Consider the following 40,398-nt stretch of genomic DNA (forward strand, 5'->3'; position numbering starts at 1 on the left):
AAAGAAAAATTTTCAGCCGGCATTTTTTGTTTCTTTTTCATGCCAAAAAGAAAGAGCCCTTTGGCGGCGGCGAGCTGAGGCAAGAATGAGCCTCTGGGCAAAAGAAATCAATTAAACGTCACTCATATTGATTTTTATAAAATAAATTACCCCTCGAAATGACGACCTTTTCAGATATCAATGTAATTGTTATTCAAATAATTTCTCCTAAATACCATCCAAGCCACAATAAGATTCAACGGAATAAGGATTAATCCGAAGCCAAACATGATAAATACATAAAAAAGGAAAAACAGGCTAAAAACCCATATCAAAAATCCTTTAATCTGTATTGCATTTAACAAAAGCAGGCTTCTAAATAACAGAATCGCAGAAAAGGTAAATGCGATTAACCCAAACGATGTTAAAACACCAAAGTTGGTAAATATCCAACAGATTTCGGGTAGTAATAAAACGAGATAGTTTAAACAAAAACTAAAAAATACTTTTTCTTTAGTAAAAGGAAAATTTGGCAAGAAAGACAAGTATCTATTATTAAAAACCTTCTCCTGATAAATGAGCACCACATGTGCCACAATAATACAGGAGGTAACGAGCATCAATAATCTTGAATCATCTTTAAGATCAGCAAAAACTACCAACACACTCGAAATCAGCACCCACGAAAGCAGTTTGGTGAGCGCATAAGCCAATTTCGCCTGATTGAAAACCTGAAAACTATATAACAAAAAAACAGGTTTGCTCCATTTTCTGCTAACCCGGAGTAACCAATTTGGCTTGTTAGCTTCTATTAAACGGTTACTTTCTTTAAGGTATATATAAGCGCCTGCTAAAACGAGAAGCAATTGAAAAAATAAAATCCCGATAGAAATAAGATAATATCCAAATACAATTCCAATGCTTATGGCGTATAACGTATAACACAATACAGGTATAAATATGCAGGCCTGCACTACACACCAGGCCATAAACTGCTGTTTTTTGGTTGACGAGGTGAAACTATAATACAGAAACTCTTGCTGGGGCAAAACAAGTTGATTTAAGACGTATTTTAAGCTTTTGTAAGCATATAATGAGCTACCTATAAGATAGAAAATCATCATTAGTGGATTACTCACCAAACTAATGGTAAAGAAAAACTGCCAGAAATCAATCTGGTCGGGCCGAACAGTGCCCAAAGTATTAATAAACAAACAGTAACTGATCAACATCACAAAGATGAATACCAACATAGCTGCATGGGTACGGTAAAAACCATCAACAAATATTTTCTTTAAGGCAGGGTTTGAAAGCAACGACATTAAAAATTCAGTATTATTTTTTTATCTTGAATATTGATCTGTTTAAGTCCAGGCAGTTTTAACTCATCTAATGGCTGATGTGAGGACAGTAAAAAACTGATTTTCTCATTTTGGTACTTTTCATTAATCCAGCGGTATAATATCTCCAAAGATTCTACATCGATCGTATTTAAAGGCTCGTCTAATAAGATCAATTTAGGTTGTCCTAAAAAAGCCAAAACCAACGACAACTTTTTTAACATGCCACTAGAATATGAACCCAATGGATTATGAATGTAAGGCTCCATACCCATTTCAGCAATTAAGATCTTTGCTTGATCAGAAACAGCCCCCTTGGCTTTAGCGAAAAGATCAACCATTTCAAATCCGGTCAAAAATTCGGGGTACAGTGGTTCGGCCTCGGCAAAATTTACAAGCTTTCTATAGGAAACGCCGTGATCTTTTAAATAAATAGTACTTAATGCTATATCACCTTCGAAAGACAATATTCCTGCAATTGCTTTCAAGAGGGTACTTTTCCCTGAGCCGTTATTTCCTTTTATCCAAAAAATACCTTCGGGAATTTTAATATTATCTATCTTTAAAACAAGATGATTGAAGTAAGATTTTTCAAATTGATTGAAGTGTAACATAAAAGCATTTTGTTTCTGACTTTAATTTTAATGAAAAGTTACAAGGCACATTCATCTTGATAAAATCATACACAATGCAATTAATTTTACGCCCTTACCAACCAAGTGATGTTGAAAGTTTGGTTAAACATGCCAACAATTTCAATATTTCGAAATATTTAACCAATAAATTCCCTTTTCCTTATGAGAAAAAAGATGGCGAGGCTTTTATTCAACTCGCACTGAGTCATGATCCCTTACAAATCAAGGCCATTGTGTTAAACGATGAAGTAATTGGATCGATTGGTGTGCATCAACTGGCCGATATTTACAGCAAAAGTGCAGAAATAGGTTATTGGATTGCTGAGGATTTTTGGGGCAAAGGCATTGTTCCGCTTGCCATAAAAGAAATGCTTAAATATGGTTTCGAAACATTTGATATTGAAAGAATTTTCGCACGGACTACACATACGAACCTGGCCTCCCAGCAGGTTTTAAAGAAATCGGGCTTTATTTTCGAGGCTGCGCTAAAAGGTACTATTTTTAAAAATGGCGAATATTTTGATGAATTGATTTTTGGATTTAGGAAACATCAGCTGAGCAAAGGACAGAATTAAAACATTTTGTTAAACTCGAAGCTTATTGCGTAAATTCGTACAAACCAAAAACAACAAAGCAATGAAATTATCGATCAAATCAGTAATGCTGTTTGTTGCACTTTTAGGTGCAGCAGATTTCGCAAATGCCCAGGGAGCCAAGTTTCCACAAGCGAGTAGCGGACAAACCATTATCCAGGATTTTGGATTAGGCAAAATAACTCTAACCTACTCTCGTCCGAATGTTAAAGGCCGCAAAATTTTTGGCGGTATGGAGCCAATGGGCGTAGTTTGGCGTAACGGGGCAAATGCGGCTACACGCATTAAATTTACCGATGCCGTTAAAATTGAAGGCAAAGATCTGCCTGCTGGCGAATATGGCCTGTTCAGCATCCCAGGCAAAAATGAGTGGACGGTTATTTTTAGCAAGACGCCCGATCAATGGGGTGCTTACGCATATAAGGAAAGTGATGATGTGCTTCGTGTAAAAGTAAAAACAACAGCTTTAAAAGATAAAGTAGAAACCCTTAGTATGCAATTTTCGGCTGTTAGCGAAACTTCGGCGCAGTTAAATATGATGTGGGAGAATAGTGCTTATTCAATCAATATCACAACTTCTATTGACGAGAAAGTAATGGCAAATATTGCTGAAGCAATGAAGGGCGAAAAGAAACCTTACTTTAATTCGGCATTGTATTATTATCAAAATGGAAAAGATTTAAAAACAGCTTTAGAATGGATGACGGAAGCAGAAAAATCAGATCCTAAAGCACCCTGGTTTAAATTATGGAAAGGCCGTATCCAATTAAAAATGGGCGATAAAGCGGGAGCATCAGCTACTGCACAACAAGGCATAGATGCTGCAAAGGCACAAAAGATTGATGAATATGTACGCCTCAATTCTGAACTTTTGGCGCAAGCTAAAAAATAAAGAGATTTTATTTCGGTCGGTGTGACACCGACCGATAGCATATCTTAATCAGATCTGGCTTACCTCCTAAGAATTACAGAACCTAAGTAATTTAAACACGATTGAAATGGAAAGCCCGGAACGAGGAACGAGTGAGGACTTGAAATGAAAAGCGGGACCAGCCCCAACCGAAGTACCACAGCAACTGCTTTTCAAATTAATATAAATATTCTTATCCTCAAATGAGCTGTGAACTTAAACATGAGTTTAATGACCAATATTAACTTAAAATTAACTGCTGATTAACTTGAACAGCTATCGTAACATTAACCCTTAAAACGCTTTATTTATTTAAAAATAATACTAACTTTGATGTTGCGCTTAGTAATTGTACTTTATACACTAAGCAGGTTAAAAAATCAATAAAAAATCAAATAAAAATGAGCATAATCGTTAATGTCCATGCCAGACAAATTCTCGATTCGAGAGGCAATCCAACAGTAGAAGTAGAAGTTGTAACAGAAGCAGGTGCTTTTGGCCGTGCAGCTGTACCAAGCGGTGCATCTACTGGACAATATGAGGCTGTTGAATTACGTGATGGAGATAAATCTACATATTTAGGTAAAGGCGTTTTAAAAGCCGTAGAAAATGTAAATACTAAAATTGCTGATGCATTAAGAGGTATTGATGTTTTTGAGCAAAATACAATTGATAAAATCATGTTAGACCTGGATGGTACCGAAAACAAAGGTAACTTAGGTGCTAACGCAATTTTAGGTGTTTCTTTGGCTGCTGCTAAAGCTGCTGCTGATGAAATCGGTCAACCATTATACCGTTACATTGGTGGTGTTAACGCCAACACTTTACCAATTCCGATGATGAACATCATTAACGGTGGTTCACACTCTGATGCGCCTATTGCTTTCCAGGAATTTATGATTATGCCTGTTGGCGCACCTTCTTTCTCTGAGGCTTTACGTTGGGGAACTGAAGTTTTCCATAGCTTGAAAAAAATTCTTCACGATAGAGGTTTATCTACTGCAGTAGGTGACGAAGGTGGTTTTGCACCAACTTTTGATGGTACTGAAGATGCAATTGAAACGGTATTAAAAGCAATTGAAACTGCTGGTTACAAACCAGGTTCTCAAATCTGTTTAGCTTTAGACTGTGCATCATCTGAGTTTTACAAAGATGGCAAATACGACTATACTAAATTTGAAGGCGCTACTGGAGTAATTCGTTCTAGCGAAGAGCAGGCACAATATTTAGCTGATCTTTCTGCAAAATATCCAATTATCTCTATTGAAGATGGTATGGATGAAAACGACTGGACTGGCTGGAAAAGCTTAACCGATAAAATTGGCGACCATGTTCAATTGGTTGGTGATGATTTATTTGTAACTAACGTAACCCGTTTACAACGTGGTATTGATGAGGCTACTGCTAACTCAATCCTGGTAAAAGTAAACCAGATCGGTTCTTTAACTGAAACCATCAATGCGGTAACTTTAGCACAAAACAATGGCTATACTTCGGTAATGAGTCACCGTTCTGGCGAAACTGAAGATGTTACGATTGCTGATTTAGCTGTTGCATTAAACTGCGGACAGATTAAAACTGGTTCTGCATCACGTTCTGACAGGATTGCAAAATACAATCAATTATTACGTATTGAAGAAGAATTAGGTGAAAACGCTCGTTTCATCGGTTCAAAATTCAAATACGCTAAGAAATAATGTATAGTATTGGGTTTAAACCCAAGGCTATAGTGTTAACAAGTTGAAAAACTTATTTGTAAAACATCCGGAGATTTTAAATCTTCGGATGTTTTTATTTTAATACTATATTTGTTTGTTGGATTTGGGCTTACTCAAATCTCACATCTAAAATCTCATATCAATATATGAAACGTTTAATAGATCTTTTCCGAAATAAATATTTCCTTGCTACTGTCGCTTTTGCGATGTGGATGCTATTTTTCGACAAAAACGATATGATGTCGCAATACGAGTACCGCAGTCAGGCCAATAAACTGCAGGAAGAAAAAGAATATTTCGAGAAAGAAACCGCCCAGGTTAAAAAAGATTTAAACGAACTGAATACCAATCTGAATACGGCTGAAAAATTTGCCCGCGAAAAATACTTCATGAAAAAAGATAATGAAGATGTTTTTGTGATTATCCAGGAAGAGAAAAAGGATTAGTGCTCAGTTGGCAGTGCTCAGTTAACAGGTTGAGGTTAGCAATTTCAACAATAGAACAATCCATTTCCAGTTAACCGATTAACCAATTCAAACAGTTAACCTATCTAATGCTTCACATCCTCTACATTATCGCCATAACTGCTGAAGCCATGACCGCCGCACTTTCTGCAGGCAGACGTGATATGGATTGGGTTGGTGTTTGTATTATTGCCTGGGTTACGGCGTTAGGTGGCGGAACGGTTAGAAATGTATTATTTGGCCATTACCCAATGAGCTGGGTAGAACATCCTGAATATTTGATAATTACTGCAGTAGCAGCCTTACTTGCAGCTTTTATTGCCTCGATTATGACTAAACTCAAAAAGCTTTTCCTTTATCTTGATGCTTTAGGTTTGGTGGTTTTCACGATTATCGGCTGCCAGGTTGCACAGGAAATCCATCTACCCCATTTAATTGTACTTTTTAGCGGAATGATTACTGGTTGTGCCGGTGGGGTACTTCGAGATGTACTCTGCAATGAAGTTCCATTTCTTTTTAGAAAAGAGATTTATGCCAGCGCAGCGATAGTTACCGGCGCAGTTTATATCGGTATAGAGCATTTTCATGGAAGCGAGATGCTGGCTACTATTTTCGCAGCTGTAGTTGGATTAACCCTAAGATTACTTTCTATCCGCTTCGAATGGCACATGCCTAAGTTTGTTTACCGTGATGAATGGCATTGATTCAGTTGGGAGTTTTCAATTCGGAGTTGAGAGTTTCTTTCGTGGTGTCAGATGTTACCACCTGGCATTTTCAAATTATTTGAACACCATTCATTATTCTCCAATTTAAGGATTATTTCCGTGGTGTCAGATGTTACCATCTGACACTTTCAAAATTATTCAAAAAGAGAGTTTAACCTCACTTTATATATTCACTCCACAGTCAGATGGTAACATCTGACTGCACAGCTATCAACGGATACAATCAATCAAAAATATTTCTATTTCCGTGGTGTCAGATGTTACCATCTGACACTTTCAAAATTATTCAAAAAGAGAAGTTTAACCTCACTTTATATATTCACTCCACAGTCAGATGGTAACATCTGACTGCACAGCTATCAACGGATACAATCAATCAAAAATATTTCTATAATCAATTATTTAACAACATTATCCGGAGTACCTAAGTAAAAAGCAGCACTGCTGTATCTATAATTTTCGGGATACTCACTCAAATTCCAATGAGATTGCAACGGGTTCTGATGAATATATTCCAATTTAATTTCAAGAAGCTCTTTGTTACCAATCCAGACATCATCAAACCTATCCTCCCAAACTTTAAAAACCTGCTTATCATTTTCAATCCTTATCAAATTTAGCATTGAATTCTTGCTAGATTCCAGGTATTTTCGAATCTCAAAAGCGCAAAACTTCTTCAAATCGCGCATACTATCCGATAATTTATTTTCATCGTTGAAATAGAATAAGACATGAAAGTGATTAGGCATGATTACATAACCAAGAATTGAAATCTTATATTTTAATTAAATGTTTATAACAGCTCGTGGTCACGAAAAAACACTTTTCTTCAAGAAATAAACTTCTGTTTCTTAATCCCATGTAATCTTTTCGTGGTGTCAGGTGTTACCACCTGACATTTTCAAATTAAATTGAATACTGTGGTTTACTCAATTTCAAAACAATCTATCAGTCAGATGGTAACATCTGACTGCACACCCAACTCCAAACTTAAAGTTCTCCGTTCCTTTTTCTTAAAAACCACTCTACTCCCAGCAAAATCAAAATTAAACCAAACAGCCATTTCATGCTAATCAATTCATCATATTTACGGTCTTCGTAGCTGATGGTTTTAATATTTTCGTTTTTGGTAATCTCATCGGCTATTTTAAGCAGGTTTTCGGGCATAAACAGTTTACCATTACTTTGTTTTGAAATGGTATTTAAAAGCTGGTGATTAGCTGTTGTTTGCTGAAATTCTGCAATCAACGCATTTACATAGAAACTACCTGTAGCCGTGAATTTCTTTCCACCCAGCGCTGTATTGGCGAGATAAGAATAATTCCCTGCAGGCATGGTTCCTGCATCTAGCTGATAAGCATTTTCGGTTTTAGAAAAAATATAATTAAATACTTTGCCCGCTTCGTTTTTAACCTGTAGATTAACTTCCGATTCGTTTACAGGCTGATAGCTATCGTTATAAAGGGTGCCGTTAAACTGGATAGTTTCATTTTCATCATAAGCAGACTTTGAAGTAAACACCTTAAACCTTCTCTTATCATCTTTAACAGATAGGTATTGAACCATTTTTGAAATTAGATCGCTTAAAACCGATTGATTGCTTTCATTTTCAGCTTCTGAAAGTTTCCATCTCCATAGCCCCTCTCCCATCAAATAACCTATCTTTAAGCCATTTTCATTGGCAAAGAACAACAATGGCTGTTGTGTGCTTACTTTGCCGATACGCTGATTAAAAACAGGTATTGCGCCAGCATTTACGGTTAACCTTCCAAACGGACTTAACAAAGGATCGAAAGATGAAAACTGCTTCTTGTCATCTTCCGTAAGATTGAAGCTTGTAAATCCATTGGCAAAATCGGCATACACTTCCTGAATGGAACCATTTGCAGCACCTAAGTTGACCTGATTTTGCATTTGATTAAAAGCACTTATATTGCTCTGTGCGCCCAAAATGTACCAGATCGGTTTCTTTAATCCAGTTAATTTCTTTAAAAAAGCTGATGAAATATTCTGCAAATCAGGCAATTGATACAATACGATTAGATCGAATTTAGACGGATCTGTTGTATTTAAGTCATCAGCAAGTGCAAGTTTAGCCTCGTAATGTTTATTGAGCGAAATAGCTTCTTTTAATACGCCTAAATCAGGGTGTGGTGCCACCGCAGCAAGTAATACTTTCTGCCTGCCATCAATAACTTCGACATAAAAAGTTTGAATATTATTCCGGGTAGTAATTTCATTTTTCAATGCCCCGAGCTGAACGGTATATTTCTGAACACCAATTTTACCCGCATGAATCTTAACCGGGATCGTTTTAACAAAGGAACTTCCATTAATCGAAATATTTTGCTGTTCTACCTTAGCACCATTTTGGTTAACCGTTAAAGAAGTACTTTCGCCATCACTTTGAAAAGCTTGAACCTGAACTTCGATCGTAAAATCGTCATCCAGGTACACGATATTATTGTAATTTACGTTCGAAATTAAAACATCGCGCTTTGGGATACTATCACCCAAGGCAATGGTATAAACCGGGGCATTAATCTGATTTACGCTGTACAGCGGATTTCCACCGTGATTAAAAATACCATCGGTGGCTAAAATAATGGCGCCAACATTTCTGTTTGTATACTCATCTTTAACTTTCTGAAAAAAGGCCGAGGCATCTGTTAATTTTCCCTGATTTTTAAAATCGAAACCCTCTGCAACCTGATCGCCAAAGTGAAGCGTTTTTACCTCATACTTGTCTGATAATTTATCCTGTAAAGCTTTAAGGTTATTTTCGTATAATTTTTGGTCGAAACCAACTGCCTTAACCTGACCTACGGAAAGAGAATTATCTTGTCCGATAATGATTACGGGTTTATCTAAAGTATAATTTAATGTTTTGATGAGCGGTGCAAATATTAGCCACGCAATGGTAGTCACTACGATAATCCGTAATGCTGTTAAACCATACTGAAGCTTTTTATCCAAATTTTTGTTGCCGCGATACAGCAACCAGGCATACAACGCGCCTAACGCCAAGCAACCGAGAAAAAACAAAATAGATGTACCCGAAAAAAAACTGTTCATAATTCATAAAGATGGTAATTTTAGGGAAATTTTAAAGATGGTAATTTTAGGGAAATTTTCAAGATTATTGTCCATAAAGAATTTATGCGAGGGTTAAAATACAACTTCATTTAACCATCGAGTTCACTGAGTTTTACACTGAGGATCACAGATTACCTAAACCGTTTTTAAGCACCCAACTCTGTGTACTTCGTGCCTTTTCTCGGTGACCTTTGTGGTAAAAAAAGAGAACGCTATGCGCTCTGTGGTTAAATCCCTATTTTTAAACCAAATCAAAATTTATGAAATTAATCTGTTTAACGTTTCTACTATCTCTAAGCCTTATGGTAAATGCCCAAAATAATTTTAAAGCCACTCAAATTAAATTCGAAAGAGTAGAAAAGGCCTACAATGAAAAATGGGAAACATTGAGAAAATTTGTTCTGGCAGGTGGCTATGGTGATCAGTTTTCGATGTTGATCAATGCCTATAAAACGGAAGGCAAACTAGAGGTTTGGTTAAAGAATAATTTGGCTAAAACCTATTCGTTGTTTAGAACTTACGATTTCTGTGCACATTCTGGCACCATTGGCCCAAAAGTGATTGAAGGAGATGGGCAAACACCGGAAGGTTTTTATTACATTAACGTTTTTAACCCGATGAGTAATTTTCATCTATCATTAGGCGTGAATTATCCAAACGCTGCAGATTATGCCCGAACTGGAAAGGGCAGAAAACCCGGAAGCGATATTTACATCCATGGTAATTGTGTAACCGTAGGCTGCATTCCTTTAACCGACGAAAAAATTAAAGAAGTTTATATTTTAGGGGTTGAGGCCAGAAATGCAGGCCAGGAAAAGATTCCCGTTAACATTTATCCTTTTAAAATGACAGATGGAAATATGAAGAAATATATTGCACAATTTCCTACACAGGCCAGTTTTTGGAAATCATTGCAGCTAGGGTATTCAGCTTTTGAGAAAAATAAAAACCAAGCTAATGTAAGTGAGGTAAAAGGGAAATATGTTGTGAAATAGTTTGAAGGTTAAAAGCTGGAAAGCAGAAATGTTCTGTTTTTAAAAAGGTAAAAGCTAAAAGGCGTAAGGTTTAGGGTTATTACCCGCCTTACGCCTTTACTATTTTATGGTTTTGGAAAAAAAACCTCTACCTTAAACCCTCAATCCTTCTACCTCCTACAGCATCCCGCCGCAAACAGATAAAGTTTGGCCAGTTACGTAAGCGCTCATATCTGAGGCTAAGAACACGCAAACATTGGCAATATCTTCAGTTTCTCCGGCACGTTTTAAGGGAATATCTTTTTCCCACCCTTCAACAACTTTCGGATCAAGAATATCTGTCATCTCGGTACGGATAAAGCCCGGTGCAACTACGTTGGCACGGATATTTCTCGAACCTAATTCTTTAGCAATTGATTTGGTAAAACCGATGATACCAGCTTTAGATGCAGCATAATTTGCTTGTCCGGCATTACCTGTAGTACCCACAATAGACCCCATATTGATAAAAACACCTTTACGGGCTTTCATCATTACTTTAGAAGCTGCTTTGGTTACGTTGAAAATCGATTTTAGGTTAATATTGATCACATCATCCCAGTTTTCTTCGCTCATACGCATCAATAAACCATCTTTGGTAATACCCGCATTGTTTACCACGATATCAATGGTACCAAACTCGGCTACGATATCGCTGATCAATTGCTCAGCTTCAGCAAATTTAGAAGCATCAGAACGATAACCTTTAACCTTTGTTCCAAAGCTTTGTAATTCTTGCTCTAAAGCTTCACCTTTTTCTACTGATGATAAATATGTAAAAGCTACATTAGCGCCTTGTTCGGCAAATTTTTCAGCTATTTTACGGCCGATTCCTTTCGATGCGCCTGTAATTAATGCTGTTTTTCCTTCTAATAATTTCATTTGTTATTTTTATTGTTTGTCAGTCTGAGCCTGTCGAAGACCGAACATGTTATTTATTTTTATAGTTTGATAATCTTACAATTTCATTCCAGTTTTCTTCGAATAAAGCTTCTTTTTTCTTTCTACTCCAGCCCTTAACTTGCTTTTCAAAATCGATTGCATCTTCTATTTGATCAAATCTTTGATAATACCTTAATAGAAAAGGTCGTCTTGAAAAAGTATAAGCAAAAACATTTTCGCCATCATTATGCTGAGAAAGTCTAGCCTCTAAATCATTAGTAACTCCTACATAATAACTTTTATCGGAGCACTCCAAGATATAGACAAAATAGTTATGAACTCTTGCCATAGAATATTTCTTAGCAGCTTAAAGTTACAAAAAAATCTTTCTCTAGGATATCATGTTGAATTTACCGAAACACTTTAAAAAGTCCTTCGACAGGCTCAGGATGACAATCACGCAAATTTGACTAAAGACTCAGGACTAAACAGCTGGTTCCTGCTGACTCAAACAATGAAAACTTCCCAATCCCCAAATAATATCAACCGAATTGATACCAATCACTTTCCGGTCAGGAAAACAGCCTTGAATAATAGCTAAAGCTTTTTGATCGTTTACATCATCAAAAATTGGCACAATTACAGCCGCATTAGCAATGTAAAAATTTGCATAAGATGCTGGTAAACGAGTATCTTCATGAATAACCGGCGATGGCATAGGCAATTGAACAATATTCAATGATCTGCCATCTTTTAGCTTCATGGCTTTTAAGGCCTCTAGATTCTCTTGTAATAAGATATAATTTTCATCCAGCGGATTGCTTTCTACAACTGTTAAAACCGTATCCTCGTTTACAAAACGCGTAATATCATCAATGTGACCGTCTGTATCATCGCCAACAATTCCATCCCCCAACCATAATACCTGATCTTGACCATAATACTCAAGCAAATATTGCTCAATCTGCGCTTTGGTTAAATGCGGGTTGCGGTTTTCGTTCAATAAACAAGCAGTAGTGGTTAAAACTGCTCCAGCGCCATTAAATTCTACTGAACCTCCTTCCATCACAATATCTGGAGTAAACAAAGGTAAATCGAAATGTTTGGCAATTTTTGTCGGAACCACATCATCCAGGTCAAACGGAGGATATTTTCCACCCCAAGCGTTGTATCCCCAATCTACAACAGCTTTTTCATTTCCTTTCAGCAAAAATGCAGGACCGTGATCGCGGCACCAGGCATCGTTGGTTTCATTAAAATAAAATTCGATCTGGCTTAAATCGGCACCCACTTTTGTTAATTCAGAAACAGCAAAAGCTTTCATTTCTTCATCCTTAACATTAATACGCACTTTCTCGCCTTCCGCAATAGCTTTAATAAACTGGCAATATGGCGTATAAATAGTTTCGATTTTCCCAGGCCAGCTCTCCTCTTTATGCGGCCAGCTTAACCAGGTTGCCTCATGTTTTACCCACTCGGCAGGGAAAGCATAACCTTGTTGTTTCGGTGAATAATCGAATTGATTGATATTTAAATCTTTTCTTGGAGGAAAGTTTGACATAGTTTTTAAAGTCCGAAAGTCGGGTGTCCGAAGTCGGAAGTTTTAGTGTGTTATTTGTAAAGTCCGAAAATCGGGCGTCCGAGGTTCGAAGTTTTAGTGTGCTATTTGTAAAGCCTGAAAGCCAGGAGTTTAAAGGTCTATTTTAATAATTAACATCATCTATCTCAGTCTTTAATCACTGACTAAATTAATTTAAAGATTTGATTAAAGCAGAAATCATGATCAAAATTTCTTCGCAAGATTGATAGTGTTTCTGAAATATTTCTTCTTCAATATAACCTCTTCTTATAGCAAGGTGTAAACAATTTACAACTTCTATATCTGACCTTAAAGCATAACCCAAAAATCTTTTAAATTCGGGATTACTTTGGCCAGTGCTTCCTTCGGCAATATTCATTGAAATCGAATCGGCAGCACGCTTAACCTGTGATATTAAAACATAAATCTCTTCTTTCGGAAAAGTTTTTGTCATTTTATCAATCTCGTCAGCTAAGTCTAAAGCTTTTTGCCAAACCTTAAGTTTTTCAAATTTGAAGGCCATAATGAGTCAGGAAGTTTTGGTCCGAGGTCAAAAGATAAAGTGAATTATATTGATAACTAATATAATAATATTTTAAATACTTTAATTTTTTCTGCTCTTTGACCTCCGTCTTCGGACTTCTGACCTCCGACTTTTCTAATCCCCGTCAATATATCTTTTCGTAATCGGCTGGTAAGAATCAATTCTTCTGTCTCTTAAAAAAGGCCAGTGTTTACGGAAGAAATCAGATTCTGATAAATTCAGTTCAACTACCTCGGTTTCTTCCTGATCATGAGAACCTAAATAAAGTATTTTGCCTTGTGCGTTTGTGGCGAAACTTCCACCCCAGAATTTCATGGCACCATCTTGCTCAAAGCCTACTCGGTTTACACTCACTACAGGTACACCGTTTGCAACCGCATGCGAACGTTGAATGGTTTGCCAGGCATTGTATTGATCTTGGTTGGTTTCTTCATCCTGATCGGTAGCCCAGCCAATTGCAGTTGGATAAAACATGATATCTGCACCCATTAACGCTGTAATACGCGAAGCTTCCGGGTACCATTGATCCCAACAGATCAGGATACCAATTTTAGCAAACTTGGTTTGAAAAACCTTGTAGCCTAAATCGCCAGGGGTGAAATAAAACTTTTCATAATAAGCCGGATCATCAGGAATATGCATTTTACGGTATTTACCTAAATATGAACCATCAGCATCTAAAACTGCAGTTGTATTGTGATATAAACCTTCAGCACGTTTCTCAAACAAGGAAGCGATAATTACCACACCCAATTCTTTGGCTACCACTTGTAAAGCATCAGTAGATGGTCCAGGAATAGCTTCAGCTAAATCGAAATTGTTGTAATCTTCAACATCGCAGAAATACAAAGAAGTAAAAAGCTCTTGCAAACACACAATCTGTGCCCCTTTTGCAGCCGCATCCCTTACTTTAGCAATCGCTTTATCTAAATTTTCTTGTTTATCTTTAGTACAACTCATTTGCACTAAGCCAACTTTTACTTTCTTCATGTTTTTTGAAATGAGAGAATGAGAGAATGATTAATTGAGAGAATGTTATTGTACTTTTAACCACATTCACTCATTCAAAAATTCATTCATTCAAAATTAGGCTGCAAAGTTACTATTTTGTTTAAAAGTAGAACGGCATAATGATGTAATTGTTTTTCTGTTTTTAGGAAAAGCAAAGGCAGCATTTCAAACGTTTGTCAGTCGGGCTATCCATTGTAGCTCCGATGAAAAATCGGAGGCTGCCATTCCTATCCCGTTTAGGTGCTATCGTGTGGACACATCTTTTGTTAATTCTATATTTGTTTTTAGTGCACATTCATTAAGGCGGTCGTCATGCTGAATTTTATTCAGCATCTTTTACACAACGAAAGCCAATAGTAGCTGCACGTTCATAACCCGGTGATACTCTTAATTGATTCTGGCGACGTACCAAAGGTTTTGCGCCTCCCTCAACATACCACCAACTTGCTTCTGGTTTAAAATAAGACCCGCCTTTCATAATAAATATTTTTGTGGTCCCTTGGAAATATTCATCATTTGTCATTTGCCAAATACAACCTGTAAGATCTTCAACTCCAAATTGATTTGCTCCTTGGGGATACTTCCCTACTGCTGTAGGAATCCCATTTCCTAAATTGCATTTTTCTCCTTTTTCATCAGGTATATTTCCCCATGGCCATAAACGACCATCAGAACCTTGAGCAGCATACAACCACTCTTTTTCAGTAGGTAAACGTTTTCCAGCCCAAGCTGCATAAGCCTTTGCATCTTCTAAGGCAACATAACATACAGGATAATTCTCTTGCCCTTGAGGTATTTCTCCATTTATCCAATGTTTTAGGTAGCTTTCACCATCTTTTGGTTTATAATTTGAAGCCTTTACAAAAGCTTGATATTGTTTGTTTGTCACAGGTTTTTTATCAATAAAATAACGTGGAAGTGTTACCTTTTTGGCGGTATCCTCAACAGGTTGTTTTGTAAACCAATGAAATTTTTGCTCTGCTTTAAAGACAAATGTACCTGAAGGAATTTCAGCCATTCCTTCAGGAGTTCTGGCTGCTTTTGGCGTTTTGGTTGACTCATGTAATAAACGTAAATACCCATAAGGGATGCCTACAATACAGTTGTCTATCACTTTATTGTTTTTATACAGTTCAATTTTGAAATTGCCCTCATATTGTCCAAAAACATCAAATAATTTTATTCGATTATTACCCGATTTTAATAATAATGGAGCTAAAGCCATTTGATCAACAGCTGTAATTTTAATTTCGCCTTCGCTCGCATTTACAAACAGTAAGTCATTTTGTCTCTCTAGTTTTACGTTCATATTTTGCGATTGATAATCTGTCTTATCAGCGGGTTCGCTAAATGGTCTATAAACTAGAACTGGTTCTTTTTTGGATCCTTTTACAATTAGTTCGTCAAGCAAAATATCATGGTCAAAAAGCTGAACAACAATGTCTCCTTGATAAGAAGCCAAATCTTTTTGTATGTTTAAATTATACTTTCCTACGGGTAGTGTTAAAGGCGTTTTATTATAAGCCGGAGAACCCTTCCATACCTTGATACTGCTTCCTTTTGAAGAATTAACGCTTAAATTATCATTCGTTTTTTTAGATTCAAGGAACTTAGGCAATTTTGCAATACAACCCACTTCCCCTTCAGCATTTGTTCCTTTATAAGCTGCATCAAATGAATCAATAGATGCCGAAATAAGCCATTTTCCACCATTCGAAACGGGTACTAATTCCTGATTATTCCACAAGTCAACAAAATGATATCCAGTTTCTGGAAGCACTTCAAATAATGGACCATTATGCCCTTTTGGATCAACAGAATAAATCGTGTATACTGTCTTATTGTTATTATCCCATTTATTTACCCAAATATCATCAACTGTTGTTGGAATAAGCGGACTGTAGTTTTTATCTTGAAAACAATTGTGATTGTTGCGCAACAACTGTGTCATGCGACCATAATAACTGTATAAGTCATGTACCCAATCCGTTTTTGGAGAAATATACAAATGCATTTCAGCTCCATACCCACTGAAGAAAGAAATAGACATATCTCTTTTAACTGTTGTAGTATCAAGAACAGCCTGACGCAAAATGGTAAAATCAGGTTTAATCAGTTTATTTAAATTCAGCATTGGAGGGTAAGATAATGCCGCATGTACACGACCTATAATACAATTTTGCATATCTCTAGGCACTGACATTCCTTCCGGAAAAATGACAAACCCTTTGCGCTGTGCATCTACAGCCTGTTGCATCTCTACTTTAGACTCACTTCGAGTGTCAAACATTGTCCCCCATAATTCTGCTTGTTTAACCACTTTGGCCAAACCATCAAATAAAGGTTCAATTCGAGTACTGTTATACATCTGGTTTGTCCCTGCGGGTAAATCCCAAGGCATAAAAGCTGTAAATAATTTGTTGTTGTATTTGTTGAGAGCCATTCGGGACTGATCTCTTACACCATCAATACCTTTTGGCAAACTTTTGAAAACATCAAACTGATTGCGTTGATCCATACCCACCATAGGCCATCCATGCCATAGAATAGTATAATCATCACCACCGTAAAGTTGTTTTATCTGCTTGTTGAAATCTTCGTACTGATAAGCCGTTTTGTCCGCATCGTAGAAATAACTATGCCATGCTGCTAAAAAATGTCCGGCATACACATTGCGAACCCATTTTAAATCCTCACGTTCGTACATCGAATTGTCAAATGTTCCTGGTTCTACATCATATAGCATACGATCTTGAAACATCAACCGTAAACCATCTTGCCAAGTACCAATATAATCCGCAAACCAAAGATTGAAAGTTACATCACCCTCAGGGTTCAATTTGGTTTCAAAACGTCTTACCTCACCATTACTTACACTACTTTTATCACGGCGCGATAATGCACAAAAACTATTTCCGTTATCACAATTGATTGTAGCAAAACCCAACTCCCAAGCATTATCCGGAACAATGACATTAACTGGCTTATAATTAGGCCGAAACAAATGGGTTCGTGACAATCCATCGTTACCAAATGCAGTAATATAGACATGTTTCTCCGACTCACCAAACGGAACGATATTACCTATACGAAGTGTATCCTTCCCTTCATTTACAAAGGTGATTTTAGCTTTAATACCCCATTTATCGGCCTTTTCAAAAGTATAATTGATTCGTAATTTATTACTGAACACCACCGAACCGTTTTCAGCTTTTCCCATAGTGGTACTGAAAGGCTTGTCGTTTACTAAAAATGAAACTAAAGGAATTTCATATCCTGGTGTTTGAAAACGATTCAGACTTTTAATTTCAAGTCCCTTATTTTTATTTTGTCCTAATTCTATTGATTTTAATGATTGTCCTTGTGTTTTTACACAACAAAACACAAACAAAAAGCTTATCGAATGTAGAATGATTTTCTTCATTGTTTATAGATTATTATTTTATTGTAGATCCAAATAAAAGTTGGTCAAAACCAAATTCTACTGCGTTTGTTCTACTTGGCGGAGCATTAATAACCTCAACGACAATCTTGTTTTCTCCTTTATTTAGCTTTATTAAGCCAAGGTTGATAGTCTTTAATCCCGCTTTATCTGATATTAAATCAGCAACAACACTTTTATTATTGAGTGTAAATTTGAATTTTCCAGAGTTGTTTGCAACAGTAAAGACAGCGCTTACTGGTAGCGTATATTTTGCTTTTGAAATAAATACAAGTTCTAATTTGTTACCTATTTTGGCATTGTACCAATCCACTATCATGTTATCTGCCCAACTGGTTTTTACATTATTATCATATGCAAATTCACCACCAGTGGCTTTCTTAAAAATCATACTTTCAGCCTGAATACTAAGTGGTTTAATTTCTTTATTGTACTCAATTTCAGGCGAAATAATGTCGGTACGCTTTATGGCAACAGGTCTTTTTGCACCTTCAACATCCGGTTTACTATTTGGATCTTTACAGTGGTTTTCTAGGTAATAAAAGCAAACAGAGGCATAATCAATTGTTGCACGTGTCCAATGCCACATTTCCATATCGAATTTAAAACTTCTCTCAAAAGGGATAGCATCAAGCGAGCGGTAACGTGAATTAACCGTATATCCAGGCACAAAATTTCCGCTTCCATCCGGTTGTGCAATAAACGGATGATTCACAATTTTTTCAGGACGACACCAAGCATAACCATAATAATCTTCAGTACCCGTACCAATATGTGATGGAAAATTTTCTCCATCTACATATATTTTTTCGTCTCCTTCACCCCACCATGCATAAACAGTATTAAATAGTGTAACAGCATCACCAACAAATACCCCCTTTCCAGAAAGAGTAACGTGATTCATATCGAATGGAGCTCCAGCTGTACCTGAATTGTTTTTCATTTCACCTGTTTTTAGATGATAGAAATCTTTCCAGTATGCCCCAAAATACATACTGTTTTCATCCCATTTCCAAGAACCAACTTCAATTTCTCCCTTGCTCACTTCAACATTTTGGTCTCCCAAGTTTATTACATTCACAGTGCAATTTTTTTCAAACGGCATTACCCACCACGCAGACAAAACGCCATCTTTATTAACCTCGGTATACCAAGTATTTATTTCTCTTATTTGATAACCTGTTCCAAAAAAATCTCCTACCGGACACCAAACAGAAGGAGATGCCTGTTTATTATCAACGCCATCATAAGTAACATTAAGAACTGTACTACGCAATGCTTGTTCTAGATTTTTTGCATTTAATTTAATACAGATTTTACGAATTGCTTTTGAGCCATAAAAAGAAATACTCAATTTATCATTGGGTTTAATTTTACCAATGAACTTATATTTTTCTGTTGGAACAGCAATTGTCTTTTTAAATTGAGACAATGTATTTTCAGTGGCAGTTGTTACTGCTTGCGTTTTATTCTTTTCGGATGGTGAATAGCTTGTTATATCTGTGCCATTCTCATACGTACGGTAATTTATATTATAATAAACGGCTTCACCACCGGTTTTTGCACCAGCATCTTTTATATTATCTGATTGATAGGTTACTTTACAATGTTTAGCATAAGGTATTGGAAAATATAAATTATGTCCTCTCGTTTCATATTTGGATAAATGAGAAACCGAAGTAGCTAACGGACTATTAGCCAACTTGTCCCCACTTAAAATATCCATCGCTCCTCCCTCAATAACAGGAATACTATCATTATCAATATAGATCCGTAGAATACCTTTGCCACAATCTTTTCCTGCAAATGTCATCCAAAACCTAACAATCGATCCCGGACCATCTGTATCCATCATTACATACTCCTTCTTGTTTCCTCGTGACTCCGTACGAATAAACATGGATCGATCCCAGTTCGCAAACCAACCTTCCTGGTTCGGAGAAACTGTAGCCCTGTCATAGCTGCTAAATTGAGCACAAGTATAATTCTGCTCCGGAAAATGCGCCAGATTATCTCTGTCAATCATTTCACCAAGTAAGCTATCAATGCTGATAATTTTATTTTCAGATAATGTTTTAAATGACATCACAACAAATAAAATAATCCCTATGAACAGAAGATATGATTTTTTCATTTAATATATTTTATAAGATGAGGAGCTTCAACCCCTTATTATTAAGTTTAATTATGTGATATATATTAAAAAATGGAATATGGAAATTTTTATTACGACGAAGGGGCAAAATGAAATTGCAATAAATCGTAATTCCCGTACTGAACGCGCTCTACTCTTATTATATGTATACCCTTTGTCAGCGTAATTTTTGCTTCGTGATAGTAATCTGCGTCATTCACTAATTTGGATAAATCATCTACATTAATTACTATTTTGTCGTCTACATAAATCTTTACAGCATAGGCAACCGAAATACCTATGGTATAATCACCCTTATATGATAAATTTATTTTGGTAGTGGCAACATCTACAAGATTATCAGTAGGCAGTTCATTATATGCTTTGTCATTGCGCCATAATCCCGGTTGTAACTCTTTGAATACTCCTGTCTTTATTGGTTTCTGTTGTAATATTTTTCGGTATACTTCCGGTTGTTTAATAGGATCATTAGTAGAATCTATTTTATACCATTGTAATTCCCAAGGAGTTTGCAGTTCAAATTTTTTATACGAAAAAACAACTGGTTTGTCTTCCGCATTCATCTCTCCTAATTCGGATATAAATTTTTCACCTGTATATTCCAAATCAATCATAATATCTGTAATAGGTTCTCCAACATCCGTTTTTTGAACTATAATTTGTGCTGGAATTGAGCCTTTATTTTTTGAAATAATTTTTACTCCTTTTGTATTTTTCAATTTCCATTTCCCTTTGGGGCCCATTACATCAAAATACATTTTGCCATCATTATCTGTCTTTGTCCACCAAAGGATTGGATAATTAAAATTATAAGGTCCCCACTCTGTCATCATCATCCATTTTCTTCCTTGTGGAAAATCTTTAGACAACCTAGCATCAATACCGCCTATCATTGGTTTAGGTGCAAACGATGAGATAATTGCAATATCACTAGTTGGGGCTGCTGATGCATCATTGTTGGTAAAAGTCATTTTTTCAACACCAACTCCAACATTCATCAACTTTTCATTTTCTGAAAAAAAATTATCTGTAACATTTAAGTGTTGTGTATTTCTGACAGAAAATACATTTTTGGAATGCTCAAAACTATTTTTAGTGATTTGATAATTCATACTATGAACATCCCTGTGTTTGTTGTAAGCAAAATTAGTGTCAATTTTTGCACTTGCCCATAAATTAATGGCTAGTCCTTCTCTTTGAAATCTGTTTTGTGAAATACTATTATTTTGACCATGTTCTATAGCAATTCCTTCCAAGTTGTCGGCAAAATTGTTGCCTATTATTTTCGTATCATAACTGTATCCGCCCCATATCCCATGCCAACAACCTTTTATAGTATTATTAATAATATTGTTTCGGCTGAAAGTGACTTCAACTCCATTGGTTGGTGCATAAGAAAAATCATTGCCATACAATAAATTGTCATTGCATCCTCCTGCGCCTGTATCTAAAGTTGTCTTACCAGGCCACATAAAAAATCCATCACCGGAATGCGTAACTGAATTATAAGCAAAAACATTGTTGTTGCACTGTTCAAACACTAAAATTCCTGCTGAATCCTGACCGCGATAATAAAAGCCTTCACTCATTCCCCGCACATTCCAATCTACTTTATTGTGCATTACCTTGTTGTCACTACTGCGGTAAAACCCAATCCCAATTCCTGAATTAAAAGAAAAATTATTATTGTAAATAGTTGCACTGTTACATGAAGTCATCATCAGTCCGCACTGACCGTTTGTGATTGTATTGTTAAAAATGGTTGCGTTATTGCAATTTTTTAAATAAATTCCTGCACCAAAACGGAGCCATTCATTATTTTCATTGTGATGATAACTTTGCCAATCGCTATAATCTTCACGTTCACGGGTGCTTTTCAAATGCTGGCGAAAGTTGTAACTAAAATCATTATGATCAAGCACTAAGACATCCGAATTCCTAGCCATAACTGCCACTTTATACCCTTTAATAATAGCATTTTTTAGCGTAACATGGTTTCCTTTTATGAAAATGGCTACACCTTTAAATTCATCGGGAAGTTCTTTATTATTATTACCGCGCAATTCTGCTCCGTTAAAATCAACAGTAATATTATTACCTTCCACCACAATAACCGAAGTAGACAAGGAAGAACTAGCCTCCAAAGTATAAACTCCCTTTTTAATCGTTATAGACTTTGTGATGTGCATACCCTTTGTCAGCGATAGAACAGTAGCCGATGCTGTAGCAAAAAACAAAGACAATAATGTGGTTACAGCAAAAATTCGACTAATGTATTTCATAAAAACATTAATTTTTATCGGATGATTTTAAAGATGATGGCCAAGATCTAAAAAAGTTAGTTTTTATTTTTGGTGTGCGCCTTTGTCTAGTTTGTTAGCTAATCTTATAGCTCCGTTATAATCCACAACATAATACCACCAGTTGTTTAATTTACCATCTTTTGGACTTACGCCTTTGAAATGAGGGATGTGAGTAAACCACCATTCCATATAACCGATATGACTGCATCCCCATTCACTACAATCAATAGTACGCGGATTTTCATCGGAAATATTTGGGAAAAAAGCCCAATTGTCAGCATAGGTATCCACCTTAGATTTATTAGCCCAATCATAGTCATGTTGCCCATTAGGCGGAAAATGAATGTTTCCAATATGTGCTTTTCCTGAATTGAACTTGTTATAGTTTTTCACATAACCTGCATAACGTTCCCAAGGTGTTAATTCGCTTATATTTGATTTTTTATCATAGTCCCACCAACCATATACTTTCATCATTGTTGATTCAAAACGATGACCATAACTTTCTAATGCACATGCTAAATCTCTTTCATAGTTTAAACCCATTACAGACAATAATTCTTTACAGTTTGTATTAGGAGTTGGCTCCGAATTTATAAAAAAGGCTCCTTCTCCCATCATGTTTGATTCAGCCATACCACCGTAAGGGAAACTCCATACCCATACTTCATTTATTTTTCCTGAATTGCGTTTCTTGTCAAAACCAAAATGTTCAACGAAAGCTTTATAATCAAAACCCGTTTCTTGTTCTTTCAGTGTTTTCCAATTAGGTTCTTGCATCAGTTCAATTACTCTCGCTTCAGTAAGTCTTTCACCTGATTTTTTTAAAAATGTAAAATATTCTTTTGTATCAATTAACTCAACTATTTGATAATCGATAGTTCCGCCACTCGTTTTTTCTAAAGTCGCTTCGTAATCCCTAGTTAATTGAAAAGGATCACTCCAAACACGTTTTTCATTACCAGGCGTTCTAAGCACTTCGTGCATTCTTTTTCCATTTATAATAGGATCTTGGATAACCACTGCAACTTTAACCACTATTTTATTTGCTTTGGGCAATGTTTGTTGATTTTGGGCTTTTAAATTAGATGCAAAAAGAAGTGTAACAAATCCAATTGTATAGATATATTTCATATATATATTAAAGTTTATTTTTTAATCATCACATGGTATTGCTTTTATTTAGCCCAACAGTTAAAAACTGTTGGGCCAAGTAATTACTACATATAATAGTGTACTAGTCTCCCAAAAAAAATCAGGCAGAATGTATTATATGTTTATTGAATATTAACCCATTGCCAAGTTTCGCCATCAGTCATGTTGATATAGGCACTGGTAAGGGTTCCACTTTGCAAGTTATTTGCAGATTTAGCAGAGAAATATAATTTTCCTCCACGTGGTTGACCCGTAGCTGGTACAGGAAAAATCTGTAAAAGTTCAGCATTGGTAAGTTTTAAAGAACCTGAAGCATCAGTTTGCTTGGTGAAATAAGAAGGCGCAATTACAGAACCATCGGCTGGATTTATTTTAGAAATCGCTACCGTTGCATTCGCACTTCGTTGTGCTTGATTTCCATTAATATAGACAATAACGTTCAGCGAAGGAGGAGTAACAGATAGAGTATCAAATTCCATATCTCGAGAACATGAAGATAAAAGCACCAATGTCAACGAAAACAAAATTATGCTATAGATTATTTTTTTCATATCGAATTTATTTAAAAGTGTTTTTATTAAAATAATTACATTGGCTTATTAGCTCCAAATGTGTATACTGGTTGTCCATGTGCAATAAGCTCTGGTGCAGGTATTGGGAATTGGAATACAGTTCCAGGCAATAATGTTCCATTACGACGTTTGTCGAAGAAACCTAATTGTGGCCATACCAGATCGCATTCTACGTAACGCTCGTAAAATATTTTATCTAATAAATCAGGGTCAGCGTCTGTTGCTGCAGGCAAATTACCTATTCCTACTCTTGAATTATTAACGTATCCTGAGGCTCCAGTTTGTCCAAGTCGTAATTTAGCTTCCGCCAAATACAAATCATTCTCTGCTTTTAAGAAATGATCTACAGATCCTGTTTCATTGAATACTACATCAAAATATCGCGTATATCTATATTCAGACATAATCCATGTTCCGAAACCAACACGAGTCGCACGACCAAAACCAAACCATTGTCCTAAATCATCAGAATCTGTAAAATATTTATTTAATCTAGCGTCTGGACAATTAGTGATAGGAGGCAAACGCTTTACACCATTAGGAAAAGGGTAAACTGAGTTTGGATCATTTGGAGCCATTAGGTGTAAAAGCCATTGACTTCCTCTAATATATTGTGCATTATGTAGCCAAAAATAGTTAGATCCTTCATCACGAGTCATTACTTTTCCTCTCCATCCCTGTTTGTATTGAACAGAAAAATTTTGTTGTAATCCATTATGTGCATACTGCGCTACTTTTGCCCAATCAGTTTGTGCATTTTCAGCTGGAGTACGTGCATTGTTTACCAAAAAACGAGCAGCCATAGAATTGGCAAACTGAAGAAGTGTTGCTTTATTAAAAGTCTGACCTGGTATTATTTCGCTATAATCACCATCTAAAGGGTCTCCTTGAATTATTTTAATTGCATTATCAAGTTGCCCCATTGCAAAAGCCATAACCTCTTTATACGATTTTGTATTTGCTTTATAATCAAATGTCAATGCATCATCTTTATCTGTAAACAAGTATGCCTTGTCATAAAGCAATGCAATATTACCATATAATAATGCTTGTATAATTAGATTATGAGCTTTAACGCGTTGTGTATAATCTATCCCATTTAAAATTATCTTATAAGAAGGATCTTTTAGTTTATTTGCCAAAACCATAGTGCTACCCACTGCTGTATAATAATTATACCAAGCGCCATAATTGATGATAATAACCGGGTCTGGTGTTATACCATTAAACAAGTCTCCACGTGGGCGAAACCACATAGTGCCTGATCCCCATGAACTTGTACCTGCCTGAAACAATTCTGCACAAGCAAAACCTATCGTAGGACTTGCAGCTATTGATCCATTATACCATGTATTATAACCATTGCTAAGCAAAGAGTAAGATTCTTTGGGAGCATACATAGCCGAAATATCTGGTAAATTTTCATTTTTTATATCAAGACTTTCAAAATCACGACAAGAAGTGAAATTGAATATGGCAATTATAGCCAATAGTACTGTAAGAATTTTTTTCATAATTATCTAATTTAAAATGTTATAGAAACTGATCCACTTACCAATCTTGGAGAAGGGTAACGATTGTTACTATCAAATCTAAAAGTGCTCGCATCCACACCTCCTTGGCTTGATCCTGTTTCTGGGTCAAATCCTGGATATTTAGTGAATACTAACAGGTTACGACCCACTAGGTTAAAACGAATATTTTTTACAAACTTTAAACTATTTACTTTCAAATCATATGATAAAGACACCTCACGAAGTTTTACAAATGTTCCATCAAATACCAACGCATCATTGTCCCAACCTAACAATCCTGAATATTGACCACCATTGCCATAATATGTTGCCGATTTTTGCTCATTTGGAGCCAAACTTGATTGATCAAATAATTTTGGTTCCGTCATATAACGAACCGAGTGATTATAAACCGCTCCTCCTTGTTGCCAACTCCATAACATATAAAACGTGAATTTTTTGTATGTAAGAGTGGTATTGAAGTTCATTGTAAAATCTGGAGTTGTATTTATTGCAGCAGCCGGTAATGCAACACCATTATTATCGGTCACTTTTATAGGCGTTTCATTTATAGTTCCTATTGCGTCCCGTTTAACCACAAAACCTTGATTATTAACCACAAACACCTCATTAACTGATGTGCCAGCAGGAACCTGGTTTGCAACCTCATTCAAATTATGTGCAAACTTATCTAGTAAAAGTGTTCCGAAAGCGACCTCTTTCTGGATTATAAAACGTGTTCCATCAATAAAATAAGGTGTCGCATTTAATTGAGTTACTTTTTGGGTATACTTGTCGAATGTTGTTTTAAAATCAAGACTCCAATTAGTTTTTTGAAGAATATTAGCGCTCAATGTAGCTTCATATGCATTTGATTTCATAGCAGCTGCATTTTGCCATTGATAAGCAGCACCTGAAAGTGGACTAACAGGAACTTTAAGTATCAAATCCGTGTTATTTGTATATGAATAGTTAAGGTTCAAGGTGAATCTTTTCAAGAAACTAATATCAGTTCCTATTTCCCATTCTTTTGAGAAAGACGGTTTTAATTTTGAATTACCTAAAGTTTCTTGATTTCCGGTAACACCTTGATTAAGTGCGAAGGTCTCATTGATTGCGCCGAAAGGAGGTCTTAAACCAGCCGTTCCTAATGAAGAACGTAATTTCCATTCATCAATACCTTTTATTTTATAATCTTCAGAGATACGCCATGCTCCTGAAACACGGTAGAAATTTTGCCATCTAACGTCTGGACCAAACAATGAAGAAGCATCACGACGTATTAAAGCATCAACTATATATTTAGATTTGTAATCTACGGCAGAAATTAATGAATAATTATAGGCATTCGTTGATATGATAGCAGAGTTTACAGAAGGTATTGCACCTGCATTAAGAGTTGTCAAATCAAAGCCTCCCAGCGCTAATTGGGATGCTGATCCAGATAAGTTATTATAAGTTGAAGATTCATATAAAAACTGGGCTTTGCTAACAGTATTAAAATTACCTATCTTTTTAATATATGATCCTTCAAATGCTATATTTTTATCTTTACTTTCATACATTGACCGGTTAATGCTACCAATCCCTTCATTTAGATAATAGTCTAACATTCCTTTAGGTTGCATATAGAATGATGAGCCTGTATTCTGTATTACCCCATAAGATGCCTTAATGTATAAATCAGGCGTAAAATCGTAGTTAAGACTAGAAAAGGAATTTAATGTTTTACCCGTATTTGTATTTTTAGTATTGTTTATTGTATACAATGGATTTGGTGCAGCATCAGTTAATGTATTAACATTTACTTTATAAGGAGTTCCATCAGCATTTGGAAGGGTTAAATCAGCATTTGGATCTGAACGTAACAATGATCCAAATACATCACCTCCAACGCTTTCATCGTTAAAAGAAGAGTATAAATTTGATGTTTTAAAGGCCAACTTAGGGGTTATTTTATAATCCAAGTTTAACTTAAAGTTATTGCGATCTAATCCTTTAATCATTTTTACAATTCCCTCTTGATGTGAGTTTTGAAATGAGGTATATACAGAAATTTTGTTGTCATTTGAATTTCCTTTCAATCCAACGTAATTCGTTTGATATCCTCCTGGGTTAAAAAATTGTTTTACATGATCGTATGTTGTTGGATAAAGATTCTTGTAAATTTGATCTGGAGATACATCCGAAGTCACTACACCGTTTTGAACGATGCGGTTAGTTGCACTTGATTGTTGTGGTACAAATCCTAAAGAATTTTGTCCATACTCTGATCTAACATCAACCTCAACCTTACCTGCACTCATTGATGATCCTCGTTTTGTCGTGATATTTACAACACCATTTGCAGCACGAGAACCATACAAAGAAGATGCAGCAGCACCTTTTAAAACCTCAATTGAAGCAATGTCATCTGAACTAATATTATTCAAATCGGCACCTAAAACACCGTCGATAATAACTAATGGACTTGACCCGCCTGTAATAGATTTTGCTCCTCGCAATTGAATGTCGAAGCCTGCACCTGGTTCACCACTTCTAGCCACCATTCTCACTCCCGCCATTTTTCCTTGCATTGCAAGGGCAGCGTCATTTGCAGGTACTTGCTTAAGTTGTTTTTCTGTTAGTTTCTCTATTGAAAAACCTAGTTTTTTAACTGCAGTCCCTTTGGCAACCCCAGTAACTATAACCTCATCTAAAGAATTAGACTTGCTAGTCATCACTATCCTACCTAAAGCTTTCCCATCAAATACAACTTCCTTGTTGTCAAAACCAATAGATGAAAAAACCAGCGTTTGCTTATCTTCAACGGAAATTGTAAAATTTCCATCATTATCAGAAATCGTGTAATGGGGAGTACCTTTGACAACAACGTTAACACTAGGAATCGGATTTTTATTTTCGTCAACTACTTTCCCTTTTACACTTGTCTGTTGTGCGTAAATATTCATGTGCACAGCACAAAGTGCAAATAAAATAAATTTAATTTTTTTTAACATAGTTATTTTTTTTATTTATTTAAATAATAATTTCGGCATTTAAGGCACCTTGGCCATACCAATCATAACTGTAAAACATTTCATCTTCAATCATATATATATAATTTTGATTCTAAGGGTATTTCTCCCTTTATTGTCTTTTTCTTCATAATTTTTAATGGTTTTTTTAGTTATTATTATAGTTTAAGGTTTTTATAAAATTTTTAGATAATCTTTTTTTTTAAAGGCCCTGCAATAGTTTTTATTAATTAATCAAAATCAACGGACAGGAAATTCTGTAATTCTCAATTTTGTACAACCAAAAGGAATTAATTTAATAGTTTCCTCTTCATCGGACAACTTGTCGCCCATTTGTGAAAAATATTGAATCGGTCCAGGTGATCCTTTATATTCTCCCCATGGCAATCGTCTTGCTTTAATACTCAGCGTAACAGGTGCGTCTTGTAAAGTCCAAGGATACGGAGCTATCTCTTTCTTTTGAGTTACAGTAACTGATTCTTGAAGCTTTTCGGCTTTCAAGTATTTTCCCATCAAACAATAATTCCAAGGTGAATCCGAAGTTATTTCGTGATAATTACCAAACTTAACCGGGTCGTTTTTTTGCTCCCATTTTTCATTCATTTTCAAACTATACAACAGCGGTCCTCTTTCTATAACTGCAGCTCCGTCATACCAATAACTCACGGATACTTTCATCGGGAAATTCACGGTCAATTCATCCCCGTTATTCCAAACTCTATTTATTTTTAAAATCCTATCGGCTTGAACCAAAGTTTCAAGTTTTTTACCATTCAGGAAAAGCTCAGGATTTTCGCACCAAGCAGGAACTCTAAGGTGAAATGGAAAACTGCTCTGTTTTACTTTTTTATCTACAAATTGAAAGTGAAATTTCATGTTTTCTTTAAATGGATAATCCGTAAATTCAGTGATTTTAACATCCGTTCCGTTTGCTACTTTTGCTATTACTTCAGAAGGTGCATAAAGCAATGCCGCAATGCCATTGTCTGCCGTGGCATACCAAAGATTTTGAGTGAATTTAGGCCAGCCTTGGTGCATATTGGAGGTACAACAAGGGTATCCAGTAAGCAATCCCATCAGGTTATCCGTGTTACTGTGAGAAGTCACAAAATTTCTAGATTCCTTTGTCATCGAAGTTTGATTGATTTGCTGATAATATTGTCTTTCATTAAAATCAGCACTAATTTGAGAAGGTAAAACATTGTACGTGATACGTTCTAATTGATCCGCCCATTGCACATTACCAGTAATTGCAAGCATATTTTCAAGTGAAAACATCATCTCTACTGCCGTACACAATTCAGAGCCCTGTGTTGGATTTCCAAAACGTAACATTTCATCGGCAGCCCATAATCCTGTTGGAAAAGCAATAGTATTTCGCATATCATTTATTGCTTTTTTAGGAGCAAGTGCGTATTTCGGATCTTTATTGGCTTGAGAATAAATCGTTGGTGCTTTAAAACCTTGAGCCAAATTAACACCGTGTGTACTATTCTGACGGGATAGATCATCTCGATTCAAAAATGCATCAGTCCAATCAAACGTCTGTTTATGAACCAATTCCCCTAACTCCAATAAGAATTTATCACCTGTTATAGAATAAAGCCAATACACTACCATCAAATTATCACCTCCCCTTTGTTCTCCCCAAAAGGTCCATTTCCCCAAAGGATCTTTTGGTAATTCTTTCAGTTGGTATTTAAAATAGTTCGTCAAAAATGGGATTACCCGTTTATCGTTAGTTGCCGAATAATATTGTTGCATTATTTTAAGAACCACCATTTTTGGCCACCAATCTTTTGCGTTATCTCGTTGCAATCCTGGTTCTGGGCCACGGTCCGTGTCAGGTCCGAAGTAGCCACTTTCTTTTTGTGAAGCAAGAGTCCATTCAATCCAAGGTTGCACCTTGTTGATTAATTTTTGGTCCTTCATAATATAAGCTAATGGCAAAAGACCATCAACCCAGTAAGGCCCACGTTCCCAGACATCGCCATCGCCACCCAACCAGCCGTTACGAGAACCAACCACTTTTGAATATTGAGCATCTAGATTTCCCGTCATACCATTAGCCATTCGTTTCATCTGTTCGTCTAGCCAGCCTAAAGGCTTAATGGCTCCAAGTGGCAACTCGATATAAGGCTTTGCAATCAACGGAGCTCGATTATTAGTGTAATTATCATTGGTTGCTTCCTTTTGTGCAAATAACAGCGCTGGAAACAACAATAATATGGTCAATGCTTTTTTCATTTTTTTCCTTGATTTTTTTTTAAAAAAGTTAATTATTCTTTGTAATCAATCCATACTTTCATTTTACTTTCCGCTCTGTTATCCCAAGAATAATAAGGAATAAATTTTATGACATTTTTTGGATCAGCTACTGTTTTTATTTCCATAATCCCACCCAGTAAACTAGGATTGAAAGTGGTTTCAAACTTTGTGTTTTTAGAAATAGTTTCGAGGTCAAAATTAGATTTGTTGTCTACTTCTTCCATACAATACACCAAAGGCCCTCTTTGTATAGCTCTTTTTCCAATGTCAGCCTTTACACGATCGTCTGCTTTAACCACTTCAACTGGCATATCCATAGAAATTTTAATTTCATCCCCTTTTCTCCATTCTTTTTTCAATACTGCATATCCATTTTCCACTATTGGGTTATTAATTTTTTTTCCATTTAATGAAAGGGAATATTTTTTGCACCAAGCTGGAATTCGAAATCTAATTTCTTTTTCTAAAGGAAAGGTTAAAGATTTAACTATGAGTTTTACATCTCCATTCCAAGGATAATTGGTCTCTTCTTGTAACTCCAAATTGTTTTTTCCAATGGAAATATTCACCGTACTGCCTATATACAGGTTTACCCAGATCGCATTGTCCGATTGTCCATAAATATAATTACCAATGGAAGGCATAAAACGTGAAATTTGACTTGGACAACAAGCCGTCCCATACCAGGCTTTTCTGTGATGATCTCCTTTGGATTCTAATGGGTTCACGTAGAAAAATTCAGTCCCGCTAAGAGAAACTCCAGACAAAACAGCGTTATACATCGATCGTTCTAAAACATCTATATATTTAGAATCGCCAGATGATTGGTTCATTCGTGAATTCCAATAACACATACCCACAGAAGCGCAAGTTTCACAATATGCAGTTTGATTAGGCAAATCATAATCTTCTGTAAATCCTTCATTTTCCCGTGAAGAACCAACACCTCCAGTAACATACATATTACGTGATACCACATCATCCCATAGCGAATTTAAAGCTTTCGAATATTTTGCTTTTTCATCCATTTTTTGCACGTCGGCCATACCCGAAAAAAGATACATAGCTCTAACTGAATGCCCAGAAACATCAGTCAAGTCTTCTACAGGTTTAACATCTTGGTAATATTTGACATCCCATTTTCCGTTACCTCCTGTCGTTCCGTATTCATGTCCTCTTTCTTCCAGCAGCCATTTCGAAAAATCTAAGTACCTCTTGTTATTGGTAACGTTATATAATTTCACTAAAGCCAATTCAATCTCTTCGTGTCCAGGAACCCAGTGGCGTTTTCCTTCTCCAAAAATGGACATCATGTGCTTTATCATCTTTTCAGAAACACCCAACAATTTTGTTTTTCCAGTTGCCTGATAATATGCCACACCCGCTTCTATAAGATGTCCCGCACAATAGTCCTCGTGCTTGTCCATATTGGTCCATCGCTTATCTAATCCTGTTAAAGTATAATAGGTATTAATATAGCCATCCTTTAATTGGGCACTTGCTATCTTATCAATCCAATCGTCAGCCGTTTTTTCCAATTTTGGATCGGGATTATTTATCAAAGTGTAGGCAATACCTTCCAATGCTTTGTATACATCCGAATCATCATAAAAAATCCCAGAATGTTTTCCTGACCTTTTCCCTGCGTTTACAAAATTAGCAATACGTCCTGTCTGACTTTCAATTTGGGAAATGCAAGTACTTAATATACTTGCTGCATGGTTTTTCAAACGAGGTTCCCAAAAAGAATCGGTAATCTTTACTTTAGAAAAATTGATTGGTTCGATTTGAACTCTTTGCCCCTTGGTTTGTCCAAAACCGCTTAAAGAAAATAGGGCAAAAAGTAATAATAACGTATTTTTCATAATTTAATTTCTGATAAATTGTAATTTGGTTCTTATTCAAATAATATCTTCACTTAAAGCACAGCTCGAAACAATTCCCGTCAATATAAATTGACTCTCTTTCCATCAAATTTTCACTGTCTGCCTTTCTTTTACTAAAAACCAATGTTTGTTTCTGAATCTTTTTAAACTATTTCTGTTTCCTCTTCATATTTTTAACTAAATTGAAAAAGCACCAACTTTATAACTGCAGTTAGCAGATTTTTCATTTTAATATTTTTAGGATAATATTATAAGATTAGTAATGTTTTTTGCTGAAATTTAATTCTATCAATACTTCCTTTTTTAACATCAGAAATACCAGATTCATTTATTTGAAAAGTCAAAATAGATGATTTTAAATCAAAATAAAATGCTTTATTCGTGTCATTTTTAATATAAAATGATTCAAATTGCATAAAAAAGATCAAGCAAATAGCGCCTTGCAACATCCTGTTGAAATTTGACACAATTTGCCCAACATTGATTTCATTACAAAAAATATAACAATGCGTAAATTCTTTCTTTTTTTATCTTCTTTAATTTTTTCTTCAAATTTTATTGAAGCCCAGGACTATTATTTTAACCATTTTCAAGCTGAAGAAGGCCTTTCCCACAACACCGTTTTAACATCATTGCAGGATGAAGATGGATTTATGTGGTTTGGAACTAAAGATGGTTTGAATCGCTTTGATGGTTATCGTTTTAAAACTTATCGAAGCAATGGAGACCCAATTCATAGCCTAGGAAGCAATTTTATAAGATCTTTACATGAATACAAAGGAGTAATTTGGGTTGGTACAGATAAAGGTTTGTATCAATACAATAGAAAAATAGATCGGTTTACGATTTTAAATGAAGCCATAAACAATAGGGTTAATGACATAAATCACGATAAAAAAGGGAATATCTGGTTTCTTTCAGGAAACATTCTGTACAAATATTCAACCCAAAAAAAAGAAACCGAAATTTTTAATCCAGGCAAATATTTTATTGCCACTTCAATTGCACAGGATGCAAACGGAGAAATTTGGGCTTCTTCTTCAAATAAAATATATCATTATTCTGAAGAAAGTCTTTCGTTCGAAAATCTTCCACTTACACCTCCGGCAACTTCAGGCAGCTTTAGTATTTCCGTTATTTATGCTTTGGATAAAAATAATATTCTAATTGGTACACACACTGATGGCGTTTTAGTGTACAATATCCCGACCAAAACAACTTCTAGATTAGAATTTTCGACTAAAAATCCGGTTTATGTACGAAAATTTAATAAAAGGAATAATAACGAACTTTGGATTGCTAGCGAATCTGGAGTTTATGTTTACAACCTGAAGACGAAAACAAGCGTCAATCTCAAAAAAAACTATAATGATCCGTATGCCATTTCAGATAATGCGGCTTATTCAATAACGGTTGATAAAGAAAACGGAATTTGGATTGGAACTTATTTTGGTGGAATCAATTATCTTCAAAAAGAACACACACAATTCAAAAAATATTTCCCTCAAAAAGGGCAAAACTCTATTAGCGGAGGTGCCGTAAGGAAAATTATTAAAGATGACAATGGTGACCTTTGGATTGGTACTGAAGATGCTGGTTTAAACCGGTTGAATCTGAAAACGCAGCAGTTTACGACATATTTACCAAACGGAAGCAAAAGTAGTGTCTCCTACTACAACATTCACGCTTTAATGTCTAGAAAAGACAAAATTTGGGTCGGAACATTTGAGTATGGCTTTGATATTTTAGATAGAAATTCAGGCAAGGTTATAAAACATTATAGTGCTAATGATCCATCTTCGGGATTACACAGTAATTTTATTTTCTCATTTTATGAAACCAAAAAAAAGGAACTGATTGTGATTACCAATTTAGGACTTTATTTGTATAATGAACAAAAAGACAATTTTGAGTCCTTAAAAACATTTCCTGAAACAATATTTTATACCACTTATCTAGAAGATATCGATGGAAATTTCTGGGCTGGGAGTTCTCGTGATGGCTTGTTTTACTACAATCCGAAAACCAAAAAGAAAGAGGTCTTTGTTTATCATTATAAAAACGCAGATGGAATCAGCGATAATTCCATCAATTATATTTTTGAAGACAGTTCTACAAATTTATGGTTTGCCACCGAAAATGGATTGAATTTATTCGATAAAAAAACAAGAACTTTTAAAAGATTTACGACTGAAAACGGATTTCCCAGCAACGTAGTGTATGCAATTTTAGAAGATGATGCTAAAAATTTATGGATAACAACTTCTAAAGGTCTGGTGAAATTTGGTTCAGATCATAAAAGTATTAAGATTTATACAAAACCAAATGGTTTGTTGAGTGATCAGTTTAATTATGCATCTGCTTTTAAAGATACAAACGGTGACATGTATTTTGGAAATCTCAATGGAATGATTAGTTTCAATCCAAATAATTTTACAAAAAATAAATACTCACCTTCAATTTATATTACCAATCTTCAAATCAACAATAAAGATATTGATGCCACTAAAAATGATTCTCCTATAAAACAATCTATTTCACATATTGATGAATTAAAATTAAACAACAATCAATCATCGTTTAATCTTGAATTTGCATCGTTAAATTATACGGCTGCAGAGCTTACGGAATATTGGTACAAGCTTGAAAACGTAAATAATGACTGGGTTTATCTTGGGCACAACAATAAAGTTTTCTTTACAGAACTCAGGCCCGGCAATTATGTTTTTAAAGTAAAATCATTAAATAGTTTTGGTATTTGGAGCAAAGAAGTTGCATTAAAAATTAAAGTTTTACCTCCATTTTGGGCAAGTTCTTACGCATATTTTTTCTATTTTCTCCTAATTTGCGGTTCCCTTTATTACATTATTCGTTATTCGCAAAACCTAACTGAAATTAAAAATAACAGAAAAATAAGACATTTAAACGACGAAAAAGAGAAAGAAATCTATCAGGCAAAAATTGATTTTTTCACGAATGTTGCACACGAAATTAGAACGCCACTAACGCTGATAAAAGGCCCTTTGGAAAAACTTTTGACAATGGAGCACAAATTACCAGAAGTTCCTCAAAATCTTTCCATAATGAAGAAAAATACGTTGCGATTGTTAAAATTAGTCAACGAATTATTAGATTTTAGAAAATCAGAAATCGGCGGACTAAAACTCACTTTTGTACAAACAAATATTTCTTCAATTGTTAGAAAATTACATTTGAGATTCAGCCAATTAATTGAAGAAAGAGGCATTGAATTTGAATTGGAACTGAGCCAAAAGGACATTTATGCCTTTGTTGACAAAGAAGCTTTCGAAAAAATCCTGAGTAATTTGATTAGTAATGCTATTAAATATTCAAAAGACAAAGTTTCAATTATGCTTTTTAGAGATGAATCCAAACTGATTTTAATCGTGAAAAATGATGGAAATTTGATTCCATATCATTTAAAAGATAAAATTTTTGAACCGTTTTTCAGGGTCAATACTATGAGTGCAATTTCGGGAACCGGGATTGGGCTTTCGCTTGCGCATTCGTTAACACAATTACATAACGGAAATCTGCAATTAATTTCAAATTCAACCCTCAATGTTTTTGAACTTGTAGTTCCACTTCATCAGAAAGAAGAATTTATGCTTTACAGCGAATCCGAAAAAGAAGAAAATAAGCGGGAATTAACTATTGCCGAAATTGAAAGCAAACATGAGAAAACACAAATTTTAGTTGTAGAGGACAATGAAGATTTATTGAATTTTATTTCGACAGAATTATCTCAGCTTTACACCGTTTTAAAAGCTGATAATGGGGAAAATGCATTGAAAATAATTCACAACGAAAATATTCAGCTTATAATAAGTGATGTTTCAATGCCAATTATGGATGGAATTACCTTGTGTAAAAAAATTAAAACAAATCTGGAAACAAGCCATATCCCAGTGATCTTACTTACAGCCAAAAGTTCTCTGAAGTCACAAATTAACGGTCTTGGAGCGAGAGCCGATGCCTACATTGCGAAACCTTTTTCGATGGATTATTTGAAAGTCCAGACAGAAAATTTAATCGAAAACAGAAAACAAATTATGAACTACTATGCTAGTTCACCGCTGTCACACATCAAAAGTATTGCAAACAGTAAAATCGATGAAAAGTTCCTAAATAAATTAGACCAAGAAATTCTAAAAAACATTACTGATTCAGATTTAAGCGTTGAATCGCTGGCAGAAATAATGAACATGAGCCGATCGACTTTATATAGAAAAATTAAAGATATTTCGAATTTGAGCCCGAATGAATTGATCAATATTGTGCGCTTAAAAAAAGCCGCAGAATTACTTTTGAATGAAAATTATAAAATGTATGAAATTGCCGAAATGGTAGGTTATAATTCACAAACAAGCTTCGGACGAAATTTTCAAAAGCATTTTAGAATGAGCCCTTCAGAATATATAGCAATGAATAAATAACTATTAATTGATGGGGTGTCTGGATAAAAAAGCTAAAGAGGCTATTTGATTAGGCCTAACTATCCGTTACCCTTATCAAGGTTTCGTCGACCTGCTTTGTATTTCAGTAGCTTTTGGATATTCTGGAGCATGCTGCCCCCCCAGTTATGGTTTCCAATTTCGGGTTACAGTAAAATCATTTAAAGCTTTTACTGACATTCCGGCGGATACTGACCCCACCTCGGGTTATTAAAGATTTTGTAATGGAGCATATTGACCCCTCTTGATCTGTGTTAAAGCAGGTTGTAATGGAGCATGTTGCCCCCCTTCTTTAATTTGATTTGGCTTACTTAGGTAAATAATATTTACCTAAAGCAGCGTGTTGATGGCCGGAAAATCGAAAGCTATGAGTCAGATCAAACAATTATTACGTCTTCACAAACAGGGCGATTCCATCAAAAGTATTGCGCGTAATCTAGGGATAAGCAAGAACACCGTAAAAGCATATATTGCCAAACTAGCGGCTGGTGAAATCCCGGTAGCACAACTTCTGGAAATGGAAGACCCATTGTTAATGGGAAAATTCCATGTCGGTAGTCCAGCCTATAAGGATCCGCGGTTTGAATATCTTCGGAATAACCTGACCTATTATGCCAAGGAGCTTGAATCCGTAGGCATGACGCGGCTTCTTCTTTATGAAGAATATGAGGCTGGCTGCAAGCCCGCCTACAGCTACCCCCAGTTCTGCTTCCACCTTCGCCAGCAATTAGTTGCCAGGCGTCCGGGCATGCGCTTAGAGCATCTGGCTGCAGATAAGCTCTTTGTTGACTTTGCAGGCAAGCAAATGCATTACATAAACAGAGAGACCGGTGAAGTGGTGGCCTGCCAGATATTTGTTGCCTCGCTTCCATTCTCTGATTATTGTTTTGTAATGGCCGTTAAAAGCCAGAGAGTGGATGATTTCCTCCATGCACTGGAATGCTGTCTTAGGGAACTTGGAGGTGCTCCGGCAGTCTTGGTACCAGACAATCTCAAATCCGCGGTGATCAAGGCCAATAGATTTGAGCCAGAGATTAACCGGGCACTGGAGGACTTTGCAAACCATTATGGAATCACAGTCATCCCCACAAGATCAAGGAAGCCAAAAGATAAGGCACTGGTAGAGAATCAGGTTAAGTTGGTATACAATCGTGTGTATGCCAGACTCAGAAACCGTCAGTTCTTTGATATCGAGTCCCTTAACCTGGCCATCAGGGAAAAAGTAAAGGCGCATAACCAGACCAGGATGCAGCAAAAGCCCTATTGCAGGGAAGAGCGATTTCTTGCAGCGGAAAAAAGCCTGCTCAAACCGCTGCCGGCCGATGGTTTTGAGGTCAAGTATTATTCAGAACCCAAAGTGGCGCACAATAATCATATCTACCTTGGGAATGACAAACACTATTATAGCGTTCCCTTTGCATACGTAGGGCTTAAGGTCCAAGTGATTTATACCAGGAGCATGGTTAAGATCTATGCAAGGGGCAAGCAGATTGCCGTTCATGTGCGGAATGTGAACCCGGCAGGTTACTCCACACAGAAAGATCACTTAAGCTCACATCACAGGCACTACCTGGAGAGGAGTCCCGATTATTATATTGCCCGGGCAAAGGAGAGATCTCCGGAAATGTATCTTTTGTTCCAGATGGTATTTGAACAGAATACACATCCTGAACAACTTTACCGGACATGTGATGGCTTGTTAAGATTGCAGAAAACTGCAAGTCCCAGCGGATTTGCAGCTGCTTGCGAACTGGCAATGGATGTACGCAACCTTTCGTACCGCTTTGTCGAACGCATCCTCAAGAACAATATGGTCGATCATCAGGATAAGCCAAAACAGGAACAGTCGCTTCCAGAGCACCCGAACATTCGGGGCAAAGAATATTATTCACAATCAACTATCAAATTCTAAAAAATGAACATTGAAACTCAATTAAGGGACTTACGCCTACATGGTATGATCCGGAGCTGGCAAGCGCTTAGCGAAACAAGAAGACTCCATGAACTTACCCTCAGCGAAGGGATGGAAGTGCTTCTCCAGGCAGAAGCTGACGATCGGGATGGAAAGCGGTTTGAACGGCTTCAGCAAAATGCAAACTTCCGTTACAGGGCATCAATAGAGGAACTAAACATGGATGCAAAAAGAGGATTGGACAAGGCCGCTGTCGGTATCTTTGCCACAGGTGAGTATATACCCAAAGGAGAAGCAATATTAGTGTGCGGTTCTACGGGAACAGGAAAATCCTTTCTGGTGTCAGCACTCGGACACCAGGCCTGTACCCAGGGATACAGAGTGGCTTACTTCAATGTTCAGAAATTATTGTTAAAAACAAAGATGAGCAGGATTGATGGAAGTGTATACAAGTTTTTTGAAAAGATATCAAAAGCAGATTTGCTCATTTTGGATGATTTCGGACTGACACATCTTGAACAACAACAGCGTATGGACATGCTAGAGATAATTGAGGATCGGCATGCAAAAAAGGCAACAATAATTGCCAGCCAATTGCCGGTGGATAAATGGTGGGATATCTTTGGGGATTCAACCCTCGCAGATGCATTTTTGGACCGTATGGTGCACACTTCTTACAGAATTGAATTAAAAGGAGAAAGTCTTAGAAAAAAAAGGTAAAATTGTCATGCCGTCAGCTATGACAGGCCAAATCCCCGAAGGGAGGTCAGTATGATGCATTACTGGGGTCAACATTACCAGAATATCCAGAAGTGTTTCTTCCCGACTTTTGGTGGTAATTATGAGAATTGAAGGTGAATGTTCGTTAGAAGTTTATGAATCTTACGAATCTAATTTTCTCTTCTGCTGATGTATTTAAGGTTATTTCGGTAGATAATAATGCTGATCAGATAAATATATACGTGCAAAGCCGACAGAAGGTATGTTTATGTCCGAATTGCAGTCCAACTGCGTATGTGCAGGGAAACGGTTAGAAAATACAGGATCAAGCAAAAAAGTTGGGGAGTATTAAAGTTTGATTATTTTTGTGAAAATACTTTGTTTTGGACACCACACTACTATCTTTCATACTTCCTGAAGGCTTAACCGAATACTTTGAACTTGATAAGTTTGAACTTTCTGAAGGCTCTTATCATATTTATCTTTTAGA

Annotated in this window: 27 protein-coding genes; 9 read left to right on the forward strand and 18 right to left on the reverse strand. The window is 36.0% G+C overall.

From position 1 onward, the window contains the following. Nucleotides 1-170: 170 nt before the first annotated feature. Both AW17_RS16925 and AW17_RS16930 read right to left on the reverse strand, forming a co-directional pair. A complete protein-coding gene (locus AW17_RS16925) occupies nucleotides 171-1,301 on the reverse strand; it encodes a hypothetical protein (protein WP_029278424.1) in 1,131 nt (376 codons plus the stop codon). After that, nucleotides 1,301-1,933 carry an ABC transporter ATP-binding protein gene (locus tag AW17_RS16930; RefSeq protein ID WP_029278426.1) on the reverse strand — a complete coding sequence of 211 codons (633 nt, stop codon included), beginning with the start codon at nucleotides 1,931-1,933 and terminating at the stop codon, nucleotides 1,301-1,303. The genes AW17_RS16925 and AW17_RS16930 overlap by 1 nt, the downstream gene beginning before the upstream one ends. Before the next feature lie 74 nt (nucleotides 1,934-2,007). Here AW17_RS16930 and AW17_RS16935 point away from each other — a divergent pair, with 74 nt between their 5' ends. From AW17_RS16935 to AW17_RS16955, 5 genes are all read left to right on the forward strand, one after another. After that, a complete protein-coding gene (locus AW17_RS16935; RefSeq protein WP_036670266.1) occupies nucleotides 2,008-2,529 on the forward strand; it encodes a GNAT family N-acetyltransferase in 522 nt (173 codons plus the stop codon). A gap of 61 nt (nucleotides 2,530-2,590) precedes the next feature. Further along, a complete protein-coding gene (locus AW17_RS16940) occupies nucleotides 2,591-3,439 on the forward strand; it encodes a DUF2911 domain-containing protein (protein ID WP_029278430.1) in 849 nt (282 codons plus the stop codon). 419 nt (nucleotides 3,440-3,858) lie between these two features. Continuing rightward, a complete protein-coding gene (gene eno / locus AW17_RS16945) occupies nucleotides 3,859-5,154 on the forward strand; it encodes a phosphopyruvate hydratase (RefSeq protein ID WP_029278432.1) in 1,296 nt (431 codons plus the stop codon). Nucleotides 5,155-5,321: 167 nt separating this feature from the next. Then, nucleotides 5,322-5,621 carry an FtsB family cell division protein gene (locus AW17_RS16950; RefSeq protein ID WP_025145767.1) on the forward strand — a complete coding sequence of 100 codons (300 nt, stop codon included), beginning with the start codon at nucleotides 5,322-5,324 and terminating at the stop codon, nucleotides 5,619-5,621. A gap of 107 nt (nucleotides 5,622-5,728) precedes the next feature. Next, complete coding sequence (locus AW17_RS16955) at nucleotides 5,729-6,343, forward strand: trimeric intracellular cation channel family protein (protein ID WP_029278434.1); 615 nt, start codon at nucleotides 5,729-5,731, stop codon at nucleotides 6,341-6,343. 419 nt (nucleotides 6,344-6,762) lie between these two features. Here AW17_RS16955 and AW17_RS16960 read toward each other — a convergent pair whose 3' ends face one another. Next, nucleotides 6,763-7,137, reverse strand: a complete 375-nt coding sequence (locus tag AW17_RS16960; RefSeq protein WP_280740051.1) for a transposase — start codon at nucleotides 7,135-7,137, stop codon at nucleotides 6,763-6,765. Nucleotides 7,138-7,354: 217 nt separating this feature from the next. Then, the gene (locus AW17_RS16965) at nucleotides 7,355-9,439 is read right to left on the reverse strand and encodes a hypothetical protein (protein ID WP_029278438.1); all 2,085 of its coding nucleotides are present in this window, start codon (nucleotides 9,437-9,439) and stop codon (nucleotides 7,355-7,357) included. Nucleotides 9,440-9,720: 281 nt separating this feature from the next. Between AW17_RS16965 and AW17_RS16970 the strand changes: the two genes are divergently transcribed. Continuing rightward, nucleotides 9,721-10,455: a L,D-transpeptidase family protein gene (locus tag AW17_RS16970; RefSeq protein WP_029278440.1), complete on the forward strand. Its 735-nt coding sequence runs from the start codon at nucleotides 9,721-9,723 to the stop codon at nucleotides 10,453-10,455. 156 nt (nucleotides 10,456-10,611) lie between these two features. Here AW17_RS16970 and fabG read toward each other — a convergent pair whose 3' ends face one another. From fabG to AW17_RS17040, 14 genes are all read right to left on the reverse strand, one after another. After that, nucleotides 10,612-11,355 carry a 3-oxoacyl-[acyl-carrier-protein] reductase gene (gene fabG / locus AW17_RS16975; protein WP_029278442.1) on the reverse strand — a complete coding sequence of 248 codons (744 nt, stop codon included), beginning with the start codon at nucleotides 11,353-11,355 and terminating at the stop codon, nucleotides 10,612-10,614. Nucleotides 11,356-11,404: 49 nt separating this feature from the next. Beyond that, complete coding sequence (locus AW17_RS16980) at nucleotides 11,405-11,704, reverse strand: GIY-YIG nuclease family protein (protein WP_029278444.1); 300 nt, start codon at nucleotides 11,702-11,704, stop codon at nucleotides 11,405-11,407. Between the two features lie 135 nt (nucleotides 11,705-11,839). After that, nucleotides 11,840-12,916 (reverse strand): agmatine deiminase family protein, encoded by a 1,077-nt coding sequence (locus tag AW17_RS16985; RefSeq protein WP_051691913.1) that lies wholly within the window; start codon nucleotides 12,914-12,916, stop codon nucleotides 11,840-11,842. Nucleotides 12,917-13,103: 187 nt separating this feature from the next. Further along, nucleotides 13,104-13,457, reverse strand: coding sequence for a four helix bundle protein (locus AW17_RS16990; RefSeq protein ID WP_029278446.1), 354 nt, complete (start codon nucleotides 13,455-13,457; stop codon nucleotides 13,104-13,106). A gap of 135 nt (nucleotides 13,458-13,592) precedes the next feature. Continuing rightward, on the reverse strand, nucleotides 13,593-14,468 hold the full coding sequence (locus tag AW17_RS16995) for a carbon-nitrogen hydrolase (protein ID WP_029278447.1): 876 nt from the start codon (nucleotides 14,466-14,468) through the stop codon (nucleotides 13,593-13,595). A 343-nt stretch (nucleotides 14,469-14,811) separates the two neighbouring features. Continuing rightward, nucleotides 14,812-17,913, reverse strand: coding sequence for a formylglycine-generating enzyme family protein (locus tag AW17_RS17000; RefSeq protein ID WP_051691914.1), 3,102 nt, complete (start codon nucleotides 17,911-17,913; stop codon nucleotides 14,812-14,814). A gap of 13 nt (nucleotides 17,914-17,926) precedes the next feature. Next, nucleotides 17,927-20,065, reverse strand: a complete 2,139-nt coding sequence (locus AW17_RS17005) for a glycoside hydrolase family 172 protein (RefSeq protein WP_029278450.1) — start codon at nucleotides 20,063-20,065, stop codon at nucleotides 17,927-17,929. Nucleotides 20,066-20,157: 92 nt separating this feature from the next. Then, a complete protein-coding gene (locus tag AW17_RS17010; RefSeq protein ID WP_029278452.1) occupies nucleotides 20,158-22,368 on the reverse strand; it encodes a right-handed parallel beta-helix repeat-containing protein in 2,211 nt (736 codons plus the stop codon). A gap of 63 nt (nucleotides 22,369-22,431) precedes the next feature. Continuing rightward, nucleotides 22,432-23,523, reverse strand: a complete 1,092-nt coding sequence (locus tag AW17_RS17015) for a hypothetical protein (protein WP_029278453.1) — start codon at nucleotides 23,521-23,523, stop codon at nucleotides 22,432-22,434. A 143-nt stretch (nucleotides 23,524-23,666) separates the two neighbouring features. Then, nucleotides 23,667-24,095 carry a hypothetical protein gene (locus AW17_RS17020; RefSeq protein WP_157280344.1) on the reverse strand — a complete coding sequence of 143 codons (429 nt, stop codon included), beginning with the start codon at nucleotides 24,093-24,095 and terminating at the stop codon, nucleotides 23,667-23,669. A 35-nt stretch (nucleotides 24,096-24,130) separates the two neighbouring features. After that, nucleotides 24,131-25,630 (reverse strand): hypothetical protein, encoded by a 1,500-nt coding sequence (locus AW17_RS17025; RefSeq protein WP_029278457.1) that lies wholly within the window; start codon nucleotides 25,628-25,630, stop codon nucleotides 24,131-24,133. 11 nt (nucleotides 25,631-25,641) lie between these two features. Then, nucleotides 25,642-28,629 (reverse strand): SusC/RagA family TonB-linked outer membrane protein, encoded by a 2,988-nt coding sequence (locus AW17_RS17030; RefSeq protein ID WP_029278459.1) that lies wholly within the window; start codon nucleotides 28,627-28,629, stop codon nucleotides 25,642-25,644. A 258-nt stretch (nucleotides 28,630-28,887) separates the two neighbouring features. Beyond that, nucleotides 28,888-30,894, reverse strand: a complete 2,007-nt coding sequence (locus tag AW17_RS17035; protein WP_029278461.1) for a beta-L-arabinofuranosidase domain-containing protein — start codon at nucleotides 30,892-30,894, stop codon at nucleotides 28,888-28,890. A gap of 32 nt (nucleotides 30,895-30,926) precedes the next feature. Then, nucleotides 30,927-32,780: a glycoside hydrolase family 127 protein gene (locus AW17_RS17040; protein WP_029278462.1), complete on the reverse strand. Its 1,854-nt coding sequence runs from the start codon at nucleotides 32,778-32,780 to the stop codon at nucleotides 30,927-30,929. 527 nt (nucleotides 32,781-33,307) lie between these two features. Here AW17_RS17040 and AW17_RS17045 point away from each other — a divergent pair. From AW17_RS17045 to istB, 3 genes are all read left to right on the forward strand, one after another. Next, nucleotides 33,308-37,258, forward strand: a complete 3,951-nt coding sequence (locus AW17_RS17045; RefSeq protein ID WP_029278463.1) for a hybrid sensor histidine kinase/response regulator transcription factor — start codon at nucleotides 33,308-33,310, stop codon at nucleotides 37,256-37,258. A gap of 385 nt (nucleotides 37,259-37,643) precedes the next feature. After that, the gene (istA, locus tag AW17_RS17050) at nucleotides 37,644-39,188 is read left to right on the forward strand and encodes an IS21 family transposase (protein WP_245235092.1); all 1,545 of its coding nucleotides are present in this window, start codon (nucleotides 37,644-37,646) and stop codon (nucleotides 39,186-39,188) included. Nucleotides 39,189-39,191: 3 nt separating this feature from the next. Further along, nucleotides 39,192-39,908: an IS21-like element helper ATPase IstB gene (gene istB / locus AW17_RS17055; protein WP_029278466.1), complete on the forward strand. Its 717-nt coding sequence runs from the start codon at nucleotides 39,192-39,194 to the stop codon at nucleotides 39,906-39,908. Nucleotides 39,909-40,398: the final 490 nt, after the last annotated feature.

Source organism: Pedobacter borealis DSM 19626 (assembly GCF_000708285.2).
Taxonomy (GTDB): domain Bacteria; phylum Bacteroidota; class Bacteroidia; order Sphingobacteriales; family Sphingobacteriaceae; genus Pedobacter; species Pedobacter borealis.

Bases quoted from the DNA above. Each gene is read 5' to 3' on its own strand.
- AW17_RS17045 (WP_029278463.1), top strand. From the start codon at position 33,308: ATGCGTAAATTCTTTCTTTTTTTATCTTCTTTAATTTTTTCTTCAAAT.
- AW17_RS16955 (WP_029278434.1), top strand. From the start codon at position 5,729: ATGCTTCACATCCTCTACATTATCGCCATAACTGCTGAAGCCATGACC.
- AW17_RS16935 (WP_036670266.1), top strand. From the start codon at position 2,008: ATGCAATTAATTTTACGCCCTTACCAACCAAGTGATGTTGAAAGTTTG.
- AW17_RS17000 (WP_051691914.1), bottom strand. From the start codon at position 17,913: ATGAAGAAAATCATTCTACATTCGATAAGCTTTTTGTTTGTGTTTTGT.
- AW17_RS16970 (WP_029278440.1), top strand. From the start codon at position 9,721: ATGAAATTAATCTGTTTAACGTTTCTACTATCTCTAAGCCTTATGGTA.
- AW17_RS17035 (WP_029278461.1), bottom strand. From the start codon at position 30,894: ATGAAAAAAGCATTGACCATATTATTGTTGTTTCCAGCGCTGTTATTT.
- AW17_RS17030 (WP_029278459.1), bottom strand. From the start codon at position 28,629: ATGTTAAAAAAAATTAAATTTATTTTATTTGCACTTTGTGCTGTGCAC.
- istA (WP_245235092.1), top strand. From the start codon at position 37,644: ATGAGTCAGATCAAACAATTATTACGTCTTCACAAACAGGGCGATTCC.
- AW17_RS16995 (WP_029278447.1), bottom strand. From the start codon at position 14,468: ATGAAGAAAGTAAAAGTTGGCTTAGTGCAAATGAGTTGTACTAAAGAT.
- AW17_RS17025 (WP_029278457.1), bottom strand. From the start codon at position 25,630: ATGAAAAAAATTCTTACAGTACTATTGGCTATAATTGCCATATTCAAT.
- AW17_RS16925 (WP_029278424.1), bottom strand. From the start codon at position 1,301: ATGTCGTTGCTTTCAAACCCTGCCTTAAAGAAAATATTTGTTGATGGT.
- AW17_RS16990 (WP_029278446.1), bottom strand. From the start codon at position 13,457: ATGGCCTTCAAATTTGAAAAACTTAAGGTTTGGCAAAAAGCTTTAGAC.
- AW17_RS16950 (WP_025145767.1), top strand. From the start codon at position 5,322: ATGAAACGTTTAATAGATCTTTTCCGAAATAAATATTTCCTTGCTACT.
- AW17_RS16985 (WP_051691913.1), bottom strand. From the start codon at position 12,916: ATGTCAAACTTTCCTCCAAGAAAAGATTTAAATATCAATCAATTCGAT.
- AW17_RS16980 (WP_029278444.1), bottom strand. From the start codon at position 11,704: ATGGCAAGAGTTCATAACTATTTTGTCTATATCTTGGAGTGCTCCGAT.
- AW17_RS17020 (WP_157280344.1), bottom strand. From the start codon at position 24,095: ATGAAAAAAATAATCTATAGCATAATTTTGTTTTCGTTGACATTGGTG.
- AW17_RS16965 (WP_029278438.1), bottom strand. From the start codon at position 9,439: ATGAACAGTTTTTTTTCGGGTACATCTATTTTGTTTTTTCTCGGTTGC.
- AW17_RS17010 (WP_029278452.1), bottom strand. From the start codon at position 22,368: ATGAAATACATTAGTCGAATTTTTGCTGTAACCACATTATTGTCTTTG.
- istB (WP_029278466.1), top strand. From the start codon at position 39,192: ATGAACATTGAAACTCAATTAAGGGACTTACGCCTACATGGTATGATC.
- AW17_RS16930 (WP_029278426.1), bottom strand. From the start codon at position 1,933: ATGTTACACTTCAATCAATTTGAAAAATCTTACTTCAATCATCTTGTT.
- AW17_RS17015 (WP_029278453.1), bottom strand. From the start codon at position 23,523: ATGAAATATATCTATACAATTGGATTTGTTACACTTCTTTTTGCATCT.
- fabG (WP_029278442.1), bottom strand. From the start codon at position 11,355: ATGAAATTATTAGAAGGAAAAACAGCATTAATTACAGGCGCATCGAAA.
- AW17_RS17005 (WP_029278450.1), bottom strand. From the start codon at position 20,065: ATGAAAAAATCATATCTTCTGTTCATAGGGATTATTTTATTTGTTGTG.
- AW17_RS17040 (WP_029278462.1), bottom strand. From the start codon at position 32,780: ATGAAAAATACGTTATTATTACTTTTTGCCCTATTTTCTTTAAGCGGT.
- eno (WP_029278432.1), top strand. From the start codon at position 3,859: ATGAGCATAATCGTTAATGTCCATGCCAGACAAATTCTCGATTCGAGA.
- AW17_RS16940 (WP_029278430.1), top strand. From the start codon at position 2,591: ATGAAATTATCGATCAAATCAGTAATGCTGTTTGTTGCACTTTTAGGT.